At 61.9% G+C, this 54,996-nt stretch carries 61 protein-coding genes (1 of these 61 only partly in view); 30 read left to right on the top strand and 31 right to left on the bottom strand.

Annotated features, from left to right (window positions below):
- Positions 1-16: 16 nt before the first annotated feature.
- Positions 17-754 carry a hypothetical protein gene (locus HNR59_RS09690; protein ID WP_183829206.1) on the top strand — a complete coding sequence of 246 codons (738 nt, stop codon included), beginning with the start codon at positions 17-19 and terminating at the stop codon, positions 752-754.
- Positions 755-784: 30 nt separating this feature from the next.
- Here HNR59_RS09690 and HNR59_RS09685 read toward each other — a convergent pair whose 3' ends face one another.
- Positions 785-988 carry a DUF3126 family protein gene (locus tag HNR59_RS09685; RefSeq protein WP_183829203.1) on the bottom strand — a complete coding sequence of 68 codons (204 nt, stop codon included), beginning with the start codon at positions 986-988 and terminating at the stop codon, positions 785-787.
- 108 nt (positions 989-1,096) lie between these two features.
- Positions 1,097-1,942: a serine O-acetyltransferase gene (gene cysE / locus HNR59_RS09680; protein WP_183829201.1), complete on the bottom strand. Its 846-nt coding sequence runs from the start codon at positions 1,940-1,942 to the stop codon at positions 1,097-1,099.
- Between the two features lie 105 nt (positions 1,943-2,047).
- Between cysE and HNR59_RS09675 the strand changes: the two genes are divergently transcribed.
- From HNR59_RS09675 to HNR59_RS09660, 4 genes are all read left to right on the top strand, one after another.
- The gene (locus tag HNR59_RS09675) at positions 2,048-2,365 is read left to right on the top strand and encodes a hypothetical protein (protein WP_183829198.1); all 318 of its coding nucleotides are present in this window, start codon (positions 2,048-2,050) and stop codon (positions 2,363-2,365) included.
- Between the two features lie 453 nt (positions 2,366-2,818).
- On the top strand, positions 2,819-6,583 hold the full coding sequence (locus HNR59_RS09670; protein WP_183829195.1) for a vitamin B12-dependent ribonucleotide reductase: 3,765 nt from the start codon (positions 2,819-2,821) through the stop codon (positions 6,581-6,583).
- A 215-nt stretch (positions 6,584-6,798) separates the two neighbouring features.
- Positions 6,799-7,359 carry a DJ-1/PfpI family protein gene (locus tag HNR59_RS09665; protein ID WP_183829192.1) on the top strand — a complete coding sequence of 187 codons (561 nt, stop codon included), beginning with the start codon at positions 6,799-6,801 and terminating at the stop codon, positions 7,357-7,359.
- 44 nt (positions 7,360-7,403) lie between these two features.
- Entirely contained in the window at positions 7,404-7,766 is a 363-nt protein-coding gene (locus HNR59_RS09660; protein ID WP_183829189.1) for a ribbon-helix-helix domain-containing protein, read from the top strand.
- Between the two features lie 20 nt (positions 7,767-7,786).
- On the opposite strand, the gene HNR59_RS09655 is transcribed toward HNR59_RS09660, so the two are convergent.
- The 4 genes from HNR59_RS09655 to HNR59_RS09640 form a co-directional block, all read right to left on the bottom strand.
- Positions 7,787-8,821, bottom strand: a complete 1,035-nt coding sequence (locus tag HNR59_RS09655) for a glycoside hydrolase family 25 protein (protein ID WP_183829186.1) — start codon at positions 8,819-8,821, stop codon at positions 7,787-7,789.
- Between the two features lie 205 nt (positions 8,822-9,026).
- Complete coding sequence (locus tag HNR59_RS09650; protein WP_183829183.1) at positions 9,027-9,221, bottom strand: hypothetical protein; 195 nt, start codon at positions 9,219-9,221, stop codon at positions 9,027-9,029.
- Positions 9,222-9,358: 137 nt separating this feature from the next.
- Positions 9,359-9,607 (bottom strand): ParB N-terminal domain-containing protein, encoded by a 249-nt coding sequence (locus HNR59_RS09645; protein ID WP_183829179.1) that lies wholly within the window; start codon positions 9,605-9,607, stop codon positions 9,359-9,361.
- A 91-nt stretch (positions 9,608-9,698) separates the two neighbouring features.
- Positions 9,699-10,157, bottom strand: coding sequence for a hypothetical protein (locus tag HNR59_RS09640; RefSeq protein WP_183829176.1), 459 nt, complete (start codon positions 10,155-10,157; stop codon positions 9,699-9,701).
- 202 nt (positions 10,158-10,359) lie between these two features.
- On the opposite strand from HNR59_RS09640, the gene HNR59_RS09635 reads away from it, so the two are divergent.
- Positions 10,360-10,524, top strand: a complete 165-nt coding sequence (locus HNR59_RS09635) for a hypothetical protein (protein WP_183829173.1) — start codon at positions 10,360-10,362, stop codon at positions 10,522-10,524.
- Between the two features lie 204 nt (positions 10,525-10,728).
- Positions 10,729-11,787, top strand: coding sequence for a DUF1176 domain-containing protein (locus HNR59_RS09630; protein ID WP_343060766.1), 1,059 nt, complete (start codon positions 10,729-10,731; stop codon positions 11,785-11,787).
- Positions 11,788-11,796: 9 nt separating this feature from the next.
- On the opposite strand, the gene HNR59_RS09625 is transcribed toward HNR59_RS09630, so the two are convergent.
- The 3 genes from HNR59_RS09625 to HNR59_RS09615 are packed head-to-tail and all read right to left on the bottom strand — an operon-like array spanning position 11,797 to position 14,276.
- Positions 11,797-12,678 carry an alpha/beta hydrolase family protein gene (locus HNR59_RS09625; RefSeq protein WP_246374550.1) on the bottom strand — a complete coding sequence of 294 codons (882 nt, stop codon included), beginning with the start codon at positions 12,676-12,678 and terminating at the stop codon, positions 11,797-11,799.
- Positions 12,675-13,721: an XdhC family protein gene (locus HNR59_RS09620; RefSeq protein WP_343060765.1), complete on the bottom strand. Its 1,047-nt coding sequence runs from the start codon at positions 13,719-13,721 to the stop codon at positions 12,675-12,677. The genes HNR59_RS09625 and HNR59_RS09620 overlap by 4 nt, the downstream gene beginning before the upstream one ends.
- A gap of 57 nt (positions 13,722-13,778) precedes the next feature.
- Positions 13,779-14,276, bottom strand: coding sequence for a flavin reductase (locus HNR59_RS09615; protein WP_183829171.1), 498 nt, complete (start codon positions 14,274-14,276; stop codon positions 13,779-13,781).
- A 181-nt stretch (positions 14,277-14,457) separates the two neighbouring features.
- On the opposite strand from HNR59_RS09615, the gene HNR59_RS09610 reads away from it, so the two are divergent.
- The 5 genes from HNR59_RS09610 to purB all read left to right on the top strand — a co-directional run bounded on the left by HNR59_RS09610 (position 14,458) and on the right by purB (position 19,060).
- Positions 14,458-15,516 carry a branched-chain amino acid ABC transporter substrate-binding protein gene (locus tag HNR59_RS09610; RefSeq protein WP_183829168.1) on the top strand — a complete coding sequence of 353 codons (1,059 nt, stop codon included), beginning with the start codon at positions 14,458-14,460 and terminating at the stop codon, positions 15,514-15,516.
- A complete protein-coding gene (locus tag HNR59_RS09605) occupies positions 15,516-16,517 on the top strand; it encodes a P1 family peptidase (protein WP_183829165.1) in 1,002 nt (333 codons plus the stop codon). The genes HNR59_RS09610 and HNR59_RS09605 overlap by 1 nt, the downstream gene beginning before the upstream one ends.
- 76 nt (positions 16,518-16,593) lie before the next feature.
- On the top strand, positions 16,594-16,782 hold the full coding sequence (locus HNR59_RS09600; RefSeq protein ID WP_183829162.1) for a hypothetical protein: 189 nt from the start codon (positions 16,594-16,596) through the stop codon (positions 16,780-16,782).
- A 175-nt stretch (positions 16,783-16,957) separates the two neighbouring features.
- Positions 16,958-17,611: a DUF2259 domain-containing protein gene (locus HNR59_RS09595; RefSeq protein WP_183831490.1), complete on the top strand. Its 654-nt coding sequence runs from the start codon at positions 16,958-16,960 to the stop codon at positions 17,609-17,611.
- A gap of 141 nt (positions 17,612-17,752) precedes the next feature.
- The gene (purB, locus tag HNR59_RS09590) at positions 17,753-19,060 is read left to right on the top strand and encodes an adenylosuccinate lyase (protein ID WP_183829161.1); all 1,308 of its coding nucleotides are present in this window, start codon (positions 17,753-17,755) and stop codon (positions 19,058-19,060) included.
- 54 nt (positions 19,061-19,114) lie between these two features.
- Here purB and HNR59_RS09585 read toward each other — a convergent pair whose 3' ends face one another.
- Positions 19,115-19,405, bottom strand: coding sequence for a putative quinol monooxygenase (locus HNR59_RS09585; protein WP_183829158.1), 291 nt, complete (start codon positions 19,403-19,405; stop codon positions 19,115-19,117).
- A 180-nt stretch (positions 19,406-19,585) separates the two neighbouring features.
- Between HNR59_RS09585 and HNR59_RS09580 the strand changes: the two genes are divergently transcribed.
- On the top strand, positions 19,586-20,218 hold the full coding sequence (locus tag HNR59_RS09580; RefSeq protein ID WP_183829155.1) for a LysE family translocator: 633 nt from the start codon (positions 19,586-19,588) through the stop codon (positions 20,216-20,218).
- A gap of 51 nt (positions 20,219-20,269) precedes the next feature.
- Here the strand turns inward: HNR59_RS09580 and HNR59_RS09575 are convergent, their stop codons facing one another.
- Entirely contained in the window at positions 20,270-21,085 is an 816-nt protein-coding gene (locus tag HNR59_RS09575) for a VOC family protein (RefSeq protein ID WP_183829152.1), read from the bottom strand.
- Positions 21,086-21,386: 301 nt separating this feature from the next.
- Here HNR59_RS09575 and HNR59_RS09570 point away from each other — a divergent pair, with 301 nt between their 5' ends.
- Both HNR59_RS09570 and HNR59_RS09565 read left to right on the top strand, forming a co-directional pair.
- Positions 21,387-21,860, top strand: coding sequence for a GNAT family N-acetyltransferase (locus tag HNR59_RS09570; protein WP_183829149.1), 474 nt, complete (start codon positions 21,387-21,389; stop codon positions 21,858-21,860).
- A gap of 84 nt (positions 21,861-21,944) precedes the next feature.
- Positions 21,945-22,493 (top strand): RBBP9/YdeN family alpha/beta hydrolase, encoded by a 549-nt coding sequence (locus HNR59_RS09565; RefSeq protein WP_183829146.1) that lies wholly within the window; start codon positions 21,945-21,947, stop codon positions 22,491-22,493.
- A gap of 6 nt (positions 22,494-22,499) precedes the next feature.
- On the opposite strand, the gene HNR59_RS09560 is transcribed toward HNR59_RS09565, so the two are convergent.
- Positions 22,500-23,276, bottom strand: a complete 777-nt coding sequence (locus HNR59_RS09560; RefSeq protein ID WP_183829143.1) for an HpcH/HpaI aldolase family protein — start codon at positions 23,274-23,276, stop codon at positions 22,500-22,502.
- A gap of 144 nt (positions 23,277-23,420) precedes the next feature.
- Positions 23,421-23,741 carry a DUF1476 domain-containing protein gene (locus tag HNR59_RS09555; protein ID WP_183829140.1) on the bottom strand — a complete coding sequence of 107 codons (321 nt, stop codon included), beginning with the start codon at positions 23,739-23,741 and terminating at the stop codon, positions 23,421-23,423.
- Positions 23,742-24,021: 280 nt separating this feature from the next.
- Here HNR59_RS09555 and purC point away from each other — a divergent pair, with 280 nt between their 5' ends.
- The 7 genes from purC to HNR59_RS09520 all read left to right on the top strand — a co-directional run bounded on the left by purC (position 24,022) and on the right by HNR59_RS09520 (position 29,437).
- Positions 24,022-24,816 carry a phosphoribosylaminoimidazolesuccinocarboxamide synthase gene (gene purC / locus HNR59_RS09550; protein WP_183829137.1) on the top strand — a complete coding sequence of 265 codons (795 nt, stop codon included), beginning with the start codon at positions 24,022-24,024 and terminating at the stop codon, positions 24,814-24,816.
- Between the two features lie 25 nt (positions 24,817-24,841).
- Positions 24,842-25,084, top strand: coding sequence for a phosphoribosylformylglycinamidine synthase subunit PurS (purS, locus tag HNR59_RS09545; RefSeq protein ID WP_183829134.1), 243 nt, complete (start codon positions 24,842-24,844; stop codon positions 25,082-25,084).
- Between the two features lies 1 nt (position 25,085).
- Positions 25,086-25,754: a phosphoribosylformylglycinamidine synthase subunit PurQ gene (gene purQ, locus HNR59_RS09540; RefSeq protein ID WP_183829132.1), complete on the top strand. Its 669-nt coding sequence runs from the start codon at positions 25,086-25,088 to the stop codon at positions 25,752-25,754.
- A gap of 61 nt (positions 25,755-25,815) precedes the next feature.
- Complete coding sequence (locus HNR59_RS09535) at positions 25,816-26,244, top strand: hypothetical protein (RefSeq protein WP_246374549.1); 429 nt, start codon at positions 25,816-25,818, stop codon at positions 26,242-26,244.
- A 59-nt stretch (positions 26,245-26,303) separates the two neighbouring features.
- Positions 26,304-26,885, top strand: coding sequence for a hypothetical protein (locus HNR59_RS09530; RefSeq protein ID WP_183829129.1), 582 nt, complete (start codon positions 26,304-26,306; stop codon positions 26,883-26,885).
- A gap of 82 nt (positions 26,886-26,967) precedes the next feature.
- On the top strand, positions 26,968-29,190 hold the full coding sequence (gene purL, locus HNR59_RS09525) for a phosphoribosylformylglycinamidine synthase subunit PurL (protein WP_183829126.1): 2,223 nt from the start codon (positions 26,968-26,970) through the stop codon (positions 29,188-29,190).
- 13 nt (positions 29,191-29,203) lie between these two features.
- On the top strand, positions 29,204-29,437 hold the full coding sequence (locus HNR59_RS09520) for a BolA family protein (protein ID WP_183829123.1): 234 nt from the start codon (positions 29,204-29,206) through the stop codon (positions 29,435-29,437).
- A gap of 38 nt (positions 29,438-29,475) precedes the next feature.
- On the opposite strand, the gene HNR59_RS09515 is transcribed toward HNR59_RS09520, so the two are convergent.
- Positions 29,476-30,282 (bottom strand): phosphodiester glycosidase family protein, encoded by an 807-nt coding sequence (locus tag HNR59_RS09515; protein ID WP_183829120.1) that lies wholly within the window; start codon positions 30,280-30,282, stop codon positions 29,476-29,478.
- Positions 30,283-30,421: 139 nt separating this feature from the next.
- Here HNR59_RS09515 and grxD point away from each other — a divergent pair, with 139 nt between their 5' ends.
- Entirely contained in the window at positions 30,422-30,757 is a 336-nt protein-coding gene (gene grxD, locus HNR59_RS09510; protein ID WP_183829117.1) for a Grx4 family monothiol glutaredoxin, read from the top strand.
- A 196-nt stretch (positions 30,758-30,953) separates the two neighbouring features.
- Positions 30,954-32,153, top strand: coding sequence for a multidrug effflux MFS transporter (locus HNR59_RS09505; protein ID WP_183831486.1), 1,200 nt, complete (start codon positions 30,954-30,956; stop codon positions 32,151-32,153).
- A 6-nt stretch (positions 32,154-32,159) separates the two neighbouring features.
- On the opposite strand, the gene ttcA is transcribed toward HNR59_RS09505, so the two are convergent.
- The 3 genes from ttcA to HNR59_RS09490 all read right to left on the bottom strand — a co-directional run bounded on the left by ttcA (position 32,160) and on the right by HNR59_RS09490 (position 34,449).
- Positions 32,160-33,026, bottom strand: a complete 867-nt coding sequence (gene ttcA, locus HNR59_RS09500) for a tRNA 2-thiocytidine(32) synthetase TtcA (protein WP_183831484.1) — start codon at positions 33,024-33,026, stop codon at positions 32,160-32,162.
- A 158-nt stretch (positions 33,027-33,184) separates the two neighbouring features.
- Positions 33,185-33,802, bottom strand: a complete 618-nt coding sequence (rpsD, locus tag HNR59_RS09495) for a 30S ribosomal protein S4 (RefSeq protein ID WP_183829114.1) — start codon at positions 33,800-33,802, stop codon at positions 33,185-33,187.
- A 197-nt stretch (positions 33,803-33,999) separates the two neighbouring features.
- Positions 34,000-34,449, bottom strand: coding sequence for a winged helix-turn-helix transcriptional regulator (locus HNR59_RS09490; RefSeq protein ID WP_183829111.1), 450 nt, complete (start codon positions 34,447-34,449; stop codon positions 34,000-34,002).
- Positions 34,450-34,581: 132 nt separating this feature from the next.
- On the opposite strand from HNR59_RS09490, the gene HNR59_RS09485 reads away from it, so the two are divergent.
- Complete coding sequence (locus tag HNR59_RS09485; RefSeq protein ID WP_183829108.1) at positions 34,582-35,487, top strand: SDR family oxidoreductase; 906 nt, start codon at positions 34,582-34,584, stop codon at positions 35,485-35,487.
- A 27-nt stretch (positions 35,488-35,514) separates the two neighbouring features.
- Here the strand turns inward: HNR59_RS09485 and HNR59_RS09480 are convergent, their stop codons facing one another.
- The 3 genes from HNR59_RS09480 to HNR59_RS09470 are packed head-to-tail and all read right to left on the bottom strand — an operon-like array spanning position 35,515 to position 37,408.
- Entirely contained in the window at positions 35,515-35,703 is a 189-nt protein-coding gene (locus tag HNR59_RS09480) for a DUF3008 family protein (RefSeq protein WP_183829105.1), read from the bottom strand.
- Between the two features lie 51 nt (positions 35,704-35,754).
- Entirely contained in the window at positions 35,755-36,555 is an 801-nt protein-coding gene (murI, locus tag HNR59_RS09475; protein WP_183829102.1) for a glutamate racemase, read from the bottom strand.
- Complete coding sequence (locus tag HNR59_RS09470) at positions 36,548-37,408, bottom strand: RNA methyltransferase (RefSeq protein WP_183829099.1); 861 nt, start codon at positions 37,406-37,408, stop codon at positions 36,548-36,550. The genes murI and HNR59_RS09470 overlap by 8 nt, the downstream gene beginning before the upstream one ends.
- 151 nt (positions 37,409-37,559) lie before the next feature.
- Here HNR59_RS09470 and HNR59_RS09465 point away from each other — a divergent pair, with 151 nt between their 5' ends.
- From HNR59_RS09465 to aqpZ, 3 genes are all read left to right on the top strand, one after another.
- Positions 37,560-38,096 carry an AAA family ATPase gene (locus tag HNR59_RS09465; RefSeq protein WP_183831482.1) on the top strand — a complete coding sequence of 179 codons (537 nt, stop codon included), beginning with the start codon at positions 37,560-37,562 and terminating at the stop codon, positions 38,094-38,096.
- 140 nt (positions 38,097-38,236) lie between these two features.
- Positions 38,237-39,448: an NADP-dependent isocitrate dehydrogenase gene (locus HNR59_RS09460; protein ID WP_183829096.1), complete on the top strand. Its 1,212-nt coding sequence runs from the start codon at positions 38,237-38,239 to the stop codon at positions 39,446-39,448.
- A 340-nt stretch (positions 39,449-39,788) separates the two neighbouring features.
- Positions 39,789-40,475 (top strand): aquaporin Z, encoded by a 687-nt coding sequence (gene aqpZ / locus HNR59_RS09455; protein ID WP_183829095.1) that lies wholly within the window; start codon positions 39,789-39,791, stop codon positions 40,473-40,475.
- Positions 40,476-40,683: 208 nt separating this feature from the next.
- On the opposite strand, the gene alaS is transcribed toward aqpZ, so the two are convergent.
- The 10 genes from alaS to HNR59_RS09405 all read right to left on the bottom strand — a co-directional run bounded on the left by alaS (position 40,684) and on the right by HNR59_RS09405 (position 52,395).
- On the bottom strand, positions 40,684-43,344 hold the full coding sequence (gene alaS / locus HNR59_RS09450) for an alanine--tRNA ligase (protein ID WP_183829092.1): 2,661 nt from the start codon (positions 43,342-43,344) through the stop codon (positions 40,684-40,686).
- A 261-nt stretch (positions 43,345-43,605) separates the two neighbouring features.
- Positions 43,606-44,682: a recombinase RecA gene (gene recA / locus HNR59_RS09445; protein ID WP_183829090.1), complete on the bottom strand. Its 1,077-nt coding sequence runs from the start codon at positions 44,680-44,682 to the stop codon at positions 43,606-43,608.
- Between the two features lie 218 nt (positions 44,683-44,900).
- A complete protein-coding gene (locus HNR59_RS09440; RefSeq protein WP_183829087.1) occupies positions 44,901-45,239 on the bottom strand; it encodes a TfoX/Sxy family protein in 339 nt (112 codons plus the stop codon).
- Between the two features lie 10 nt (positions 45,240-45,249).
- The gene (sufA, locus tag HNR59_RS09435; RefSeq protein WP_183829084.1) at positions 45,250-45,636 is read right to left on the bottom strand and encodes a Fe-S cluster assembly scaffold SufA; all 387 of its coding nucleotides are present in this window, start codon (positions 45,634-45,636) and stop codon (positions 45,250-45,252) included.
- 136 nt (positions 45,637-45,772) lie between these two features.
- Positions 45,773-46,180, bottom strand: coding sequence for an SUF system Fe-S cluster assembly protein (locus HNR59_RS09430; RefSeq protein WP_425488635.1), 408 nt, complete (start codon positions 46,178-46,180; stop codon positions 45,773-45,775).
- The gene (locus HNR59_RS09425) at positions 46,177-47,418 is read right to left on the bottom strand and encodes a cysteine desulfurase (RefSeq protein ID WP_183829081.1); all 1,242 of its coding nucleotides are present in this window, start codon (positions 47,416-47,418) and stop codon (positions 46,177-46,179) included. The genes HNR59_RS09430 and HNR59_RS09425 overlap by 4 nt, the downstream gene beginning before the upstream one ends.
- Before the next feature lie 67 nt (positions 47,419-47,485).
- The gene (gene sufD / locus HNR59_RS09420) at positions 47,486-48,754 is read right to left on the bottom strand and encodes a Fe-S cluster assembly protein SufD (protein ID WP_183829079.1); all 1,269 of its coding nucleotides are present in this window, start codon (positions 48,752-48,754) and stop codon (positions 47,486-47,488) included.
- Between the two features lie 26 nt (positions 48,755-48,780).
- Positions 48,781-49,536, bottom strand: coding sequence for a Fe-S cluster assembly ATPase SufC (sufC, locus tag HNR59_RS09415; RefSeq protein ID WP_183829076.1), 756 nt, complete (start codon positions 49,534-49,536; stop codon positions 48,781-48,783).
- A gap of 27 nt (positions 49,537-49,563) precedes the next feature.
- On the bottom strand, positions 49,564-51,078 hold the full coding sequence (gene sufB, locus HNR59_RS09410; protein ID WP_183829073.1) for a Fe-S cluster assembly protein SufB: 1,515 nt from the start codon (positions 51,076-51,078) through the stop codon (positions 49,564-49,566).
- Between the two features lie 153 nt (positions 51,079-51,231).
- On the bottom strand, positions 51,232-52,395 hold the full coding sequence (locus HNR59_RS09405; RefSeq protein WP_183829070.1) for a cysteine desulfurase family protein: 1,164 nt from the start codon (positions 52,393-52,395) through the stop codon (positions 51,232-51,234).
- A 239-nt stretch (positions 52,396-52,634) separates the two neighbouring features.
- Here HNR59_RS09405 and HNR59_RS09400 point away from each other — a divergent pair, with 239 nt between their 5' ends.
- Positions 52,635-53,309, top strand: coding sequence for an alpha/beta hydrolase (locus HNR59_RS09400; RefSeq protein WP_183829067.1), 675 nt, complete (start codon positions 52,635-52,637; stop codon positions 53,307-53,309).
- On the opposite strand, the gene HNR59_RS09395 is transcribed toward HNR59_RS09400, so the two are convergent.
- Positions 53,301-54,428 (bottom strand): anhydro-N-acetylmuramic acid kinase, encoded by a 1,128-nt coding sequence (locus tag HNR59_RS09395; RefSeq protein WP_183829062.1) that lies wholly within the window; start codon positions 54,426-54,428, stop codon positions 53,301-53,303. The genes HNR59_RS09400 and HNR59_RS09395 overlap by 9 nt on opposite strands.
- Positions 54,429-54,530: 102 nt before the next feature.
- Between HNR59_RS09395 and tyrS the strand changes: the two genes are divergently transcribed.
- Positions 54,531-54,996, top strand: the 5' portion of a protein-coding gene (gene tyrS / locus HNR59_RS09390) for a tyrosine--tRNA ligase (RefSeq protein WP_183829059.1). 788 nt of this gene lie beyond the right edge of the window; the window shows 466 of its 1,254 coding nt (coding positions 1-466); its start codon is at positions 54,531-54,533; the stop codon falls past the right edge of the window.

Here is a 54,996-nt window from a genome sequence, read left to right as displayed (position 1 = left end):
AATTTCACGGAGCAAGATGAAAGACGCCGTCGCCCCGAACGAATTCAAGGTCGTCGGTTCCTCGCTGACGTCGCGGCTGTTTTACGGCCTCGTCGCTGTGGCGATTTTGTCGGTGGCGATCACGTTCGCCGGAAAATGGTTCGGCGAACGGATGGCGATGGGCGGCCATACCGACGACACAACGATCCACGCCGTGGTCATCGGGAACAATCTTCTGGCTGTGCCGGCCAACATGATCCGCTTCGAGCAGGCAAGGCGCAGCGGCAATGCGGAACGGCTCGACCTTTATGTGCATTATCCTTCGATGGCAGGATATACGCAGGCGTCGCACGACGAATTCAATCACGCGACCGCGGCCGATTCGATCATCTTTCTCGGTTTTTCGGAGCAGATGATGTCCCGCGACATGAGCGGCCGCTTTGCGCCGATCTACAGCGCGCTGATTGCCAGACCAGGCCGCAACGGTCCCGCGGGCATCACCTTCTACGAGTTTTCCGAAAACTCAGGATATATGGGAGAAAAGCTCGCCGTGGCGGACAGGCAGGGGCGGGAGCCATTCGTGGCGCGCTGCCTGACCGGTGAAGCGGCAGAAAAGTCGCTCGCCCCGTGTGAGCGCGACATTCTGGTCGGCGAGCGTCTCACGCTCACCTACCGCTTTCCGAAACGATTTCTGGAAGAGTGGCAGGCACTGGACACGGCGGTTGAAAACCTCGCCGCATCCATGCTTGGTGCCCCGGCTTCACCGCAACAATGAAGGTGAAGCGAACACGAAGGGCTGAAAAAATCAGCCCAGATCGATGTCGAGAATGGCCATCGAGAAATTGTAGTCGCCGTCATCCTCGTCCTTGAACACGATGCCGAGGAATTCGTCGCCGACATAAACTTCGGCTGAATCGTCCTTGCGCGGACGAGCCTTCACTTCAAGGCGCGGATTCTGGAAGACGCGCTTGAAATAGGCGTCGAGCTTTCGGATTTCGTCGGGTTTCAAAAAAATTCTCCGCTAAGGGACTGGATGTGAGAGGCGCTTCTTGCACGCGGTCAGGGCGCTGTAAAGACGAGGCGGTGACGACACAACCCCGTCATGTTCAGTTCATTCTCAGATGTCGAAACTGACGACATGATCCATCGCCTGTGAAGGCAGGAGCTGATCCATCTCGCGGGAAGGCTGATCGTCGCAGCTCGTTTCGCCGACAATGCGCGCCGGCACGCCGGCAACCGTTCTGTTGTGGGGAACGGTAGCCAGCACGACCGAGCCGGCAGCCACCTTGGAGCAATGTCCGATCTCGATATTACCGAGGATCTTGGCCCCTGCCCCGATCAGAACACCGCGCCGGATCTTCGGATGCCGGTCGCCGCTCGCCTTGCCGGTGCCGCCCAAAGTCACATTGTGCAGGATCGAGACATCGTCCTCGATGACGGCGGTCTGGCCGACCACGAGGCCGGTCGCGTGATCGAGGAAGACGCCCTTGCCGATGCGGGCGGCCGGATTGATATCGGTCTGGAATACCGACGACGAACGGCTCTGCAGATAGAGCGCAAAATCCTTGCGGCCCTGCTTCCACAGCCAATGCGCCAGGCGGTGCGTCTGGATCGCATGAAAGCCCTTGAAGTAGAGCACAGGCTCCAGAAAGCGCTCGCAGGCCGGATCACGATCGAAATAGGCCTGAATGTCGACCCGCACCACCGTCGACCATTCCCGGTCGTCTTCGCGCATGGCATCGAAGGTCTGGCGGATCAGGTCCGCCCCGATATCCTGATGCGCGAGCCGCTCGGCCAGCCTGTGGATGACGGCATCCTCAAGGCTCTCCTGATTGAGGATGGTGGAATAGAGAAACGCCGCCAGAAGCGGATCGCGGTTGACCGCCGCCATCGCCTCATCGCGGATGGAGCGCCAGATGGGATCGACCGGTTGCAGCGCGTTGTGACGCAACAGACTGTTCATGACATTAACTCCCCGCCTTCGGGTATCGGCGCCGGCGCATGAATACCGGTGCTCGAATGAAGCAAACCGGCGCGCGCCTCGCGGCACGACATAAAGGGTCAGGACATGGCCCCAACCAACTCCACGACAGATATAGAGCAGATCGGGCAGGTGGTGAACCCAATTTTCCTTAATCTGCCTTCAGCGCAGGAATTCCGCATGCGAACCGCGCCGTCATCCGGCCTTGCCCTGCCTTCATCATATCATTACCCGCACCATGGAACCGGGTCGCGCCAGCGGATGAAAAGCCGCGCTCAGGCCGAAACGAGGTTCGCCACGATCGCCATTGCAACAGGCAACAGCCTTGCGCGCTTCTCCCCGATATCCACACCCTTCACATACAAGATGTTGGGGGTCATAAAAGTTGGACGAACGAGCGCTTGACGCTCCCCCGCGAGTCGCCTTTTATTGGCCATGCGTTCGATGTTGCGGACGCGGCCGGAAAGTTTCGAGCCCGGTCTTTTTCCCGTTCAATCGCGTTTCAGTCGCACTCCGCCTTCTGAAGAGGCCGTTTGCGGAGCGTTTTTCCATGCGTGGAGAGAAGCGGAATAGCTGGTAAAATTAATCGTTTAATACTATATTTAGTGTTTGCGATCAGTATTCCAGCTAGATAATGTAAACCTTCCCTTGTGAGGGAATTGCAGCGTTTTTGTGGGTACGGCATGCGGACGGCTTCGACTGTCCCGGAATTGCTGGTGCATCCGGTTTCAAATCGCGTCAGGGAAAGCGGAGCAGATCCGCGACGGCGCAGTCTGTCCGGATCAGCGCCAGTCCCGCGGAAAACCGGTTGGGCGGCCGCCCTGAAACGCGCTATATATAGATGAAGGAAGAAACCAGATGCGCATCGAACGGCACTTCACAAAAGCGGGTCAGTCTCCCTATGCGGAGATCGAGTTCCGCAAGGCCTTGTCGGAGATCAAGAACCCCGACGGCTCGGTTGTGTTCAGGCTCGACAACATCGATGTGCCGGCGCAGTTCAGTCAGGTTGCCGCCGACATCCTCGCCCAGAAATATTTCCGCAAGGCCGGCGTTCCCGCGCGCCTGAAGAAAGTCGAGGAGAACGACGTTCCTTCCTTCCTGTGGCGTTCGGTGGCCGACGAGGCCGCCCTCGCCGAACTGCCCGAAGGCGAGCGCTATGGCTCCGAGACCGACGCGCGTCAGGTCTTCGACCGTCTGGCCGGCACCTGGACGTACTGGGGCTGGAAGGGCAAATATTTCGACAGCGAGGAAGATGCGCAGGCGTTCAAAGACGAGCTGTCCTACATGCTGGCGACGCAGCGCGTGGCGCCGAACTCTCCGCAGTGGTTCAACACCGGCCTGCACTGGGCCTACGGCATCGACGGTCCCGGTCAGGGCCACTTCTATGTCGACCCCTTCACGGGCAAGCTGACCCGCTCGAAATCTGCCTATGAGCATCCGCAGCCGCACGCCTGCTTCATTCAGTCCGTGGGCGACGACCTCGTCAACGAAGGCGGCATCATGGATCTGTGGGTGCGCGAGGCGCGCCTGTTCAAATACGGTTCCGGCACCGGCTCCAACTTCTCGCATCTGCGCGGCGAAGGCGAAAAGCTTTCCGGCGGCGGCAAGTCGTCGGGCCTGATGAGCTTCCTCAAGATCGGCGACCGCGCCGCCGGCGCCATCAAGTCCGGCGGCACCACGCGCCGCGCGGCCAAGATGGTCATCGTCGATGCCGACCATCCCGACATCGAGGCCTTCATCGACTGGAAGGTGAAGGAGGAGCAGAAGGTTGCCGCCCTCGTCACCGGCTCCAAGATCGTGCGCAAGCATCTCGACGCGATCATGAAGGCCTGCGTGAACTGCGAAGGTCAGGACGACGACTGCTTCGACCCCTCGATCAACACGGCGCTGAAGCGCGAGATCAAGGCTGCGAAGAAGAACGCCGTGCCGGAAAACTATGTCCAGCGCGTCATCCAGTTCGCACGGCAGGGCTACACGGCAATCGAGTTCAGCACCTACGACACCGACTGGGATTCGGAAGCCTACCTGACCGTTTCGGGCCAGAACTCGAACAATTCCGTCTCGCTCAAGGACGATTTCCTGCGTGCGGTCGAGAACGACAGCGACTGGCACCTGACCGCCCGCAAGGACGGCAAGGTGACGAAGACCCTCAAGGCCCGCGACCTTTGGGAGAAGATCGGCTACGCGGCATGGGCCTCGGCCGACCCCGGCCTGCACTTCAATACCACCATGAACGACTGGCACACCTGCCCGGCCGCCGGCCCGATCCGCGCCTCCAACCCGTGCTCGGAATACATGTTCCTCGACGACACGGCGTGCAACCTGGCCTCGGTCAACCTGCTGCCCTACCGCAACCAGGATGGCACCTTCGACATCGCCGCCTACGAGCACACCGTGCGGCTATGGACCATCGTGCTCGAAGTCTCGGTCATGATGGCGCAGTTCCCGTCGCGCGAAATCGCTGAACTGTCCTACAAGTACCGCACGCTCGGCCTCGGCTACGCCAATATCGGCGGCCTGCTGATGACCTCCGGCATTCCTTACGACTCCGATGAAGGCCGCGGCATCTGCGGTGCGCTGACCGCACTGATGACCGGCGTTTCCTACGCCACCTCCGCCGAGATGGCAGGCGAACTGGGCGCTTTCCCGGATTACCAGCGCAACGCCGAAAACATGCTGCGCGTCATGCGCAATCATCGCCGCGCCGCCTATGGCGAGAGCAATGGCTATGAGAAGCTGGCTGTCGACCCGGTGCCGCTCAATGCCGAACATGTCAGCCAGAAGGAACTGGTCGAACATGCCCGCGCCGCATGGGACCGAGCCATCGAACTTGGCGAGAAGCACGGCTATCGCAACGCGCAGGCAACGGTGATCGCGCCGACCGGCACCATCGGCCTCGTCATGGACTGCGACACCACCGGCATCGAGCCGGACTTCGCTCTGGTGAAATTCAAGAAGCTGGCCGGCGGCGGCTACTTCAAGATCATCAACCGGGCCGTGCCGGAAGCCCTGCGCACGCTGGGTTACTCCGAGAGCCAGATCGCCGAGATCGAGGCGTACGCCGTTGGTCATGGCAATCTGAATCAGGCTCCGGGCGTAAATCCTTCAACGCTCAGGGCAAAAGGCTTCACGGACGAGAAGATCGAGGCGCTGAACGGTGCGCTGAAATCGGCCTTCGACATCAAGTTCGTGTTCAACCAGTGGACGCTGGGCGCTGACTGGCTGAAGGAGACTTTCGGCTTCACCGACGAGCAGCTCAACGACTTCTCCTTCGAGGTCCTGCCGGCGCTTGGCTTCTCCAGGAAGGAGATCGAGGCCGCCAACATCCATGTCTGCGGTGCGATGACGCTGGAAGGCGCGCCCTTCCTGAAGGATGAGCATCTGGCCGTGTTCGACTGCGCCAATCCGTGCGGCAAGATCGGCAAGCGCTACCTGTCGGTCGAGAGCCACATCCGCATGATGGCCGCGGCGCAGCCCTTCATTTCGGGCGCCATTTCCAAGACCATCAACATGCCCAACGAGGCGACGGTCGAGGATGCCAAGAACGCCTACATGCTGTCGTGGAAACTGGCGCTGAAGGCCAACGCGCTCTACCGCGACGGCTCCAAGCTCTCGCAGCCGCTCAACGCTTCGCTGATCTCCGACGAGGAGGAAGAGGACGATGCGGTCGAGGCTCTGGTTGCCGCTCCGGCGGCTGCCCGCGCCGTGGAAGTGACGGAAAAGATCATCGAGCGCGTGGTCGAAAAGGTGGTGCGCGACCGAGAGAAGCTGCCGAACCGCCGCAAGGGCTACACCCAGAAGGCAGTCGTCGGCGGCCACAAGGTCTACCTGCGCACCGGCGAGTTCGACGATGGCCGCCTCGGCGAGATCTTCATCGACATGCACAAGGAAGGCGCGGCCTTCCGCGCCATGATGAACAACTTCGCCATCGCCATTTCGCTCGGCCTGCAATATGGCGTGCCGCTGGAGGAATATGTCGAGGCCTTCACCTTCGTGAAGTTCGAACCGGCCGGCATGGTGCAGGGCAACGACGCCATCAAGAGCGCCACCTCGATCATCGACTATGTGTTCCGCGAGCTGGCGGTCTCCTATCTGGCGCGCAACGATCTTGCCCATGTCGATACCGACTTCTCCAACACGTCGCTCGGCAAGGGCATCACCGAAGGCAAGGCCCTGCCCTTCTCCAAGGGTCTGGTGCGCGGCGCCTCGACCGTGAAGCTGGTCAGCAGCGAGCCGAAGGGCATGGGCGGCGGCTCGGGCGACAAGGCCCAGCGCACCGCGCCGACCGCATTCGCCTCCAACGTCCATCCGATCTCGTCGGGTGCGACTGCCCTGAAGAGCGAACTGGCCACAGACGGCGCCGTCGCCTTCAAGCGCGACTTTGAGGAGCAGGCGAAGGAAGCGACCGAAGATGCTCCGGAGGCCACGGCCGAAGTCCTGTTCACCGATGCTGCCGCCCGGGAAGCAGCCGATGCCAAGAAGCTCGCCGCCGCCCGCCGCCAGCAGTCGCTGATGCAGGGCTATACGGGCAACGAATGCTCCGAGTGCCACAACTTCACCATGGTGCGGAACGGCACCTGCGAGAAGTGCGACACCTGCGGCGCAACCAGCGGCTGCAGCTAAGGCCCGCGCGGCAATCGACTAAAGTGATGGAAACGGCCCGTCTTTCAGGCGGGCCGTTTTGTCATTGGAGATGAAAAAAGCGCAGCACCTGCACCCGGACGTCAGGTTCGATCCGCCGAACGGGCCCGGCGACGGCCACCGGCGTAGTATGCGGGTAATACCCGCTTCCGCAGTATCGCGCCTATCCTGCCTGCTCCATCGGCAGAGGAGGATAGATGATGGCCAGAATTCTGATGATTACCGGCGATTTCACCGAGGATTATGAAACCATGGTCCCGTTCCAGACCTTGCTGGCGACGGGACATCAGGTGGATGCCGTGTGTCCCGGCAAGAAGGCAGGCGATACGGTCAAAACGGCGATCCATGATTTCGAGGGCGACCAGACCTATTCGGAAAAACCCGGTCATAATTTCGCACTCAACGCCACTTTCAGCGAGACCGACGCCACCGTGTATGACGCGCTGGTCGTTCCCGGAGGTCGCGCGCCTGAATATCTGCGGATGAACAACGAGGTGCTCGACATGGTCCGGCACTTCTTCGATGCCGGCAAGCCGGTGGCCGCGATCTGTCACGGCGCGCAGCTTCTGGCCGCGGCAGGCGTGCTCAGGGGCCGCACCTGCTCGGCCTATCCGGCCTGCGCCTATGAGGTCACCGCCTCGGGCGGCACCTTCGCCGATATTGCGGTGACAGAAGCGGTAACCGATGGCAATCTGGTGACCGCACCGGCATGGCCGGCACATCCGGCATGGCTGAAGCAGTTTCTCGCCATTCTGTAGCCAGTGCGCGCCTGTCTTTGCGGCTCTTGAGGAGGTGGTCCGCGATGTGTGAGCTTTTCATCAAGGCTGATGCCAGCCAGTGGCAAAGCCGTACCCATAGCCTGCGCATCGATGGAGTGGCCACCTCAATCCGCATCGAGAACCATTTCTGGGACACGCTGACCGAGATCGGGCTGCGCGACGGCATGAGCGTCGCGCAGCTCATCACCCGCCTGTGGCACGAAGCCATGGACGCCGATCACGACCTTGGCAATTTCACGTCATTCCTGCGCGTCTGCTGTGCGCGTTATCACGCGCTGATCGCCGCCGGCGACGTATCTGCGGACATCGGCGTGCCGATTGCCAGCCATCCGGCGGCCGATATTCTCTCGCGGGAGAACATGCGCCGCAGCCGCATCGTCAACTGACCGGCGCCGCCCGTAATGGTTCAGTTCGCGTCCGCCACAAGCTGCCGCCCGCTCACCCAGTTGCGCCATTGCGCCTCGGTGCCGTTGAACACGTTGAGGTCGATGTTGCCCTTGACCCCGTGCGACAGGCCGGACCCCGAATACTGCCAGAACACCCATTTGCGGCCGGGATAGACCTTGGAGGGGTGCTGGGCGACGGCGCGCAGCCAGAATGGATAGTCCCGGAACGCGTCCTTCAGGTTGTCGGCGTAGAAGTCGGGGGCGGTATAAATGATCGGGCGCTGGCCATAGTGGCGCTCCAGCCGGTCCATGAAGACCTGCATCTTCTCGCGCACCTGTGCCGGAGACGGGCGCTTGCGGCAGCGCGATTCACCGTTCCATTCCACGTCGATAACCGGCGGCAGCGCGCCTGCAACCTTCGGCACGTTGCGGATGAACCAGTCCGCCTGCTGGCTGGCCGGGCGGCACCAGTAGAAGAAGTGATAGGCACCGCGCCGGATGCCGGCCGCAGCCGCGCCGTTCCAGTTCTTCATGAACATCGGATCGAGATGATCGCCGCCGTCGGTGGCCTTGATGAAGGCGAAATTGGCGCCCTGGCTGCGCAGCTTGGGCCAGTTGATCTCGCCCTGCCAGCGCGAGACATCGACGCCGTGCACTGCATAATGGCGCGGGGCGACCTTGCCGAAATTGATCGGCTTGGCATCGCGGAACTGCTGGGGATGAATGACCGCATCGATGGCTTTTTGCGACTTTGTCGCCGGCCGGGGCGTCGGCACGAGCGCAGCCGTCTCAAGAGACGGCATGGCGAAGCCGGAATCCGATTGGCTCTCGCTTTCGACCAGCGCTGCCAGCGCATCGGAGTTGTTGTTTTGCGCAGACGTATCTGCAATCTGAGCAGCATTTCCAACCCTGGCCGAGGGTGTCAGCGGCCGCGCTATCGAACTGGTGGTCTCCTGCGACGGACGCGGAACAATGTCCTCTATGCCGACGCTCGATGAGCAGCCGGAGACACCAAGACCGAGAACGAGAAGAGCAAGGTAAGCTGAAGAACGCATCCGGGACCTGTACGCAAAACACATCGGCCGGCCGGCAGACTGGAGCCACTCCGGAACTCGCAGACAATTATGAAGGATGAATTACCAACAAAGTTTGAATCAAATTTTTAACTTTTGCGGGCGAACGCGAAAAGACACCCGATTCTTTCCTGACTGACTGCCTCCCTCCACCCGGTGTATCGGCTGAAGGGAGGCGGGAAGGTTTTCAGCAACCGATGTTCTGCTCGCAGCATTCACGCGCCACCATATAGGCCGGCGGCAGCGAAGGATCTTCGATACGGGCACGGGCACGCTCCAGCATCCAGCGCAGGCCTTTCGGGCTTACCCGGTCGCGTTGCATGACAAGCTGGACCATTGGATCGTCCAGCAATTCATCAAGCCTGCTCTGTGTCGCGCTCATATCGTGCCTCTTTATTCGGCCCCCGCCGATGGGTCATAGATAGGAACCCAATCTTGACGCGCCAATGGCACCAAGGCGACTAAGCTATGGCAAATGCGTGAAATTTTGCAGTGCCGGGGAGCCGCTGCTTCGTCGGCTTAGTGCTTTCTGGCCTGCACAAGATAAGCGTCGATCGCAGGCTCGCCCAGCCATTTGGCGGCTTCCAGCCGGTGCAAGCCTTCCACCAGAATGTACCGCTTGCCATCATGGCGGACCTGAACAGGCGTTTTCATGCCGTTTTCGAGAATGTCTTCGGCCAGATGGCGAACTGTTTCAGGATGCAGCGTTTTGCGACGTGCAGCCGGGACGTAAATGTCGTCCACCGGCACTTTCTGGATTTTCATCATATCGGCCTGCCCTCTTCTCCGGGCAGCGAAAGGCCACCTTCGGCAGGAGCAATGTAAGTGGCCGATGCAATGACGGCAACGCGATACGGGCTCAGCGTATTTTCTTCTTCAGGCCCGCTTCATCGATCAGCATGTTGGCGATCTGCATGCGGATCATGGCGCGATGGCGCAGATGCGGCGGCATTCGATCCGGATGATTCGACAGAGCGAACCGGCGACGCACCTCGCGCAGGTTAACCGCGGGTTCGCCAAGGCCAAGCTCGGCCGCGATGCGATCCGGATCGATGGAGGGCAGTTCTTCGCGCTGGGATGGCGCTTCGCCAGCAAGTGCGGCCCGCGCCTGATCGAGAAGAGCGGAAAAATCAAGGCCGGTGTCGGCTTCGCTTTCCAGATACCGGGCAGCCAGAGCCTCATCCGAAACTTTGATTCGTCCCGAATGCAATTCTTCCACCACAGCCAGATAATCGAATGGTATGGACGGCAACGGCGCTGCCGGCTCCTCCTCGCGAGGGGGCGCAAAGAGATCGTCCAGCAAAGACGCAAAATCCATTTTGGTGCTGCTGGCTATGGCAGCCTCCCCCCGTTTCTCACGGATGCGGATTCTATTGCCCGCCGGTTAAAAATGGATGCCTTATGTGGGAAGAACTTTAATTTGTGCCCCTGCATATCTGCCATGCGAATGCTGCACCGCACAATTGTCACAAACAATGTATATTGAAAGCCAAGCGGGAGGACAATGCAGGAGCCCTGTCATGGGTTTTGTCACCGAACTTTTCGCGCGCCCCCGCCCTCAGGAAGAAGTGCGCTACCGCACGGCGCTCGCCCTGCTCAACGCAATGAGCAATGCCGACCGCGCCGATATAGGCATCAAACCGGCTGACTTCCCCCGAATCGCCCGCGAGATGTCGCTGCGCTGATCATGAGCCGCCGCGCCGCTGCATGGCGAATCGCTGACTCGTCGCATAAGCTTGTCCTGAGGCACCTCGCTTGTTTTTGCGGCAGCCGTTCCGGCGCTTCATGAGACGGTCAGTTGCCTTGTTTTCGCGAAATTCCGGACGGAAATTCGTGATTCGTCAGCACCGGAACCATTCCGGCGACCGGCTCGGGCAGGAGAAAGCCTCATGAAAGAAATGTTGGCGCGGACCTTCGTGGCGCTTCTCGGCGGTTGCGTGATGATACCGGCCGTTTCATCACAAGCCGCAGCGCAGACGGATGCCCCCTATATCGATGATCGTTCCGATCCCGCGGCGTTGATCCGTTCGCTCTACAGCGCCATCAATCGCCACGAATATGCGCGCGCCTGGGACTATTTCGGCGAAACCAAGCCCGCGGCCGACTTTGAGAGCTTTGCCGGAGGCTATGAAGGCACGGTTTCGGTCGATGTCGAAACCGGCGGTGTTCTGGAGGAAGGTGCTGCCGGCAGCATTTATTACACCCTGCCTGTGGCGATCCGCGCCGAGCAGGAGGATGGCAGCCACAAGGTTTTCGCCGGCTGCTACACGCTGCGCCAGCTCAGCGCCCAGACGCAGGAACCGCCCTTCAGGCCGCTGCATATCGAAAAGGGAGCGCTGGAGCCCAGTACATCGGATTTCGACAAGGCGCTTCCTTCAAGCTGCGAGGATGGCCAGATGGTTCCCGAGCGCGACACGCTGCTTGAGAAGGCCAGGATCGTTTTCGCAGCGAACTATGGCGATCGTTGCGATGCCGCCCTCACCTCGGGCGATGAGGCGCAGGAGCCGTCCGCCTATACCATCCGCTACAGCACCAAAACCGACGATGCGGAAAGGCAAGCGCGGCTGTTCCGTTTCCTGTGCATGCGCGGCGCCTACAACGAGACATTCGCCTTCTTGATATCCGACGAGGACGGCGGCGTGCGCCAGCTTCAGTTCTCCGAGCCGGATCTCGACATTCACTACGCCAACAACGATCCCGAGGGCGAGCTCGAGGCGGTGAACGTCATCGGGTACAATGTCACGGATGAGCTGGTGAATGCCGACTATGACGAAGCCGGCCACACGATTATCTCGCATGCCAAATGGCGCGGTGTCGGCGACGCTTCCTCGTCAGGGACGTGGCTGTTCAGGAACGGCAAATTTGTGCTCGTCCAGTACGATGTCGATGCGTCCTATGACGGCGAGATCAACCCGCAAAGCGTGCTCGACTACAATTCGGCACCTTGAGCCGCCGGCTTACCTGGTTTCGGAAAGCATCCAGTTGAGCGTTTCACGCCAGTCCGTCATGCGGATCGGGGTTCCGTGCGTGCCCGTCTCGAAACGCACGAAGCGCGCGGGGTAATTCTTCGACTTTGCCAGAATAGCGCGGAAGAAGGCTTCCTGTTTTTCCACCGGGAACACCGGGTCGCGGCTGCCCTGCCCGAAGAAAACCGGAACGCGCCGCTGAAAGGCGGGGCTGGACAGAAAGCTCTCATCCCACAGGGAGCCCAGCAGCAGCAGCCCGTCCACCGCAGCCCCCTCACCCTTGCCGGATGCCAGTTTCCAGCACAACGCACCTCCCATGGAGCCGCAGGCCACGAATATCTTCGCCCCCGGCGAGCGCGCCCGGTAGTGGCCGATCAGGGCCGCGATCTCGGCGGCGCCCTTGTCGCCGAAGTCGGAAAAATCAGGCGACAGGTAAAGTCCGCCATTTTGCGCCATCAGGTTCTTGATGCGATTGAAATTGCCTCCGAAGGTGAAATCGTCGATCCCCTGACGGCGGCTTCCGCCCTGCCCGTGCAGATAAAGCACGATGAGACTGGCATCATCGGTGCGCCCCACGGCGAAATGGCGGATGGTGCCAGCCTCCGTCTTCAGCGCCAGATCCTTCTGAACCTTGCGCACGCCGGTCGATACATAGGCGCCCTTCACCCTGCGCTCGGGTATCTGGTCGCGCCCGTTGATGTCGCGCATTTCCTGATAATCGACGACCAGATAGCGATCGCCGGGCTTACCCGACAAGAGGGCGGGATAGGCGAACAGGTCGTCCTTGTAGGGCTTCAGCGTTGCTGATCGGGCGCTGGCCGGAAAGGCGGCGAGCAGCAGCAGGGACAGCAGCGGAACGAAAACGCTCCTCATGCCGCATCGTCCCGCGCCTGGAAACCACGCAGGCGGAACGATTGGATGACTTCGGCCAGTATGGCGACCGCTATCTCGGCCGGATTGGCCGCCGCGATGTTCAGGCCGATCGGAGAGCTCACAAGTGCCACGCTTTCCGCGCTCAGACCCGCAGCCGCAAGTCGGGCGACTCGGGCGGCGTGCGTCTTGCGGCTGCCGAGCGCGCCAACGTAGAAGCAGCCGGCTTCCAGCGCGATGCGAACCGCAACATCATCGATCTTCGGATCATGCGTAACCGCGGCAAGGGCCGTGTAACTGTCCAGCGGGACGTCCGCCCGCAATACTTCCTGCGGCCAGCGCGCATGCAATGGCACGTTCGGAAAGCGCTCGGGCGTTGCGAACGCGCTTCGCGGGTCGACGATCTCGACCGGATAGCCGGCAAGACGCGCCATGGGCACCAGAGCCTGCGTGATATGCACGGCGCCGACGACAACCAGTCGCGGCTGCGGCACATAAGCATTGAGAAACAGGGTTTTGCCGCCAACTTCGACGCTGCGGGATATTCCGGTACGGTGCGCCTGTTCGACGGCGTCGTTCATCGCCGCGTCGACGGCATCGCCCTGCCGAAGCAGGCTGTTTGTCCCATCAGCCAGATCGGTCGCAACAAGCACCGCCCTGCGCGAGAGGCGGGCAGCGTTCAGCGTTTCCAGATTGCCTTGTTCCGGAGCTCCGATCTTTCGGACATGCACCCGGATGCGTCCACCACAGGACAGCCCGACCTGCCATGCCGTCTCATCGGTCACACCGAACTCAAGCAGCTTTGGGCTGCCAGCGGCAATCACGTCAAGCGCCTCGGAGACAACCGCCCCCTCGACGCAGCCTCCGGAAACGGAGCCCTGAAAATTGCCGTCTGCATCAACGACCAGATGGCTGCCGGGGGGACGCGGCGCCGAGCCCCATGTCTCGATGACAGTGGCAAGCGCCACTTGCCGCCCCTGCTTCAGCCATTCCTCCGCGACGCGAAGCGGATCGTTAATTTCCTCAATGTTTTCGGGCACTCCCACGCCTTGCTTCTCCCCTTGAATCAAGCCGTTACAGCGCGGGTCCGGATGTGACGCGCACTACAGAACGTCGTACCGGCGATCGTGATAGATCAACGGCCGCTGGGCCTCACCTATCCGCAAGCCAACCACACGCCCGAACAGGACACGATGTGTGGCGACATCCTTGGTGTCGATGAGTTCGCAGTCGAACACAGCCACGGCATCCTCAAGCGTCGGTGCTCCCGTTGCGATCCGGTCCCACTTCCCTGCCCTGAAACGCTCGGCCATATCGGCGATGCCGGTCTGGCCGGAGATGGAGGCGGCAAGCGCACGGTGCTGCTCGCCCAGAGTATTGAGCGCGAAGTTGCCGTTGGCCAGATAGATTTCGTTCTTGGGATTTTCCCGGTTCAGGCACACCAGAACGATCGGCGGCGTGTCGGATACCGAACAGGTCGCAGTTACCGTGGCACCTCGGAGCCCGGCCGGACCATCGGTGGTAACGATATGGACGTGTCCGGCAAATTGGGCCATCGCATCGCGATAAGCCTGTGGTCCGATATCGTTCTTCTTCAGCACCAGCGGAAATCCAGTTTGCGACAGTCGGTTATATAAGGCGGTCGCTCACAGGCCACAAGCAAGGCCGGCGGGCGAGACGGGCTGTTTCGTCCCTTACCCTGTGCCATGTTGCTTAAGAAGTCTGCAACCTCTACAGCAAAGCGGACACGCACGGACCCTTCAGGGATATATTTCGGCACCAATGCGCATTGCACAGGCCTTTGCAGCAGCCTTGACCGGCCTCATGCTCACCGGCAGCGCCCATGCGGAGCAGCCTGCAGCAGGGATTGTCGCGCCGCTTTCCGGTCCTTCGGAACTGCTTGGAAAGCAGATATTGACCGGCGCCACGCTTGCCGCCGGCAAACAGGCCAGCCTCACCATCGCCGACGACGCCTGCACGGCCGAGGGCGGTGCAAACGCCGCCAGAACGCTGGTGCAGGCCGGGGTGAAGGTGGCCATCGGGTTTCTGTGCATCGAATCCATCGAGGCGGCAGCGCCAATCCTGAAGGAAGCAGGCATTCCCATCATCGCCATCGGCGTGCGCGCCGACAGCCTGACCGACCAGCGCGCCCGCAGCGGCTGGCCGGTCTTCCGGCTCGGACCTCGCGGCGACGGCGAGCGCAACGCGGTCGCCTCGATCCTGACCAGGCTGTGGAAGGATCAGCATTTCGCTATTGTCGACGACGGCACGATCTACGGCCGTGAACTGGCGGAGACGTTGCGCGCGCAGGCCGAACAGGCCGCCCTCAAGCCGGTTTTCACGGACACGTTCCGGCCCGGCCTCGACAACCAGATCGCCATTGTCGGTCGGTTGCGCCGCGCCGGCGCCACGCATGTGTTCGTCGGCGGCGAAGCTGAGGACGTCGCGATCATGGCGCGCGATGCCGCCGGGCTGGATGCCGGCATCACTTTCGCCGGAGGCGAGGCGCTGCGCGCCGCCGTCGCAGACGTTCCGCTCGCGGCCGGGACGCTGATGATCGGCCTGCCGGAATGGTCGGAAGTGGCCGACCCGCATGTGATTGAAGCATTCAATGCCGCCGGCGTGCTTGCCGAGGGCTATGCCCTGCCGGCCTATGCGGCGGTGCAGATTGCCGAACAGGCAGCCGAAATCGACAAACCGCTGGCGGACGCTCTGTCGCAACAGGCGTTTTCGACAGCCATCGGCCAGATCCGTTTCGATGAAAAGGGCGACCTGACCCAAAGCCCCTATCGCCTGTTCCGTTTCGACGGGCGGCGTTTTGTTGAACAGGAGGTTCCGTGATGTTCCGCACGGGTGCGCGCAACCTCATCACCGATGTTGCCGGGCTTCGCGTCGGCAATGCCGCTGACCTGCGCATCAGGTCCGGCGTCACCGCCGTGCTGTGCGACGAACCGGCCGTGGCCGCTGTGCAGGTTCTGGGTGGCGCACCCGGCACCCGCGAAACCGATCTGCTTGAGCCGCACAACACGGTCGAGGCCGTCAATGCCGTGGTGCTGGCTGGTGGTTCCGCCTTCGGGCTCGATGCCGCCTCCGGAACGCAGGCCTTTCTGCGCGAACAGGGTGTCGGCTTTACCGTGCAGGATCAGGTCGTGCCGATCGTCCCGGCCGCCATCCTGTTCGACCTCACCAATGGCGGCGACAAGGACTGGGGTCGCTATCCGCCCTATCGCGAACTCGGATATGAAGCGGCCCGCCTCGCCGCCGCGGATTTCGCCATCGGCACGCAGGGTGCGGGCACCGGCGCGATGACCGCAGGCCTGATGGGCGGGCTGGGCTCGGCCTCGACGGTTCTCGACAACGGCATCACCGTCGGCGCGCTGGTGGCGGTCAACCCGCTGGGATCGGTGACGGTGGGGCGCAGCCGCCACTTCTGGGCCGCGCCCTTTGAAATCGGCGAGGAGTTCGGTGGGCTCGGCATGCCTTCGCCGATGCCGGAGGATGCCCGCGAAATCCGCCTGAAATTCAGCGAAAAACCGCAGGGCGCAGCGACCACGATCGCCATCATCGCCACGGATGCGGTCCTCACCAAAGCCGCCGCGAAGCGGCTGGCCATCGCCGCCCATGACGGTTTCACCCGTGCGATCTGGCCAAGCCACACCCCCTTCGACGGCGATCTGGTCTTCGCGCTGGCGACGGGGCGCAGCGGCACCACGGTTTCGCCAGAACAGGCCATCGAGCTCGGCGCCGTGGCCGGCGCCACCATGGCGCGGGCGATCGCGCGTGGGGTCCATGCGGCCACGGCCGCGGAAGGCGATCCGTTTCCGGTGTGGTCGGCCAGCTGAGCGTCCCATGCCCATGATGGCTGGACGCACGGAGGCCGCGTCTCTATCCTGATCCTCGCATTATCGGGAGAGCCGCATGTCTGCCCTCTACTTCCATCAGCTTGAGCGGCAAAAGACCGCGAGAGGCGAGAAACTTCTCTCCGACACCAATCTGGACAGCCACAAGCCTACAGTCATCAGCGCGCCACCCATGCCCGACAACGGGAAAATCCGCATCGAACTCAACGAAAACGGGGCCACGAAAATCATCGTTTCCGATCGCTGAAAAATTATCCTGCCACGTCCGCAGCCCCCTTCCCTTTATAAAGCCTGATTTTCCGGCGAAAGCACGGGCTGATGATCCTGCTTTCATTCCACAGGAGCCTGCCTTGCGATTCGCCACATTTTCGTCCTCCTTGATCCTTGCCGGCGCCCTTGCCACCGCAGCCCATGCCGGTGATATGGCAGAGCTGAATATTCTCGGCTTCAGCCAGAATGGAGGCATCTTCGCCTTCGAGGAATATGGGGTGCAGGACGGCTCCGGCTTTCCTTATGCCAACCGCTATTACATCGACACGGCAACCGACAGCTATGTGAAGGGTTCGCCCGTGCGCGTACGCATCGACGACGAGAGCGCGACACTTCAGGCGGCACGCGACAAGGCGCGCGACGAGGGCGAAGCCATCGTCAAACAGGCCGAGCTTGCGGCCAATCGCGGCTACACGGCCGGCCAGAACGCCGTCACCGAGCTTTCGGCCGATCCGTCGCGCATGGCGGTCAATCCGCGTCCCGTCTTCCCGGCCATCGACAAGCCGCTGGAATTTCGTCTGGAGGCCATACCCTTCGGCGAGCTGGAACAGTGCCACGGCATGGGTGAGGCACAGGGCTTCCGCCTCATGCGCATCGACGCCACCGATGGCGGCAGGAACCAGCTTGTGCATGACGACGAGTCGATACCGCAAAGCCGTGGCTGCCCGACAGGCTACTCGATCGGCGCAATCCAGACCTTCGCCAGCGAGGGCAGCGTCAGCCACTATGCCGTGCTGATTGCCGTTCAGAAGATCGGCTTCGAGGGCCCCGACCATCGCTGGATGGCAGTTACCGGGAAGTACTGAGGATCCTGCAGATCGATTTTTACGGGAAGGCCGGGCATCTGTCCGGCCTTTTCGTCGGCGGCATGGGTCATCCCGCGTTGAGCATCGGCGCTCACTCTGTTAGGAGGCGGGCACACTCACATTTAAAGTTAGGTGGTTGAGATGATCCCCCGTTATTCCCGGCCGGAAATGGTCGCCATCTGGTCGCCTGAGACCCGCTTCCGCATCTGGTTCGAGATCGAGGCCCATGCCTGCGACGCGCTGGCCGAGCTTGGCGTGATTCCGAAGGAAGCCGCGAAGACGATCTGGGAAAAGGGCGGCAGCGCCACCTTCGATGTCGAGCGCATCGACGAGATCGAGCGTGTCACCAAGCACGACGTCATCGCCTTCCTCACTCATCTGGCCGAGTTCGTCGGTCCGGATTCGCGCTTCATCCACCAGGGCATGACCTCTTCGGACGTTCTCGACACCTGCCTCGCCGTGCAGCTCACCCGCGCCTCCGACCTGCTGCTGGCCGACATCGACGCGCTGCTGGAAGCTCTCAAGCGCCGCGCCTTCGAGCACAAGGACACCGTCACTATCGGCCGCAGCCATGGCATCCATGCAGAGCCCACCACCTTCGGCGTCAAGCTGGCCGAGGCCTATGCCGAGTTCAGCCGCTGCCGCGAGCGGCTGGTGCACGCGCGCGAGGACATTGCCACCTGCGCCATTTCAGGCGCCGTCGGCACCTTCGCCAACATCGATCCCTATGTGGAAGAGCACGTGGCGAAGAAGCTCGGCCTTAAGCCGGAGCCCGTGTCCACGCAGGTCATCCCGCGCGACCGCCACGCCATGTTCTTTGCTACGCTGGGTGTCATTGCCTCGTCCATCGAGCGCGTCGCCATCGAAATCCGCCACCTCCAGCGCACCGAGGTTCTGGAAGCGGAGGAATATTTCTCGCCGGGCCAGAAGGGCTCGTCGGCCATGCCGCACAAGCGCAATCCGGTTCTGACCGAGAACCTCACCGGCCTTGCCCGCATGGTGCGCTCCTACGCCTTCCCTGCCATGGAGAACGTGGCGCTCTGGCACGAGCGCGACATCTCGCACTCCTCGGTGGAGCGCATGATCGGTCCTGATGCGACCGTGACGCTCGACTTCGCGCTGGCGCGCCTCACCAACGTGATCGACAAGCTGCTGGTCTATCCCGAAAACATGGAGCGCAACCTCAACCGCTTCCGCGGGCTGGTGCATTCGCAGCGCGTGCTGCTGGCGCTGACACAGGCTGGGGTGTCGCGCGAGGATTCCTACCGCCTCGTGCAGCGCAACGCCATGAAGGTGTGGGAGCAGGGCAAGGATTTCCTTGAGGAACTGCTGGCCGACGCGGAAGTCACAGCCGCCCTTTCCGAAGCCGAAATCCGCGAGAAGTTCGACCTCGGCTATCACACCAAGCATGTCGACACGATCTTCAGGCGGGTGTTCGGCAAAAGCTGAAAGTCCCTCGATTAACCACCTGCCGATCTCCCGAGGGGCAGGTGGACAAGAGTTTCAGGACGCGAACGCATCCATCAGAATGAACGTCCCTTCCCTGCGCTGGTGCCGATTGATGAGCGGCACCAGCCTCCTGAAGTGTTCGCTGCGGCAATGAGCATCGAGCGCCGCCCGATCCGGCCACTCTTCGATAAAGACGAAATGCCCGGCATCCTTCTGGTCCACAAACAGATCGTAAGCGATGCAGAGCGGTTCCTGCCGCGTCTTTTCCACCAGCTCTGCATAAAGCGGTGTGACGATGCCGATTCGATCCGGCTTGATGAAGTCTTCGGCGATAACCTTGAGCATGGCGCAACTCCTTGCCCGGAAATGGAATCGTACCCGGGCTTACGCTTCATCTGACACATAGCGCGATCAGAACATGTCAGGAGTGTTGGCATCCGGGCGCAGAATGTGACGTGACCTGTTCGACTGCGGAAATATGCTGTAAGCCTGACGGCAGGCACTCTCCCACGCCGGAGTATCCCGATGCCCGATCCGAACAATCTTCTGGCCTTCGCCCTGATCGCGCTTGGCATGGTTCTCACGCCGGGGCCGAACATGGTCTATCTGGTGTCGCGCTCAATCTCTCAGGGGCGTACGGCCGGGCTCATATCGCTCGGCGGCGTTGCACTCGGCTTCGTGTTCTACATGCTGTGCGCGGCCTTCGGCATCACGGCGCTGCTGATGGCCGTGCCTTACGCTTATGATGCGATCCGGTTCGCCGGAGCCGCCTATCTTCTGTGGCTTGCCTGGCAAGCTTTCCGCCCAGGCGGACGCTCTCCATTTCAGGTGCGGGACCTGCCGAAAGACAGTCCCCGAAAGCTTTTCCTCATGGGATTCCTGACCAACCTGCTCAATCCCAAGATCGCGGTCATGTATCTGTCCTTGCTGCCGCAGTTCATCGATCCGTCAAACGGAAACCTGCTTGCGCAGGCTCTCGTCCTTGGCACGACACAGATTGCCATCAGCGTCATCGTCAATGCGATGATTGCCATATCGGCCGGCACGATCGCGCTCTTTCTCGTGCGGCGCCCGTCCTTCGCCGTTCTCCAGCGCTGGGTTATGGGCACCGTTCTGGCTGCGCTGGCGGTGAGGATGGCCACCGAAGCACGGCGGTAACTTTATCTGCCGCCGCGCGGGTAAGAACTTCGCGACGGCAGGTTATGGTATTTACGCCGCCTTGCCGGGAACGGTGCGGATCAGAGTGCCCCAAGGATCCTCGCGGCTGGTCTCGGCGGAGGCTTGCGACGACCGCATCTCCACCCATGACAGGCCGCTGCGGCCGGGGTCGCGCCGCCCTGCGCCGGGGCTCTGCCAGATGTTGCCGGCGATGTGGTGATGATAGCCGCCGGACGACATGAAGACGGCCTTGTCGCCATAGTGCGCCACGGTGTCGAACCCGAACTCCTTCTGCCACCAGTTCTCCGCCTGCGACGGATCGCCGACGCGCAGATGGACATGGCCGACAACCGTATTTTCAGGCGCGCCGTGCCAGCCGGCATCGCCGGCGGGGACGGAACCGATGACGCCCTCGACATCCATGCGCGCGGTGGCCATCTCCACCTGCCCGTTCTGCCATTTCCAGCCCTCATGCGGGCGGTCGGCGTAGATTTCAATGCCATTGCCTTCCGGATCGGTCAGGTAGAGGGCCTCGGACACGATGTGGTCGGAGGCGCCGTCGATCCTGATCTTGTCGCCTATGGCATGGTTGATCCAGCGCCCGAGATCGGCGCGTGAAGGCAACAGAAAGGCCGTGTGGAACAGGCCCGCCGAACGCGGATCGTCGGGTTTTGCTGACTTGTCAGATTCGATCACCAGCAAAGGCCGGCCAGCGGCACCGAGCGTGATCGTCTCTCCGTCCCGCGACAGTTCCTGCAGGCCGACGATCGTGCGGTAATAGGCGGCCAGCGCTTCGGCATCGCGAGCGCGCAGGCCGACGCGGGAAACGCTTACCGGTGTCGTGGCGGCAAAGGGAAGTCCACTCATTGTTGTCTCCATTCGGGGCGCCTGCGCTCCGCCCGCTCCAGCCATGAAGGGCAGGACGGCGGCCGCACCGGCAAAGCTGCGTCGTGTCAGTTTCAAGGGAACCTCCGGCACGATTTTTCAGCCTCAATATCGTTCAACGATGTTGTTCATACAATAATGCAGATATCGAACATTTCGTTCACTTTTCCGATAACAATTATTGCTGATCGACCGGCTGCTTGTGCCAGAAGCCAGTATGCCTGACCCCGGGGTCTTCCTCATGTTAAGATGAATTTCTTCCTTCCAGATGAGACCATTCCCCATGAGTGCAAATCCCTCTCCCCATCTGCGTCCCGCCCGTACAGGCGACGGCGCTGCCGTCTTCGAGGTCACCCGGCTTTCCGTACGCGCTCTGGCAAGGGACCACTACTCAGCGGAGCAGATCGAGGGGTGGATGGGCGCACGCACGCCGCACTATTATGAACAGCTCATCGCTCAGGGACGCATGGTCGTTGCCGAACTCGAGGGTGAGATCGTGGGCTTCGTCGATGCCGAACCCGGCGAGGTGACACGCCTGTTCATTCTGGAACGGGTGGCCGGTTACGGGCTCGGCAAGCGTCTTCTGGAGATCGGAGTGGAAAATGCGCGGCGCGACCATGAAGGCCCCATCCGCATTGAATCCACGATCAATGCAGAGGGTTTCTATAGGAGCCAAGGGTTTCGCCCCGTGGGACGAGGGTTTTTCTCACATGGGCTCGGCGGCGATCCGATCGAGATCGTGCATATGGAGCTTTGAGCCACGGCAACCGCTTTGCGCCGTGGGCTGTACCGGGGCTGTACCGGGCTTGCACCGGCAAAACAGCATCGCTACATGCGGCCCATGAAAGTCAAAGACGCAGAACTCCTCATCGTTCCCGGCTACACCAATTCCGGCCCCGATCACTGGCAATCCCGTTGGGAAGCCAGGCTGTCGAGCGCGCGCCGCGTGGAGCAGGCGGAATGGTCGAAACCCGTGCGCGAGGACTGGACGGCGACGCTCGCCAACGCGGTCAACGCGGCTGAAAAGCCGGTCGTGCTTGTCGCCCATTCGCTCGGCGTGCCCACGGTCATGCATGCGCTGCCGCTTTTCAATAAGCCGGTGGCAGGCGCGTTTCTGGTCGCGCCGCCGGATGTCGCCAATCCCGCAATCAGGCCCAGGCATCTGATGACCTTCGGCCCGTATCCCCGCGATCCGCTGCCCTTCCCCTCGATCACGATAGCCAGCCGCAATGATCCTTACTGCGCTTTCGAGGTGGCGGAAGACATCGCCTCGGCCTGGGGCTCGCTGTTCATCGATGCAGGGGAATCCGGCCACATCAATGCCGATTCCGGTCATGGTCCATGGCCGGAAGGATCAATGACCTTTGCCCACTTCATGAGCCGCCTTTAAGGCGCCCTATCTGGAACCGACGGACTGCTTCAGGCTCGACAGCAAGCCGGCGGCTCCCTGCGCAATGAGCTGGTGCTCCGATCCCGTGGCCAGCAGGCGGTAGCCCATATCCACGAAACGGCCGGCAATTGCCGGATCGGTGACATAGATGCCTGCGTGCTTGCCGGCCGCCCTCGCCCGCTTCGCCACCGAAGCCACGGTTTCCATGATCGCCTCAAGCGTCGAGTCGACCTGACGGCCTTCGGTCCACGCGATCGAGAAATCGCCGGGCCCGAGAAATATGGCGTCGATACCCGGCGTGGCCAGAATGCCATCCAGAGCATCCAGCGCCTCGCGCGTCTCGATCATGGCGAAGGACAGCGTGCGTTCGTTGCTCGTCCGCAGCCATTGCTGATGATCGCCCTGCCCGTGGCGCGGAAAGGCATAGGTCGGGCCCCATGAGCGCCCGCCCAGCGGTGGGTACTTCATGGCGGCGGCGAATGCCCGCGCATCCCCCACCGAGTTGATCATCGGCGCGATGACCGCTTCGGCTCCAAAATCGAGCGCACGGCTGGCCATGTCGAAGCGGCCCACCGGCACGCGCACGATTGCAGCCTTTCCCGCGGAGAGAACCGGAACGAGGCAGCGCAGAACGCTGTCTTCATTATGGCCGCCATGCTGCATGTCGAGCGTGACGGCATCGAACCCCTGCGCCGCCATGATCTCGACGGTCAGAGCATCAGGCACGCCGGACCAGCTTGTGAACACCACCGCATCGGATTCAAGGCGTTGTTTGAGCGACATGTTTTTCTCGCAATCTGATTCCGGAAAAGACGGGAACCTTCTGTCTTTTAAACGAAAAACCGCCCGGACTAACCGGGCGGCTCCATTTTTCAGCCTTGATCAGGCGTGCAGCGAAGCTGAAAAACCTCGCGCAACACCGCTGCCTCAGCCGTTCTTGACCTGCTCGGCGGCAGTCGCCAGCAATTCTTCCATGGTACGGCGGATCTGGTGGTCGGACTGTGCGACACCGGCGGCGTCGAAATCCTTGCGCACCTTGCGGAATACGTCCTCGTCGCCTGCTTCCTCGAAATCGGCCTGCACCACTTCCGTGGCGTAGGCTTCCGCATCGGCGCCGCTCTTGCCGAGCTTTTCGGCGGCCCAGAGGCCCAGAAGCTTGTTGCGGCGGGCGATTGCCCGGAATTTCTGCTCTTCGTCCAGCGCGAACTTGCGCTCGAAGCCCTCCTGACGGTCCTTCATATTGGTCATGGCCTTAATCTCCGGCTGCAAGCGATTCGAATTGCCCATGCAATATGGGCTCACAACCCACAAACCAAAAGGCTGCCGGGCGGTCAATATGCGATCTTGCATGGCGCGATCCGGCCGCATGTGCCTCAACAGCTGTCGAAAGCGGTGCATGTCCGCGATTCCAATTGAGCAAACGGTTCGTTTGCGCTAGAGACCCGGCTGAGCCCCATGGTTGCCGCAACAGCGGCCTGTAAAGGGATGGTCGCCGTGGCCCTCCCTTCGAACCAGAGAAAACACCGCGATGAAGTCACGCCGCCGCATCTATGAAGGCAAGGCCAAGATTCTCTATGAAGGACCTGAGCCTGGCACCCTGATCCAGTTCTTCAAGGACGACGCCACCGCCTTCAACGCCAAGAAGCACGAAGTTGTGGATGGCAAGGGTGTGCTCAACAACCGCATTTCCGAGCACATCTTCACCCATCTGAACCGCATGGGCATCCCGACCCATTTTATCCGCCGGCTGAACATGCGTGAACAGCTCATCAAGGAAGTGGAGATCATCCCCCTTGAAGTGGTGGTGCGCAACGTTGCCGCCGGCTCGCTGGCCAAGCGCCTCGGCATCGATGAAGGCACTGTGCTGCCGCGCTCGATCATCGAGTTCTACTACAAGGCCGATGCGCTGGACGACCCGATGGTCTCGGAAGAGCACATCACCGCTTTCGGGTGGGCAAGCCCGCAGGAAATCGACGACATCATGGCGCTCGCCATCCGCGTCAACGACTTCCTCTCCGGCCTGTTCCTCGGCGTCGGCATCCAGCTCGTCGACTTCAAGATGGAATGCGGACGTCTGTTCGAGGGCGACATGATGCGTATCGTCGTCGCTGACGAGATTTCGCCGGACTCCTGCCGACTGTGGGATGTCGCCACTCAGGACAAGCTCGACAAGGACCGTTTCCGCCGCGACATGGGCGGCCTCGTCGAAGCCTATCAGGAAGTGGCCCGCCGCCTCGGCATCATGAACGAGAACGAACCGCCGCGCCCCGCCGGCCCGGTGCTTGTTTCATCCGGTTTGCCCAAGGGCACAAAACCGCATTGACCTTTTCCGAGAGGAGCATCTGAGCGTGATCAAGGCCCGCGTTATCGTAACTCTCAAGAACGGCGTGCTCGACCCGCAGGGCAAGGCCATCGAGCATGCGCTCGGCGGACTGGGCTTCGACAGCGTTGGTCCCGTGCGTCAGGGCAAGGTGTTCGATGTCGAGCTTACCCATGGCGACAAGGCAAAAGCCGAAGCCGACCTCAAGGCCATGTGCGAGAAGCTTCTGGCCAATACCGTGATCGAAAACTACGCGGTGGAGATCGCCTGAAGTGAAGTCAGCCGTCGTCCTCCTCCCCGGCCTCAACCGCGACCGCGACATGATCGCGGCGCTGACGAAGATTTCCGGCAAGCCGCCGGTGACCGTCTGGGAAACCGACACGACCATTCCCGATGTCGATCTCATCGTCATTCCCGGCGGTTTTTCCTATGGCGACTATCTGCGCTGCGGTGCGATCGCCGCGCGCATGCCGGCCCTTCGCGCCGTGGCGGAAGCCGCTGCCCGGGGCGTGATGGTTATCGGCGTCTGCAACGGTTTCCAGATTCTCGTGGAAGCCGGCCTGCTGCCCGGCGCGCTGATGCGCAACACCTCGCTGAAGTTCGTCTGCCGTGAAGTGAAGCTTCAGGTGGCCAACGCCAACACCTCTTTCACGCGCAACTATCAGGCCGGCCAGATCATCCGCTGCCCTGTCGCGCACCACGACGGCAACTTTTTCGCCGACGCAGAGACGCTGGCCAGACTGGAAGGTCAAGGGCAAGTCGTGTTCCGCTATGCGGAGGGCACCAATCCCAATGGTTCCGTCAACGACATAGCGGGCATCGTCAGCGACAAGGGCAACGTGCTTGGCATGATGCCGCATCCGGAAAATCTGATTGAAGCAGCGCATGGCGGGACCGATGGCCGTGGCTTGTTTGAAAGTGCGCTGGGCATAGCGGCCTGACGCAATGCGGCAGCCCCGTCCCGGTGCGGCGTGGCTTCTGCTGAAAGAGTTGCGGTTCGATATGGGCGGGCAGATGACGGCTACCTCGATGACATTCAGGTTTGCGGTGCTGGTCGCGGCGACATTTGCACTCGCCTCCTGTCAGTCAGGCTCAAAAGCGCCTTCGCAACCCACGGGAAAGAGCGCGGCCCTGAGATCTATGGAACAGGTGGCGACGGCAGCCCACAAATGCTGGTTTGCCAGCAAGGATCCCGCTTTCCGTTCCTACCAGATGGCCAATGAGCTCAATAATTTCGGAGGCACGCCGCGCTTCCTTCTGGTTCCTGCACGAAACTACGGCGCCAAGCCGCTTCTGGTGGTGCAGGCGACCGGCAACTCAAGTCGCGTCGATGTTTTCGGACCGCTGATGGGCGATGCCCTCGGCTCCCGCATCAGTTCTGATATCGCCCGCTGGCAAAGTGGCAATCCGGCCTGCTCTGCCTCAGCATAGGCACAGACATTTTAAAAGCAGCCGGTTTTTCCCGGCAATGACCACCGACAGGAACGCCAGTGCAGAAGACCATTATATATCCCCGGCCCGCGACGTGGATCGGCTGGGGCCTTGTCCTGTTGCTGGGCGGGGCGCTGGCCGGTTATCTGGCGGAGGTCTACACCGATCTCGATTATTATCTGTTTGCCGAAAACGGTCCTGTGGAAGGCTCGCAAACCATTGTTCTGGGCGTTGCTGCCGCCATTTTCGCCGCGCGCGGCTGGCGCAGCAAAGGCCCTGTGGCATTCCTGTGCATCGCCGTCGTCTACGTGCTCCTGCATGCCATGGTCCGGGAGACGCCGCGTTGCGACAGTCCTTTCTATCCGGGCGGCATCTGTCTGACGAGAACAGCGAAAGAAGCACTGTGGGTCATATTCACCGTTGGTCTTGCCGCCCTTCTGTTCCTCAGGCGCGCAGACTTTCTGGACGCCCTGAAGCCGCGCTGGAGCTTTGTGTTCTGGCCGCTGGGCGTTGCGTTCATCATGCTGCTGGCTGGAGAACTGGCCGAGCACTACAATCAGGAAGGCATCGAGGAAACGCTGGAAATGCTCGCCTATTGCTACACGCTGGCCTGTTCGATCTGGATTTACCGCCACACCTGACTTATCCGATGCCAAAGCCTAAATCCTTCCCTGATCCCTGCCGCGCAGGCGATCGCAGCCCATGCAGTCGAGACAGGAACAGATGACCATTCCGAACACCGTGCAGATTACCCCCGAGCTCATCGCGGCCCATGGGCTGAAGCCGGATGAATATCAGCGCATTCTGGACCTCATCGGTCGCGAGCCGAGCTTTACGGAACTCGGCATCTTCTCGGCCATGTGGAACGAGCATTGCTCGTACAAATCGTCCAAGAAGTGGCTGCGTACGCTGCCGACCACGGGCGAGGTCGTCATTCAGGGTCCGGGCGAGAACGCCGGCGTGGTGGATATCGGCGACGGCGACTGCGTGGTCTTCAAGATGGAGAGCCACAACCACCCCTCCTACATCGAGCCCTATCAGGGCGCGGCGACGGGCGTGGGCGGCATTCTGCGCGACGTCTTCACCATGGGCGCGCGCCCCATCGCGGCTATGAACGCGCTGCGCTTCGGCGAGCCCGATCATCCGAAGACGCGGCATCTGGTGGCCGGAGTGGTCTCCGGCGTCGGCGGCTACGGCAATTCCTTCGGTGTGCCTACGGTCGGCGGCGAAGTGAATTTCGACGCCCGCTACAACGGCAATATCCTCGTCAACGCCTTCGCGGCCGGCCTTGCGAAGACCGACGGCATCTTCCTGTCGCAGGCCAAGGGCGTCGGCCTGCCGGTCGTCTATCTCGGCGCCAAGACCGGCCGCGACGGCGTCGGCGGCGCGACCATGGCCTCGGCCGAATTCGACGATTCCATTGAGGAAAAGCGTCCCACCGTGCAGGTGGGCGACCCCTTCACCGAAAAGTGCCTGCTGGAGGCCTGTCTGGAGCTCATGGCGTCCGGCGCGGTCATCGCCATTCAGGACATGGGCGCTGCCGGCCTCACCTGCTCGGCCGTCGAGATGGGCGCCAAGGGCGACCTCGGCATCGAGCTCGACCTCGACAAGGTGCCGGTGCGCGAAGAGCGCATGTCGGCCTACGAGATGATGCTGTCGGAGAGCCAGGAGCGCATGCTCATGGTGCTGCGTCCCGAAAAGGAGAAGGAAGCCGAGGCGATCTTCACCAAATGGGGCCTCGACTTCGCCATCGTGGGCAAGACGACCGACGATCTGCGCTTCCGCGTGCTTCATCAGCGCCAGGAAGTCGCCAACCTTCCGATCAAGGAACTGGGCGACGAGGCTCCCGAATATGATCGCCCGTGGGTGGAGCCTGCAAAGCCGGCGGCGCTTGCCTCGACCGATGTGCCGCAGGCCGACATCGCCGATGCACTCCTGAAGATGCTCGGCGGGCCGGACCTGTCCTCGCGGCGCTGGGTGTGGGAGCAGTACGACACCATGATCCAGGGCAACTCCCTGCAACGGCCGGGCGGCGATGCCGGGGTGGTGCGCGTGGAAGGCCACGTGAGCAAGGCGCTCGCCTTCTCCTCGGACGTGACGCCGCGCTATTGCGAGGCCGATCCTTACGAGGGCGGCAAGCAGGCGGTTGCCGAATGCTGGCGCAACCTGACGGCCACCGGGGCGCTGCCGCTTGCCGCCACCGACAACCTCAATTTCGGCAACCCCGAGCGGCCGGAAATCATGGGTCAGCTCGTCCACGCCATCAAGGGCATCGGCGAGGCCTGCCGTGCGCTCGACTTCCCGATCGTTTCCGGCAACGTCTCGCTCTACAACGAGACCAACGGACAAGGCATCCTGCCGACCCCCACCATCGGCGGCGTCGGCCTGCTGGGCGACTGGCAGAAGATGGCCCGCATCGGCTTCGCGGCGGAAGGCCAGCCGGTCCTGCTCGTCGGTGCGCCGGAAGGCTGGGGCACGCATCTGGGACAGTCGATCTATCTGCGTGACGTGCATGGCCGCACGGATGGGCCGCCGCCGGCGGTCGATCTCGCCCATGAAAAGCGCTTGGGCGACGCTGTGCGCGGCCTGATCGCCTCCGGCATAGTCACCGCCTGCCACGACCTTTCCGATGGCGGCCTTGCCGTCGGGCTCGCGGAAATGGCGATGGCGTCGGGCATCGGGGCAGAGGTGGATGCGCCGCCGGCCGAGCCGGTTGCCGCCTTCTTCGGCGAGGATCAGGGTCGCTACCTGCTGACGCTTTCGGTCCTGCCGGGCACCGCCGAATGGGCCGCTCTGCTCGCCGATCTTGAGAAGAGCGGCGTGGTTGTCCACCACATCGGCACCACCGGGGGCGCCGAATTGAAACTTGGGCAGGCGCGTGGCATACCGGTCAGTGAACTGGTGACCACGCACGAATCGTGGTTCCCGGGCTTCATGGGTACCTGACAGGGAAAACGACATGGCAATGGACGCGCACGAGATCGAGAGGCTGATCAAGGAAGGCATTCCTGACGCCCAGGTCACGATCCGCGATCTTGCCGGCGACGGCGACCACTACGCCGCAGAAGTGGTTGCCGAGAGCTTCCGGGGCAAGAGCCGCGTTCAGCAGCACCAGATGGTCTACGATGCCCTGAAAGGCAATATGGGCGGCGTTCTGCACGCGCTCGCTCTCCAGACCAGCGCGCCGGATTGACGTGATATTGCCCTTCTCCCCTTTCCGGCGGAGAAGGGCTATTTCCTTGCGAAGACCGACAGGACCGGCCCGGCCGGGTGCCTGCCGCCGATGACGATCTTTCCGTTCGCGGTCAGGGTCGATATCGCGCCATCGAGAAAAAGCGCATTGCGGCAATCCAGCTCATCGCGAAAGAGTCTGGCGAAACTGCCGAGGCTGACGGGCTTGCGCGAAATGGCCAGCACGACGCGGTTCTGGCCATCGACGCCGACGCCGTTGCGGATGTAGCGCGAAGCTCCGTCGGGCTCGAATCGTGGATGGATGTTGCCATCGATCACCAGCATAGGGCCGGATTGCGTGGCATAGAGCGCGTCGGGCTTTTCTCGCTGATAGGCCCGCGATTCGATCACCGCGCCCTGCCCGCTGCGGTCGATCATGAAAACCCCATTCGGCTTCATGAAGAAATTGCCTTCGGCATCGTCGAGGTTGAGGGCCGCCTTCTCCTGCCCCTCCTCCACCAGCAGCCCGACCGGCGAAAGATCCTTGTGGTACATGCCCGCATTCATGGAAAGCACCGGCGGCCTGCCTTGCGCCGTCATGCTCTGGTCAGCGGCGGCAACCGTCCCGAAGGGCTTGCCGTTCCGGTCTTCATGCAGGATGCGGACATCATAGCGGTCCGCAGACAGCACGCAGACGATATGGGGCGTACCTTCAAACGTCACATCGCGGCACGGTTCCGGCAGGGTAACGGCCGCTTCAGGTCTGGCGGGCGGCGGGGAACTTTTTCGGGAGCGCAGCTGCCAGACCACCGCGCAGGCGATGACAAGCAGCAGCGCCGCACAGAGAAACAGCACCAGTTTTTTCATGCTTCAATCCGGATGTTGGCAGTGGTCAGGCACCCGCCGGGGCGAAGCCTGACGCAGCGGTCTTGTGTCTGCGCGCGCTCGGGGCTATTTGAATAGCAGGTTTGCGGCCTGATTTCCTACAGGCCTGAAAGGATTGGCCATGAGCGGAATCAGCGATTACATCGATAGCGAAGTCAAGAACAACGACGTCGTGCTGTTCATGAAGGGCACGCCGGGCTTCCCGCAGTGCGGCTTCTCCGGGCAGGTGGTACAGATTCTCGACTATGTCGGGGTCGACTACAAGGGCATCAACGTGCTCGATTCCAGCGAGTTGCGACAGGGTATCAAGGATTACTCCAACTGGCCCACCATCCCCCAGCTTTATGTGAAGGGTGAGTTTGTCGGCGGCTGCGACATCGTGCGCGAAATGTTCCAGGCCGGGGAATTGCAGTCGTTCCTCGACGAGAAAGGCATAAAGGTCAAAGGCGCCGCCTGACCTGACTTTTGCGCTGCTGCGGCAGCGCCACATATTCCGGACAAAGGCGCTGGCACCCACCAGCGCCTTTGCTGCTCTTTGGAAACTGCGTTTCCGGGTGCGTTTTCACGCGCTCACAAGCCCGTAAACGTCGGAAAGATTTGAAGGTTATTTCATGGACGTATCCGCACAAACCGCACCGCCGCGGCTTGCCGGAATGGGCAAGATGGAATTCATCGCGCTGATGGCGATGCTCATGGCCCTGAACGCGCTGGCCATCGACATCATGCTTCCCGGTCTGCAGGAAATCGGCTCCACTCTCGGAGTCGAGAACGAGAACCACCGGCAGTATGTGATTTCGGCCTATCTGCTCGGCTTCGCCTTCGCACAGCTGGCCTATGGTCCGCTCGCCGACCGGTTCGGACGACGCACCCCGATGCTGATCGGCCTCGGCATCTACATCGTGGCCGCATTCGCGGGCGCGATAGCACCTACCTTTGCAAGCCTGCTTCTGCTGCGCTTCGTGCATGGTATCGGTTCCGCCGCCACGCGCGTCATCACCGTCTCCATCATCCGCGACGTGTTCGGCGGGCGGCAGATGGCGGAGGCCATGTCTCTGGTCATGATGGTGTTCATGATCGTGCCGGTCATCGCGCCGGGCACCGGACAGGTGATCATGCTGTTTGCCGAATGGCACATGATCTTCGTGTTCATGGGGCTGGCGGGCATTGTCGTCACCCTCTGGATGGCGCTCAGGTTGCCCGAAACGCTAGATCCGGCCGACAAACGGCCCTTCAACCCGCGCGCGATCGCGCAGGCGTTCGGCATCGTGCTCAGCAACCGGCTGGCGCTCTGCTACACGCTGGCCAGCACCTTCATCTTCGGCTCGCTGTTCGGCTTCATCAATTCGGCCCAGCAGGTCTATGTCGGCATCTACGATCTGGGAACGATGTTCCCTGTGGCTTTCGCCGCCGTGGCTGCATTCATGGCCCTGTCGTCCTATCTGAACTCGCGGCTGGTCGGCCGGTTCGGAATGCGCAAGATTTCACATGGCGCGCTGATCGGCTTCCTGATCGTCAGCGCCATCTGGTTCGTGCTTTCGCTTTTCGGAACGGTGCCCTTTCCGCTGTTCATCACGCTGTTCGCCCTGGCCATGTTCCAGTTCGGCCTGATCGGCTCGAACTTCAACTCTCTGGCCATGGAACCGCTCGGCCATGTCGCCGGCACGGCCTCCTCGGTCCTGGGTTTCATGGGAACGGCCGGTGGCGGCCTGATCGGCGCGCTGATCGGTCAGGCTTTCGATGGCACCACGACGCCGCTGGCGTTCGGTTTCGTCAGCGTCGCGGTGATCGGCCTTGTATTTGTTCTGATCGCCGAGCGTGGAAAGCTGTTCCACGCGCACCACAAGCCGATCTGACAGCCGTCAATGCGGGGCTGTACCCCCAAGGTTCAGCCCCGCGAAATCGAACAGGTTGCGGTCAAGCAGATGCGAAGGCCGCACATTCGCCAGGGCCCGAATCATGGTGTCCTTGCGGCCGGGCATCTTCTTTTCGATGTCGTCCAGCATCGCCTTCATCAGGTTGCGCTGAAGCCCGTCCTGGCTGCCGCACAGATTGCAGGGGATGATCGGAAAGCGCATGGCGGTGGCGAACTTCGCCAGATCCGCCTCGGCACAAAGGCTCAGCGGCCGCAGCACCATCACATCCCCTTCGTCATTGACGAGCTTGGGCGGCATGGCGGCAAGGCGCCCGCCGTGGAAGAGGTTCATGAAAAAGGTTTCGAGAATGTCCTCACGGTGATGGCCGAGCACCAGCGCCGAGCAGCCCTCTTCACGCGCGATGCGATAAAGATGGCCGCGCCGCAGCCGTGAGCACAGCGAGCAATAGGTGCTCGATTCCGGCAGCTTGTCGGTCACGATAGAATATGTGTCCTGATATTCGATGCGATGCACGATGCCGTTGGCATCGAGATAATCGGGCAATATGTGCTTCGGGAAATCCGGCTGGCCCTGATCGAGATTGCAGGCGAGAAGATCGACGGGCAACAGGCCACGCCATTTCAGGTCGAGCAGCAGCGCCAGAAGCCCGTAAGAATCCTTGCCGCCGGAAAGCGCCACCAGCCAGCGCTCTCCCGGCCTGACCATGGCATAATCCTCGATGGCCTGCCGCGTCAGTCGCAGAAGACGCTTGCGCAGCTTGTTGAACTCAACTCCGCCGGGAGCGGCTCTGAACATCTGGTGGCAACCATCGGCGTTCGCTTCCGGTGCAGCATCCTCGGTAAGCATCGGCATATCCATGACGAGCGTGCCTTCAATCTTTCCTGTAAACGCCCGCAATAGAGCATCGGAGCGAATAGTGAAATCAGGTTTTCCGTTTCGCTGCCGCGATTTCCCGGAAAAGAAAAGGCCGCCCCGAAGGCGGCCTTTCCAGTGCAAAAAATGCAGTATGATCAGCGCGAATAGAATTCGATGACCAGGTTCGGTTCCATCTGGACGGCGAAAGGCACATCAGACAGGCCCGGAACGCGGGCATAGGTGGCGACCATCTTGTTGTGGTCGACTTCGATGTAGTCCGGCACGTCGCGCTCGGCGAGCGACACGGCTTCCAGAACGATGGTGAGCTGCTTCGACTTCTCACGCACCTCGATGACGTCGCCCGGCTTGCAGCGGTAGGAACCGATGTTCACGCGCTGGCCGTTGACGTTGACGTGGCCGTGGTTGACGAACTGACGGGCAGCGAAGATCGTCGGAACGAACTTGGCGCGGTAGACGATGGCGTCGAGGCGCGATTCGAGCAGGCCGATCAGGTTCTCCGGAGTGTCGCCACGGCGACGGGCAGCTTCCTCATAAGTCTTGCGGAACTGCTTCTCGGAGATGTCACCATAGTGACCCTTCAGCTTCTGCTTGGCGCGCAGCTGCAGACCAAAGTCCGACAGCTTGCCCTTGCGCCGCTGGCCATGCTGGCCGGGGCCGTATTCACGCTTGTTGACCGGAGACTTCGGACGACCCCAGATGTTTTCGCCAAGACGGCGGTCAATTTTGTATTTCGCGGATTCGCGCTTGCTCATCGCATTCCCTTTCAAAAAATCACCCACGGCCCCATGGCTGCGGGTAAGGAAACGCGCCCTCCTCTGGCCTCCGTTTTCGAGACCTGACAGGATCGGCCGCGCAAAGCGACGGACGATCCACGGGACACGTCAAATGAAACAACCGGGCTTGCGGCCCGGTGCTTCGCGGTTTCCACTAGAGGGATCGGCCCCCGGTGTCAAGCGCCGGCGCCGTCTGCGGCTGCATCGAAGGCCGCGCGGGCAGCCGCCAGTTGCCCCCTGTTCTGCGCCGCCCAGTCCCCCAGCGCACCAATGGGCACGGCGATGGAACGGCCGAGCGCCGTCAAGGCATATTCGACTTCGGGCGGCGTGGTCGGCCGCACGGTGCGGCTGACCAGCCCGTCGCGCTCCAGCGAACGCAACGTCACGGTCAGCATGCGTTGCGATATGCCTTCGATCGACCGCCGCAACGCATTGAACCGCATCGGCGCCGGCTGAAGGCTGATGATGACGAGCAGGCTCCATGTGTCGCCCACCCGGTCGAGAACGTCACGAATGGGGCAACCGCCCTTGCCGTCTTCGGCAAAGCCCGGCGAAGCTTGCAGCAAGGGGACGGGTGCCTCATTTTCGGGTCTGCCCGCAACAGCCGTTCCAAGGATAGCATTCATGGCGGTTCCCTTCATGTAACCTGAGCACGAAATCATGCGTTCTTACAAACGTCATCGCACCCGGCTATATAGTTACTGTCAGTAACCTGATTATGCAACGTGCCCTTGTATGGCAAAACGCAGGAGACCATCATGACACAGACCGCAGACCTTCTCGTCACCGGCGCTTCCGGCCATCTGGGCCGTGCAGTGCTCAATCATCTCATCGGCACGCTGGGTGTTCCGGCAGCGCGGATCATCGCAACCAGCCGCAAGCCCGAAGACCTCGGCGAATGGGCCTCTCGCGGCGTCACCGTCCGCAAGGCCGACTACGACGATCCGGCCACGCTCTCTGCCGCCTTTTCCGGCGTGAAGCGGCTGGTTCTCATCAGCACCGACGCCCTTGACGAGCCGGGCAAGCGCCTGCGCCAGCACAAGGCCGCCATCGAGGCCGCCGACAAGGCGGGCGTTCAGCACATCGTCTATACATCCCTGCCGGATGCAGAAACCTCGGCGGTTTCCTTCGCCCCCGACCACGCCGGCACCGAAGCGGCAATCAAGGCAAGCGCGATTGCCGGCCACACGCTGCTGCGCAACAGCTGGTACTCGGAAAACGTTCTGCATGCCCTTCCCCATGCTCTGGAGACCGGCAAGTGGTTCACCGCAGCCGGCAAGGGCGGCACGTCCTACATTGCGCGCGACGATCTCGCGCTGGCAGCCGCCACCGCCCTCGCCGCCGACTTTTCCGGCAAACGCACGCTCAGCCTTTATGGCGCGAAGCCGTGGACTGTTGATGAGGTTGCAGAACTCGCCCGCAAGGCGACAGGCAAGCCCCTCGAAGTCGTGCAGGTTTCGGTCGATGATCTGGTCAGGGGCATGACCGGTGCCGGGCTGCCCGAACCGGTGGCGCGCGTGTTCGCCTCGTTCGATGCGGCGGCTGCTGCCGGAAACCTCGCCGGCTCCGACACGGAGTTCAGGGCGCTGACCGGACGCGAACCTCAGTCCTTCGAGGAATGGTTCACCAGGAACGCAGTCCCGGTGCTGACGCAGGCCGGCTGACGCCTCCGGGTGGGGGCCATAGAGCCCTCACCCGCTCTTTTTGTGCTCCGGCAAGCCCTTGTGCTTTGTTTCGGCGAATTCCTCGAGCTCTTTTTCGCTCATCGATTCGTACATTTCCTTTGAAGCGCCGATGAGCTTGCTCTTCGGAGTTTCACCGCGCTTGGCAGACAGGGCAGCGCCGGCTGCCTTCTGCTGGGCTTTCGATTTTGCAGGCATGATGGCGTTCTCCTTATCAGGAGAAAACGACCGTCCGTGGCGCATGTTCCATCAAACCGGAACGGTGAGGCCAAAACCCTGCATCAGCCGCCGCGTGGCGAAATCCGGCCTGCCAGACGTGAACACGGCGATATCAGGTTCCGCGACAGCCGCATCCTGCTGCGAACGCCCGTCGCTCTCCAGCAGGGAAAGCGCACGTCTTGCGATCGCTTCCGCCGGGTCGAGCCAGTCCACCGGCCAGGGTGCCGTCTTGCGCATACGGTTCACCAGAAACGGATAGTGCGTGCAGGCTAGAACGACGATGTCGGTGCGCTTTCCGTCCTGCTCCACGAAACAGGGGAAAATCTCCGCCCTCACCTGCTCCTCATCCACGAAGCCATCGCGCATGTAGATTTCGGAGAGTGAGGCCAGCCGCTCCGACCCGACCAGCCGCACATGGCATTTCGTGGCCCAATGATGGATGAGGTCGCGCGTATATTGCCGCTTCACCGTTCCGGGCGTCGCCAGCACCGAAACCAGCCCGGAACGGGTGCGTTCGGCGGCAGGCTTGATTGCCGGAACCGTGCCGACGAAAGGATGCCCCGGAAAGCGCCGGCGCAGATCGTCGATCACCAGCGTCGAGGCGGTATTGCAGGCGATGACCGAGATTTCGGGCTGGTAGCGATCGAGGAGTGAAGCGAACAGGTCCAGAATATGCGCCCGCAGCGCCGGCTCCTCCCACGCCCCGTAGGGAAAGCCCGCATCGTCGGCCACGTAGATGAAGCGGCGATCCGGCATCAGCACCCGCGCCTCGCGCAGCACGGTGAGGCCGCCAACGCCGGAATCGAACATCAGGATCGGCTGCTCAGTCACGGCCTGTCTCCTCTTCTTCGCCTGGCCGGTTTTGGCCGGGCGACGCAGCAAGGCCGGATGATGGGCGGGTGTAGGCGGCCCCGCGCGGTGAGTTGCGGGTAAAGCGATCCAGCGAGGTGATGACGCCGCGCAGCACGCGCAGTTCCGCACCCGCAAAGCCGGCCCGCGTTAGGACGGAGCGCAGATTGTCCACCATCTTCGCCTTTTTCTCCGGCGGCCGGAAATAACCGCGCGCCTCCAGCGCCTCTTCCAGATGGCCGAACAGCCCCAGAAGCTCATCCTTGGTGGCCGGCTCCATATCCGGCCCACGGAAATTGGTGCGGGTTTCGTCCTCGAAGCCGGACTTCATCCATTCATAGGACATCAGCAGCACCGCCTGCGCGATGTTGAGCGAGGCAAAGCCCGGATCGACCGGAAAGGTCACGATCTCGTCGGCAAGGCCTACCTCGTCGTTGTTGAGACCGAAGCGCTCGCGCCCGAAGAAAATACCTGTGCGCTGGCCAGCCTCACACCGCGTCCGCAGCGCCCTGCCCGCCTCAACCGGGCCGCGCACCGGCTTGAAACCGTCGCGCTCGCGGGCGGTGGTGGCGAATATGAAATTCAGGTCCGCGATCGCGGACGGCAGATCGTCGAACACGCGCACCGCATCGATGACGTGGTCGGCCTTGCTTGCCGCCGCACGCGCCTTATCGCTCGGCCAGCCGTCGCGCGGATTGACCAGCCGCAATTCGCTCAGCCCGAAATTGGCCATAGCGCGCGCCACCATGCCGATATTCTCGCCGAGCTGCGGCTCGACAAGGATGATGACCGGACCGGCGACGGGGGAATTTGAAGGTTGTTCTTGAGATGGCATGGGCTTCAATGCATTTCGCTTTGCGGCTTTTTGCTGTCCCTGACACATCCGGGTGCGAAATTGAAGCTCCCACATGGCCCGTCAGGAGAGGACAGGCCACTTCCCCGGAGCGCTTGACCTCTTGCCGATACAGGTCGATCATCACCCCATGATCGACCTTTCCGGACAGATCCTCATCGTCACCGGCACGCCCGGCGCGGGAAAGACGACGACAGCGCGCAGCCTCGTCGAAAGCTGCGGCCAGCCGGCGGTGCATATCCATGCCGACGATTTCTGGCACTTCATCCGAAACGGAGCCATCCCGCCATACCTGCCGGAATCACGCCGGCAGAACGAAGTCGTGATGGGCGCTCTTTGCGCGGCAGCCCAACGCTATGCGGATGGCGGCTATTTCGTGGTGATCGACGGCATCATAGGCCCATGGTTCCTGCCGGCGTTCAGCGCCGTCAGCCATCCTCTCCACTACATCGTGCTGCGCCCCGACCTCGACGAGGCGATAAGGCGCTGTCAGTTGCGCGGCGGCGAAACGCTGGCAGACCCGATCCCGATCAGCGACCTGCACAGCCAGTTCTCGCAACTGGACAGGCTGGACAACCACCGGATTGATACGGCCGGGCTCAGCAGGCAGGAAATTCTGGAAGCCGTGGTCCGGGCACTCACCGGCGGCAGGTTTCTTCTCAACTCTTAAAACGCGGATAGCGTGCCCTCATCAGAAGGCCTGTTTGGAACGCCGTGTCCGTTTGCGCACCTTCGCTTGCTTTGGTATAGGGGCGCATCCCAAACGGCCTACCCTTCCGGCAAGGCCCTTTCCAAGACGAGGCAGTTTTCATGGCGAAGATCAAGGTGGCGAACCCGGTCGTCGAACTCGACGGCGACGAGATGACCCGCATCATCTGGCAGTTCATCAAAGACAAGCTGATTCACCCCTATCTCGACCTCGATCTCGAATATTATGACCTCGGCATCGAGCATCGCGACGCCACCGACGATCAGGTGACCATCGACGCCGCCAACGCGATCAAGAAGCACGGCGTCGGCGTCAAATGCGCCACCATCACGCCTGACGAAGCCCGCGTCGAGGAATTCCATCTCAAGAAGATGTGGAAGTCGCCCAACGGCACCATCCGCAACATCCTCGGCGGTACCATTTTCCGCGAGCCGATCATCATGAAGAACGTGCCGCGCCTGGTGCCCGGCTGGACGCAGCCGATCGTCGTCGGCCGCCATGCCTTCGGCGACCAGTACCGCGCCACCGATTTCCGCTTCCCCGGCAAGGGCAAGCTGACCATCAAGTTCGTGGGCGAAGACGGCCAGACCATCGAGCACGAAGTGTTCGACGCGCCCGGCTCCGGCGTTGCCATGGCCATGTACAACCTCGACGAATCGATCCGCGAATTCGCGCGCGCCTCGCTGAACTACGGCCTGCTGCGCAACTATCCGGTCTACCTGTCGACCAAGAACACCATTCTCAAGGCCTATGACGGCCGCTTCAAGGACATCTTCCAGGAAGTGTACGAGAAGGAATTCGAGGCGCAGTTCAAGGAGCGCAAGATCTGGTACGAACACCGCCTGATCGACGACATGGTCGCTTCCTCGCTGAAGTGGTCCGGCGGCTATGTGTGGGCGTGCAAGAACTATGACGGCGACGTGCAGTCCGATACGGTTGCGCAGGGCTTCGGCTCGCTCGGCCTGATGACCTCGGTTCTGATGACGCCGGACGGCAAGACGGTGGAAGCCGAAGCCGCCCACGGCACCGTGACCCGCCACTATCGCCAGCACCAGAAGGGCGAGCAGACCTCGACCAACTCGATCGCCTCCATCTTCGCCTGGACGCGTGGCCTCGCTCACCGCGCCAAGCTGGACGACAACGCCGAGCTGAAGCGCTTCGCCGAGACGCTGGAGCGCGTGTGCATCCAGACCGTCGAGAGCGGCTTCATGACCAAGGACCTGTCGCTGCTCATCGGTCCCGATCAGCCCTGGCTGTCGACCACCGGCTTCCTAGACAAGGTGGACGAGAACCTGCAGAAGGCCATGGCCTGATCCCCACGACACTGACGACTGCCCGGTTCGCCCGGCGGGCTGACAAATGACAAAAGAGCGGTTTTCGGAAACGGAAGCCGCTCTTTTTCTTTGGCGCCTGATAACGCTTGATTACCGGGAAACCCCGCCCGCACATGCTTGCGGCAGAGGCGGGCCCTGTGCTGCCCCACCGCCTGCAACGACCGGCCTTTCTCCCTGTCACGACTCAAGGTAGTTTATTGCCCGGTCGGGTTGTGATGTGGGGGACGACGCACTCAGCTTTACCTTGTCAGTGCCCATTGAAGTTCCGGATTTTGGAAATGTTCCGTTCTGCGCTTCAAAACTCCCAAGGAGAGAGAAAATGCCTCAGAAACTCGCAGCCGAATTCTTCGGCACATTCTGGCTGGTCTTTTGCGGATGCGGATCAGCTGTTCTTGCCGCCGCATTCCCCGACGTCGGCATCGGCCTGCTCGGCGTTTCGCTTGCATTCGGCCTGACGGTCGTCACCATGGCCTATGCCGTGGGGCGCTTTTCCGGCGGTCACTTCAATCCGGCCGTCTCCGTCGGCATGGTCGTCGGCGGCCGCATGCCTGCCGGTGATCTGGTCGGCTACATCATCGCGCAGGTGGTCGGCGGCGTCGTCGCTGGCGCTGTGCTCTATGTCATCGCCTCCGGCCAGCCCGGCTTCTCCGCCGGTGGCTTTGCTTCCAACGGCTATGGCGAGCTGTCGCCCGGAAAATATTCGCTTCTGGCCGGCCTGACGATCGAAGTGGTGCTGACCGCCTTCTTCATCTTCATCATTCTGGCAACGACGACCGCAAAAGCTGCGGCAGGCTTCGCGCCGCTGGCCATCGGCCTGACGCTGACGCTGATCCATCTGGTATCGATCCCCGTGACCAACACCTCGGTCAACCCTGCCCGCTCGACGGGCGTCGCCCTGTTTGCCGAGACCGGCGCGATCGGACAGCTGTGGCTGTTCTGGCTTGCCCCGATCGTGGGCGCGGCCATTGGCGCAGCCATCTGGAAGGCGATCTTCGCAGACGAATAAAAACGTCTTCAGAAACGGAAAAGGCGGCCATAGGCCGCCTTTTTTGTATCGGGACTGAAAAGCTCGCAGCGGATCTGAAACGCAATCTGCCCCGAGTTTCGTCGCTGGAGCTGCGGGCGTTCTGACGAGCACAGCTCCGCCGCTCCGGCTTGTTTTCCCATGGCTGCATTCATGCGACGTCAGACGACTCCGTCTGACTGCAAATGCTCTATTCCAGGGCCTGCGAAACTGCCTGCAGGGCTGCTTCCGCCTTCGCTCCATCCGGTCCGCCGGCCTGCGCCATGTCCGGCCGGCCGCCGCCGCCCTGCCCGCCCAGCGCTGCGGATGCGGCGCGCACCAGATCGACGGCCGAGAAGCGCGATGTCAGATCGTCGGTCACCGCAACCACGACGCTGGCCTTGCCATCCTCGGCTACGCCGACGAAGACGACGACGCCCGAGCCGACCGACTTCTTGCCTTCGTCCGCGAGCGATTTCAGATCGCGTGGCGAAACGCCCTCGACCACCTTGCCGAGGAACTTCGTGCCGGCGACATCCTTCACGTCGGACGCCGCGCCACTGCCGGAACCGCCGCCGAGCGCCAGCTTGCGACGGGCCTCGGTCAGCTCACGCTCCAGCTTGCGGCGCTCTTCCACCAGAGCCTCGATGCGCGCGGGAACCTCGGAAGGCGAGACTTTCAGCAGCGCGGCCGCAGACTTCAGCCGGCGCTCCTGCTCATCCAGATATTGACGTGCGGCATCGCCGGTCAGAGCCTCGATGCGGCGCACGCCGGCCGCAACCGGGCTGTCGGAAACGATGCGCACCAGCCCGATGTCGCCGGTGGCCTTCACATGTGTGCCGCCGCACAGTTCGATCGAATAGGGCCTGTTGGCTTTCTCTCCATGCAAAGCCGTACCCATCGAGACGACGCGCACCTCGTCGCCATATTTCTCGCCGAACAGCGCCATGGCGCCTTCGGCGCGGGCGTCGTCCACCGACATCAGCCGTGTCGTGACCGGGCCATTCTGAACCACGATCTCATTGGCCATGCGCTCGACCTCTTCAAGCTCCTCCGGAGAAATCGCCTTGTTGTGGGAAATGTCGAAGCGCAGGCGCTCCGGCGCAACCAGAGAACCCTTCTGGGCCACATGCGTACCCAGCACCTCGCGCAACGCCTCGTGGATGAGGTGCGTGGCCGAGTGGTTGGAGCGCAGGCGGTTGCGGCGGGCATGATCGACTTTCAGCTCCGCGGCCGCGCCAAGCCTGACCGCGCCCTTCACCACCTTGCCGAGATGGACGAAAACGCCGTCACCCTTCTTCTGCGTATCTTCCACCTCGATGGAGAAGCCTTCGCCCGAAATAATTCCGGTGTCGCCCATCTGACCGCCGGATTCGCCATAAAACGGCGTCTGGTTGACGACGACGGCGACGCTCTCGCCAGCGGAAGCGCTCTCGACTTCCTTACCATCCTGCACAAGCGCCTGAACGATGCCTTCAGCCTGCTCGGTGTCATAGCCAAGAAATTCGGTCGCACCGGACTTTTCACGCACGCCGAACCAGACGGTCTCGGTCGCCGCTTCGCCGGAACCGGCCCAGTTGGCGCGGGCTTCGGCCTTCTGACGCTCCATCGCCGCGTTGAAGCCTTCCAGATCAACGGCGATGTTGCGCTGGCGCAAGGCATCCTGTGTCAGGTCGAGCGGGAAACCATAGGTGTCATAGAGCTTGAAGGCGGTCTCACCGTCCAGCCGGCCTCCGCTGTCCAGCCCTTCGGTCGCTTCGTTGAGCAGGGTGATGCCGCGCGCCAGCGTCTTGCGGAAGCGGGTTTCCTCCAGCTTGAGCGTTTCGGAAATCAGGCTCTCGCCGCGCACCAGCTCGGGATAGGCCTGCCCCATTTCACGCACCAGCGCGGGAACCAGCCGCCACATCAGCGGATCGCGCGCGCCCAGAAGCTGCGCATGGCGCATGGCGCGGCGCATGATGCGGCGCAGCACATAGCCGCGACCCTCGTTGGAGGGAAGAACGCCGTCGGCAATGAGGAACGAGGACGCGCGCAGGTGATCGGCGATGACGCGATGGCTCGCCCGGTTCGCCCCGGTTGCCGGCACGCCGGTGGCTTCCTCGGAGGCGCGGATCAGCGCCTTGAACAGGTCGATGTCGTAATTGTCATGCACACCCTGCAGCACGGCAGCGATACGCTCAAGCCCCATGCCGGTGTCGATCGACGGACGCGGCAGCTCGATGCGCTCTTCCTTCGTCAACTGCTCATACTGCATGAAGACGAGGTTCCAGATCTCGATGAAGCGGTCGCCGTCCTCATCCGGACTGCCGGGAGGTCCGCCCGCGATATGGTCGCCATGGTCGTAGAAGATTTCCGAGCAGGGGCCGCAGGGGCCGGTATCGCCCATCGCCCAGAAATTGTCGCTGGTCGGGATGCGGATGATCTTCTCGTCGGAAAGACCTGCGATCTTCTTCCAGAATTCGGCCGCCGCATCATCTGTGTGATAGACCGTGACCAGCAGCCTGTCCTTCGACAGCCCGAACTCGCGGATGATCAGGTTCCAGGCAAGCTCGATGGCGCGTTCCTTGAAATAGTCGCCAAAGGAAAAATTGCCGAGCATCTCAAAGAAGGTGTGATGGCGCGCGGTGTAGCCGACATTGTCGAGGTCATTGTGCTTGCCGCCGGCACGAACGCACTTCTGCGAGGTGGTCGCGCGGTTGTAGGGGCGTGTTTCCAGACCGGTGAACACGTTCTTGAACTGAACCATGCCGGCATTGGTGAACATCAGCGTCGGATCGTTGCGCGGTACCAGAGGGCTGGAGGCAACGACCTCGTGACCTTCCTTGCGGAAGTAGTCGAGGAAAGCCGACCGGATCTCGTTAACACCACTCATGAAAGATGCCTTTGTTCAGGAAAACGCCTGCGGCGCCAGTGCGGAAAACACAGCCTTTTAGCGGTCGGCCAGCACCCTGTCCAGAATGAGGAAAGATCGCCGGCGAAACCTCAGATGCCTCACCGCTGAGGCCTTGCTCAACCCTGATGCACTCTTTCAAAAAATGCTGCCCGCAACGAAAACCGCCAGCCTCCCCGAGACCGGCGTTTTTCACTTTAAGTTCATTCGGCCGAGGCCGGACAATCCGTGCCGATCAGCGCATCAGCCCTCGCCGGCCTCAGCCTCGAAGCCGCCGTCTTCCAGGAACTTCTCGGCAATCAGCCCGGCATTCTGGCGCAGCGCCAGTTCAATCTCCCGCGCCGTATCCGGATTGTCTCGCAGGAACTGCTTGGCGTTCTCACGCCCCTGCCCGAGACGCTGTGAATTATAGGAGAACCAAGCACCCGACTTTTCAACCACGCCGGCCTTGACACCGAGATCGATGAGCTCGCCGGTCTTGGACACACCCTCGCCATACATGATGTCGAACTCGATCACCTTGAAGGGCGGAGCCAGCTTGTTCTTGACCACCTTGACGCGGGTCTGGTTGCCGACCACCTCGTCGCGATCCTTGACCGAGCCGATACGGCGGATATCGAGACGTACCGACGCATAGAACTTGAGCGCATTGCCGCCCGTGGTCGTCTCAGGCGAACCGAACATGACGCCGATCTTCATGCGGATCTGGTTGATGAAGATGACCATGGTGTTGGAGCGCGAGATCGAAGCCGTCAGCTTGCGCAGCGCCTGGCTCATCAGGCGAGCCTGAAGACCAGGCAGCGAGTCGCCCATCTCGCCTTCGATTTCGGCGCGCGGCGTCAGGGCCGCCACCGAGTCCACCACCAGAACGTCGATCGCACCGGAGCGCACCAGCGTGTCGCAGATTTCCAGCGCCTGCTCGCCGGTGTCCGGCTGCGAGATCAGGAGGTTTTCAAGATCGACACCCAGCTTGCGGGCATAGACCGGGTCCAGCGCGTGCTCGGCATCGACAAAGGCGCAGATGCCGCCCTTCTTCTGTGCTTCCGCAACCGTATGGAGAGCCAGCGTCGTCTTGCCCGAGCTTTCAGGGCCATAGACCTCGATGATGCGCCCGCGCGGCAGACCGCCAACACCCAGCGCAATATCGAGACCGAGAGAACCGGTCGAAACCGTTTCTATCTCGACCACCTGCTCGTTTGCGCCAAGGCGCATGATCGAGCCCTTGCCGAAAGCCCGCTCGATCTGCGACAGCGCAGCGTCCAGAGCCTTTGATTTGTCCACCGAATTGTCCTCTACAAGCCGCAATGAATTCTGAGCCATGATACAGTACCTTTTGGTCGTCAATGACAGACGGACAATTCGCTGACCGCTCAGATTTTTGTACCCTCTTTGTTCCATTTTTGCAAGAGGGATTAACCAATTGTTTTATTTTGGAATTCTACAAAAGTTCCCATTTTGTCCATGATACCGGATCGGTTTAACGGGAATACGAACACCTGAAGAAAATTTCCGGCCGCCCGAATCGCCTCCGGTTCGTTTCAGCCTTCCCGCCGGGCTTCCTGAGCTGTCGCCCGTAAACCCGCATCATACGCCTTGCGCGCCCACGCCGCCATTTCTTCCGGATCGTCGAACGCGACATCGGGAGTGGTCCAGTAGGGCATGGCCACCTCCCTCCCCTTTCCGGCATAGGTCCATTGGCGCGCGCCCGCAGAAACAAAATCGGGAGCGCTTATCGCATCCGCCTTGAGCATCAGTTCGCCTTGCAGGACGATGGCGATGATGACGCCGCGATGGTAGATGCCCTTGCCGCCGAACAGGCGGCGGATGGTGACGGGACCAAGCCCTTCGAAAAGCTCTTCGATGCGCCCGTTGTCCATGGAGGGAAAATCAGGCCTCGGCTGTCGCCCGGGCCTCGGCCAGCGCCTTCAGGTCGGCTGGTTTCAGTTCCACCGATTCGCCGCAGCCGCAGGCGGAAGACTGATTGGGATTGCGGAACACGAAGCCCGTGCGCAGCGTGGTGACCTCGAAATCCATCTCGGTACCGAGCAGAAACAGTGCCGCTTCCGGCGCGACATACACATGTGCGCCCTGATGCTCGACGTGGTCGTCCTTCGGGTCAGGTTCAGTGACCAGATCGATGGTGTACTCCATGCCGGCGCAACCGCCCTTCTTCACGCCGAGCCGGATGCCGTGCGCACCATCACGCGCACCGATGATTTCGCGCACCCGTTCCGCCGCCTTGTCGGTCAGCTTCATGATGGAAAAACGTGCCATCTCAGTCTTCTCCATGCCATGCAGGTTAAAGGCCTGCCGGAATGATTTCATATCTCCCCCTGAAGATGGGGGAATTTGGAAGGCTCTGCAAGAGCGGCTCCTGCCAAGCAGTTGCGAGCAAGTGCGGCGTCGGTCCTCAGTACCAGCCGACGGCGATCTGGGCTTCCTCCGACATGCGGTCGGGCGTCCATGGCGGATCGAAGGTCATGTTGACCTCGACGCCGGAAACGCCTTCCACCGCACCCACAGCATTCTGCACCCAGCCCGGCATCTCGCCGGCCACCGGACAGCCCGGGGCGGTCAGCGTCATGTCGATCTTAACGGTGCGGTCGTCCTCGATGTCGATGCGGTAGACGAGGCCCAGCTCATAAATATCCGCCGGAATTTCCGGATCATAGACGGTCTTCAGCGCTGAAATGATGTCGTCGGTCAGGCGCGCCAGTTCTTCCTCGGGAATGGTCGAAACCGGCCCGGTTCCGACGGCTTCCTGCTCAGGCTGCCCTTCGGCTTCAACACGTGTGGTGGTGTCGTCCATATCCGTCATCCGAAAAATTTCCGCGCCTTTTCCAGCGCTTCGGCCAAAACGTCGATCTCGGCTCTGGTGTTGTACATGCCGAACGATGCCCTGCATGTGGAGGTGACGCCGAAGCGTTTCAACAGCGGCTGGGCGCAATGGGTGCCGGCCCGCACGGCAACGCCCTGACGGTCTATGACCATCGACACGTCATGCGCATGGATGCCCTGCAGCTCGAAGGACACGATGGCGCCCTTGCCCGGCGCATTGCCGAAAATGTGCAGCGAGTTGATGGCGCCAAGCCGCTCATGCGCATAGGCGGTCAGATCCGCTTCATGGGCGGCAATGCGCTCGCGGCCGATGCTGTCCATGTAATCCAGCGCGGCCCCCAGCCCGATCGCCTGCACGATGGGAGGCGTACCGGCTTCGAAGCGGTGCGGCGGGGCGTTGTAGGTGACCCTGTCCTCGGTCACCTCCTCGATCATCTCGCCACCGCCCATGAAGGGGCGCATTGCCTCCAGCCGCTCTTTCTTGCCGTAAAGAACGCCGATTCCAGAAGGTCCGTAGACCTTGTGGCCGGTGAAAACAAAGAAATCACAATCGAGATCCTGCACATCGACCGGCATGTGAACGGCGCTCTGGCTGCCATCGACCAGCACGGGAATGCCGCGCGCATGGGCGATGCGGCAAATCTCGCGGATCGGCGTCACCGTGCCCATCGCATTCGACATGTGGGTGATGGCAACGAGCTTGGTACGATCGGTCAGGCTTTTCTCGAAATCCTCCAGATGCAGCGCACCCAGATCATCCACGGGCACCCATACCAGCTTCGCACCCTGCCGCTCGCGGATGAAATGCCATGGCACGATGTTGGAATGGTGTTCGAGGATCGACAGGACGATCTCGTCGCCTTCGCCGATGTTCGGCATGCCGAAACCGTAGGCCACCGTGTTGATGGCAGCCGTGGAGTTCGAGGTGAAGACGATATTGTCCGTCGAGGGCGCGTTCAGGAAGCGGCGCACGCTCTCGCGCGCCTTTTCATAGGCATCCGTAGAGGCATTGGAGAGGAAATGCAGGCCGCGATGAACATTCGCGTAGTCCTGCTCATAAGCGTGGCGGATGGTGTCCAGCACGGCACGCGGCTTCTGCGCCGAGGCGCCGTTGTCGAGATAGACCAGCGGCTTGCCATGCACCTGTCGGGCAAGAATGGGGAAATCGCGGCGGATAGCCTCGACATCATAGGGTGCGGTTTCGATCTTCTGGTCCATATCTCTTCTCTGCACCGCAGTTGCGACGCCCCGGCAAAAGGCCGGGACATCGAATCGCAAACGGCACTCAGCCGTGCGTGGCGAACCAGTCATCGAGGCGGGCTTCAAGGGCCTCGACGATCTGCTCGTCTTCCAGCTCCTCGATCACCTCGGCAACGAATGCCTTGACCAGCAGCCCACGGGCGGACTTTTCGGTAATGCCGCGAGACATCAGGTAAAACAGATGATCGCCGTGGATTTCGGTCACCGTAGCGCCGTGGCCGCAAGCCACGTCATCGGCGAAGATTTCCAGCTCCGGCTTGGCCGAGAACTCGCCATCGTCGGACAAAAGAAGCGTGTTGCAGGCCATGCGCGCATCGGTCTTCTGCGCGACCTGATGCACGTTGATGCGGCCCTGAAACACGCCATGCGCCTTGCCCGTCACCACATTTCGCACCACCTCGACCGAGCCGGTGTGCGGAACGGCATGGTCCAGCACCATGGTCACGTCGGTGTGGCTGTCACCCGAAAGCAGGTTGACGCCGCGCAGCTGGAAGTCCGAGCCTTCGCCCGACACCTTCACATGCACTTCCTGACGCACCAGCTTGCCGCCCGCATTCATGATGAACAGGGTGAGCTTGGCGTCGGCGCCGATCTCGGCCTTGAACTGGGCCAGATGCTGGGCGGTTTCCGGCTGCTCCTGGATAATCAGCCATGTGACCTCGGCGCCATCGCCAACGGTGAGCTGGCTGACGGAGCTGACAAGACCGGCACCCTCGCCCGACTGACGCTCCACGATCACGGCGCGCGAGCCTGCCCCTGCATTGACCACCATGCGAACATGGGTCTGGCCCCCGGCCTGCAGGTTCTGCAGCTCAACCGGCTTTTCCAGTTCCGTTCCGGCAGCGATATCGAGCGCAACACCGTCTGCGACAAAAGCCGCATTGATGGCTCCGATCGTGTCATCCGAGCCATAGGTCTTCAGCTCAGCAGCGGCGGAGCCATCAGTCAGCTTCTCGGCCAGCGACGCAAAGGAAACGCCTTCGGCCACCGACGGCTTGCCCGAAATCGCTCCATTGATAAGCGTAACCAGTCCGGAGCCTTCCAGAATGGGATCCGGCGCCCTGACCGATGCCGTGGCATCGAATTCCGGCACCTTGCCAAGCAGACGACGCAGATCCGTGTAGTGCCAGCTCTCGATGCGGCGGGTGGGAAAGCCCGCCTTGATCATCTCAATGGCGCCATCGCGCTGGACCATCACCTCGCTGTCGCCCGGCAGAAGACCGAGCCGCTCGCCGAAAGCCTCGATCAGGGCCGTCTCTGCTGGCGTGCGCTGGGGGGTTGCATGTACATTCATTGCATTCACCTCACCTTGGCGCCGCCTCAGGCGGCTTCGCCGATTATGCCGGCATAACCATTGGCTTCCAGTTCCAGAGCCAGCGACTTGTCGCCCGACTTGATCACCTGTCCCTTGTACAGAACGTGGACCGTATCCGGGACGATGTGCTCCAGCAGTCGCTGATAGTGCGTAATGACGAGGAAGGCACGGTCGGGCGAACGCAGCGAGTTCACGCCGTCGGCCACGATCTTCAGCGCATCGATATCGAGGCCGGAATCGGTCTCGTCGAGCACGCACAGCTTTGGCTGCAAAAGTTTCATCTGAAGGATTTCTGCGCGCTTCTTCTCGCCGCCGGAGAAGCCGACGTTGAGCGGGCGCTTCAGCATATCCATGTTCATGTTGAGGGAGCCGGCAGCTTCCTTCACACGGGCGATGAACTCGGAAATCTTCAGCGGCTCCTCGCCGCGCGCCTTGCGCTGCTCGTTCATCGCCACCTTGAGGAACTCCATGGTGGCAACACCCGGTATCTCCATCGGATACTGGAAAGCGAGGAAAATGCCGGAAGCGGCGCGCTCGGCCGGATCCATCTCAAGGATGGATTCGCCATTGTAAATGATTTCGCCTTCCGTCACCTCATAGTCCTCGCGTCCGGCGAGGATGTAGGAAAGCGTCGACTTGCCGGAGCCGTTCGGTCCCATGATGGCGGCGACTTCGCCGGCCTCGACGGTCAGGTTCAGCCCGCGGATGATTTCCGTGCCGTCCTCGGCGATGCGGGCGTGCAGATTCTTGATCTCAAGCATGTGTTCTTCCTGAATATCTGTATGCGGTCAGCCGACCGAACCTTCGAGCGAGATGCCGATGAGCTTCTGCGCCTCGACGGCGAATTCCATCGGCAGTTCCTGAATGACATCCTTGACGAAGCCGTTGACGATGAGCGCGATGGCCTCCTCTTCGGGAATGCCGCGCTGCATGACGTAGAACTTCTGGTCCTCGGAGATCTTCGACGTCGTTGCCTCGTGCTCGAACTGGGCGGTCGCGTTCTTGGCTTCCATGTAGGGCACGGTATGCGCGCCGCACTGGTCGCCGATCAGCAGCGAGTCGCAATTGGTGAAATTGCGGGCGTTGGTCGCCTTGCGGTGAGCCGAAACCTGTCCGCGATAGGTGTTCTGCGAGAAGCCGGCGGCGATACCCTTGGAGATGATGCGGCTGCGGGTGTTCTTGCCCAGATGGATCATCTTGGTGCCGCTGTCGATCTGCTGATAGCCGTTGGAAACGGCGATCGAGTAGAACTCGCCCTGGCTGTCGTCGCCGCGCAGAATGCAGCTCGGATATTTCCAGGTGATGGCGGAACCCGTCTCGACCTGCGTCCACGAGATCTTGGAGCGGTCGCCACGGCAATCGCCACGCTTGGTGACGAAGTTGTAGATGCCGCCCTTGCCCTCGACGTCGCCCGGATACCAGTTCTGGACGGTCGAGTACTTGATCTCGGCATCATCGAGCGCGATCAGCTCGACCACGGCGGCGTGAAGCTGGTTCTCGTCGCGCTGGGGAGCGGTGCAGCCTTCCAGATAGGAGACGTAGGCACCTTCCTCGGCGATGATCAGCGTGCGCTCGAACTGGCCGGTGTTCTTCTCGTTGATGCGGAAGTAGGTCGACAGTTCCATCGGGCAGCGCACGCCCTTGGGCACGTAGACGAACGAACCGTCGGTGAACACCGCGCTGTTGAGCGTCGCATAATAATTGTCCGACACAGGCACCACGGAAGCCAGATATTTCCGGACCAGTTCGGGATGCTCGCGGATCGCTTCCGAGATCGAACAGAAGATGACGCCGGCCTTGGCCAGCTCTTCCTTGAAGGTGGTGACGACCGAAACGGAATCGAACACCGCGTCCACGGCGACGCGGCCGGAAGCGTAAACATTGTCGCTCGCTTCACCGTTTTCCGCAGCAGGCTTCTGCACGCCGGCCAGAATTTCCTGCTCGCGCAGTGGGATACCCAGCTTTTCATAGGTGCGCAGCAGTTCCGGATCGACCTCGTCGAGGGACCTCGGGCCGGACTGGTTCTTCGGCGCGGCGTAGTAGTAGATATCCTGAAAATCGATCTTCGGATACGAAACGCGCGCCCAGTTCGGCTCGTCCATGGTCAGCCAGCGGCGAAAAGCCTCAAGCCGCCATTCGAGCATCCATTCCGGCTCATCTTTCTTGGCAGAAATGAAGCGGATGATGTCTTCGTTCAGGCCCTTGGGGGCCTTGTCGGTCTCGATTTCGGTTTCAAAACCATATTTATACTGATCGACGTCGATCTCACGAACGGCATCGATCGTTTCCTGCACTGCAGCCACAGGCGTTCTCCATCCTTATCGGGGGCAAGGCCCGACAGTTTTCAAACTATGGCATCGCCGGGGGGCGACGTAAGTTTCATATAGTGCGGAGCGCCCGGATTTACACCCGCACATCCCGCACCGTTTCACCGGGCCGAAGGCCCGCGGCCACCCTCAGGCAGCCCTGCTTCCTCCGGCCCGGCGGGCTGCAATGCCCTCCAGAGCCGACCGGAACAGTTCAAGGTCCTGCGCGCTCGTCTCCTGCCCGATCGACACGCGCAGCGCACCCTGTATTTCATCGACTCCCATCGCTGCCAGAACATGGCTGGGACCGACCTTGCCCGACGAACAGGCGGAACCGGCCGACAGAGCCACACCGGCAAGGTCGAAAGCGATCTGTGCCGTCTCGGCCTTCAGGCCGGGAATGGCGAAGAAACTCGTATTGGCCAGACGAGGCGCAGCACGGCCGAAGAAGACCGCATCTGGCACCAGTTCAAGGATGGCGGCCTCGAAGCCGTCGCGCAGGCTTGCGATCCGGCTTATGGACGGCAAGGCTTCCAGCGCGCTGGCGGCAGCAGCGCCAAATCCGGCGATGCCGGCAAGATTCTCGGTGCCGCCGCGATGTCCCTTCTCCTGCCCGCCACCGCTCACCAGCGGCTTCGGCATCATCAGATCGGCGGCGGCAACGATCGCGCCGACCCCCTTGGGACCACCGATCTTGTGCGCGGAAAGAATCAGATAATCCGCGCAAGGCTTTGACATATCGAGCGAAACGCGCCCTGCTGCCTGCACGGCATCCAGCACCAGCACACCGCCGGCGGCTCTCACGACAGCGGCGATTTTCTCAATCGGCTGGATCACGCCGGTCTCATTGTTGGCCGCGTGAACCGCAACCAGCGCCAGGCCGGTTTCCTTGTCGTGAGCCGCAAGAGCGGAAGCGAGTTCGTCCAGCTTCAGCACGCCGTCGCCATCGACACCGATGCGCTCGACCTGCTCCGCCGGGAACCGCCCCCCGCTCAGCAGGCAGGGATGGTCGGCCGCGCACACATAAAGCCGCCCCATGCGCAGATCGGCCTTGCCCATGCGCCATTCGGGCGTCAGCAGCGTGGCGGCAGCCTCGGTGGCGCCGGATGTGAAGACGACATGCTGCTTCCCGGCATTGACCAGCGCCGCCACCTGACGGCGGGCCTCCTCAATCAGGCGGCGGGCATTGCGACCCTCCTGATGGACCGACGAAGGATTGGCGGCAACGTCCAGCGCTGCGACCACGGCCTCGCGCGCGCGGCCAAGCAGCGGCGCGCTGGCGTTGTAGTCGAGATAGGCGCGAACAGCAGCCATTTCCCTGCCCAATTCTCCCTGCATGAAGGCTCACGCCAGGCTCTGGCGTTATTTCCTTGAAATCATGAGGCCAGCCGTCCTATCTACGCATTCGCGGCGTGGGTGGGCTGACCACTCAGTTTTGAACAATTCTAATCTAGCTTCTAAGAAGGTCATCGCCCTACGTCAAGGTCGAATCTTGTGGGAAGCGTTCAAGAAATGTTCTGGCACCGCCGGTTGGTTTTCAGTCGGAGTTCTTAATGCCTGAGGTCATATTTACGGGTCCCGCCGGTCGGCTGGAAGGTCGCTATCAGCCATCGAAGGAAAAGAGCGCGCCCATCGCGATCATCCTTCACCCGCACCCGCAGTTCGGCGGGACGATGAACAACAAGATCGTCTACGACCTCTTCTACATGTTCCAGAAGCGCGGCTTCACCACGCTGCGGTTCAACTTCCGCGGCATCGGCCGCAGCCAGGGCGAATTCGACCATGGCGTGGGCGAACTGTCGGATGCGGCTGCCGCGCTCGACTGGGTGCAGTCCCTGCATCCCGATTCCAAGAGCTGCTGGGTTGCGGGCTATTCGTTCGGTGCGTGGATCGGCATGCAGTTGCTGATGAGGCGTCCGGAGATCGAGGGCTTCATGTCCATCGCGCCGCAGCCTAACACCTACGATTTCTCGTTCCTCGCGCCCTGCCCGTCGTCGGGTCTCATCATCCATGGCGACGCCGACAAGGTTGCACCGCCGAAGGACGTTCAGGGACTGGTCGACAAGCTCCACACGCAAAAGGGCATCACCATCACGCAGAAGACCCTGCCCGGCGCCAATCATTTCTTCTCCAATGACGCCGAGCTGCTTCTCGAAGAGTGCGCCGACTATCTCGACCGCCGTCTCGCAGGCGAGCTGTCCGATCCGCGCCCCAAGCGCCTAAGGTAACGGCTTTACCACAACACCGCCGCTCACCGGCTTTTCGCATCCCGTCGTGTTCGGAAAGGTGAGCGGCAGCCCGTTGAGAGACCGCACGGCCAGATAGGCCCATGCTTCCGCCTCGGTCGCATCGCCATCGAAACCGGCCTGTTCGGCGGAAATAACGTCGGCTCCCTCGGCCTTTGCGCCCGCCTTGAGATCGCTCATAATGTGCGGGTTCTTGCGGCCGCCGCCGCAGATGATCCACAGCTTCGGCTTTTCCGGCAGATACTCCGCCGATTTCAGGATCGCCGCCGCCGACACCGCCGCCAGCGTGCGCGCGCCATCCGTCACATTCAGCCCCTCGGCTTCAGCGAGCGTGAAATCGCTGCGGTCGAGCGACTTCGGCCCGCCCTGCGCAAAGAACGGTTTTGCCAGATAGCGGGAGACAACTTCCCGGACCGTCGTGCCCTTGCCGGCGATCGCGCCATCGGCATCGAAGGACACGCCCGCCTCGCGCGCCACCCACTGGTCGATCAGCCCGTTGCCCGGCCCCGTGTCGAATGCAATCGGGTCGCCATGTTCCGGCACAAAGCTGATGTTGGATATGCCACCGATATTGACCAGCACCACCGGAAACCGCGCAAGCCCGGGCGGCAGCGAACGTGCCAGCGCGGCATGATAGGCCGGCACCAGCGGCGCGCCCTGCCCGCCATGGCGCATGTCTTCTGCACGCATGTCGAACACCACAGGCAGACCGGTCAGGTCGGCCAGCATCTGCCCGTCGCCGAGCTGAACGGTGAGCGCCTGCTGCGGCCGGTGCAGCACCGTCTGCCCGTGGAAGCCGATGAGTTCGGGCTTTCCCCATGAGCCTGCCGCACCGGCGAGAAATGCAGCCACCGCATCGGCATGGCGGCGGGTAATGTCCTCTTCCAGCACCGCAAGGCTGCCCGGCCGCTCCAACCGCTGCCCGATCTGCTTTGCCTCTTCCAGCCCCGCCACGATGCGCGCGCGGAATGCGGCCTCATAAGGCACGAAAGAACCGGGTCCCTGTTCGACGATATCGACACCATCTGTCCGCAGCAGAGCGAGATCGATACCGTCCATCGAGGTGCCGCTCATCAGGCCCAGTGCGCAGATTGTCGCCATTTGGCTCGCCGTCCTTGTGATTCCATGTCAACGGATGCTAAACGCGCGCGGTCACACTTGCCACGCCGGTGCCTGTTTGCCGGTGCTTTCGGGAAAAGAAAAATGACCGCCTTCAAATCCGACTTCCTGCGCATCATGAGCGAGCGCGGCTTCATCCACCAGATTTCGGATGAAACCGGTCTGGACGAGCTGTTCGCGAAGGAGACGGTGTCGGCTTATATCGGCTTCGATCCGACGGCGCCGAGCCTTCATGCGGGCGGTCTGATCCAGATCATGATGCTGCACTGGATGCAAAAAACCGGCCATCGCCCGGTAGCCCTGATGGGTGGCGGCACCGGCATGGTCGGCGATCCCTCGTTCAAGGACGAGGCGCGCAAGCTGATGACGCCGCAGACCATTCAGGACAACATGGATGGCATCAAGAAGGTGTTTTCCAACTACCTGACCTTTGGCGATGGCCCGCACGATGCGCTCATGGTCAACAATGCCGACTGGCTGCTGCCGCTGAACTATCTGGAATTCCTGCGCGATGTGGGGCGGCATTTTTCGGTCAACCGCATGCTGTCCT

Source organism: Aquamicrobium lusatiense, assembly GCF_014201615.1.
Taxonomy (GTDB): domain Bacteria; phylum Pseudomonadota; class Alphaproteobacteria; order Rhizobiales; family Rhizobiaceae; genus Mesorhizobium; species Mesorhizobium lusatiense.
Note: the sequence above shows the minus strand (reverse complement) of the source record. Positions and strands in the feature narration are given on the sequence as shown.

Coding starts and splice junctions, on each gene's coding strand:
- purC (WP_183829137.1), top strand. CDS start 24,022: ATGAAGTCACGCCGCCGCATCTATGAAGGCAAGGCCAAGATTCTCTAT.
- HNR59_RS09460 (WP_183829096.1), top strand. CDS start 38,237: ATGGCGAAGATCAAGGTGGCGAACCCGGTCGTCGAACTCGACGGCGAC.
- cysE (WP_183829201.1), bottom strand. CDS start 1,942: ATGAACAGTCTGTTGCGTCACAACGCGCTGCAACCGGTCGATCCCATC.
- HNR59_RS09570 (WP_183829149.1), top strand. CDS start 21,387: ATGAGTGCAAATCCCTCTCCCCATCTGCGTCCCGCCCGTACAGGCGAC.
- purB (WP_183829161.1), top strand. CDS start 17,753: ATGATCCCCCGTTATTCCCGGCCGGAAATGGTCGCCATCTGGTCGCCT.
- HNR59_RS09690 (WP_183829206.1), top strand. CDS start 17: ATGAAAGACGCCGTCGCCCCGAACGAATTCAAGGTCGTCGGTTCCTCG.
- rpsD (WP_183829114.1), bottom strand. CDS start 33,802: ATGAGCAAGCGCGAATCCGCGAAATACAAAATTGACCGCCGTCTTGGC.
- HNR59_RS09610 (WP_183829168.1), top strand. CDS start 14,458: ATGCGCATTGCACAGGCCTTTGCAGCAGCCTTGACCGGCCTCATGCTC.
- sufD (WP_183829079.1), bottom strand. CDS start 48,754: ATGAATGTACATGCAACCCCCCAGCGCACGCCAGCAGAGACGGCCCTG.
- HNR59_RS09555 (WP_183829140.1), bottom strand. CDS start 23,741: ATGACCAATATGAAGGACCGTCAGGAGGGCTTCGAGCGCAAGTTCGCG.
- recA (WP_183829090.1), bottom strand. CDS start 44,682: ATGGCTCAGAATTCATTGCGGCTTGTAGAGGACAATTCGGTGGACAAA.
- HNR59_RS09600 (WP_183829162.1), top strand. CDS start 16,594: ATGTCTGCCCTCTACTTCCATCAGCTTGAGCGGCAAAAGACCGCGAGA.
- HNR59_RS09660 (WP_183829189.1), top strand. CDS start 7,404: ATGTGTGAGCTTTTCATCAAGGCTGATGCCAGCCAGTGGCAAAGCCGT.
- grxD (WP_183829117.1), top strand. CDS start 30,422: ATGAGCGGAATCAGCGATTACATCGATAGCGAAGTCAAGAACAACGAC.
- HNR59_RS09665 (WP_183829192.1), top strand. CDS start 6,799: ATGATGGCCAGAATTCTGATGATTACCGGCGATTTCACCGAGGATTAT.
- HNR59_RS09625 (WP_246374550.1), bottom strand. CDS start 12,678: ATGAGGAGCGTTTTCGTTCCGCTGCTGTCCCTGCTGCTGCTCGCCGCC.
- HNR59_RS09425 (WP_183829081.1), bottom strand. CDS start 47,418: ATGGACCAGAAGATCGAAACCGCACCCTATGATGTCGAGGCTATCCGC.
- HNR59_RS09655 (WP_183829186.1), bottom strand. CDS start 8,821: ATGCGTTCTTCAGCTTACCTTGCTCTTCTCGTTCTCGGTCTTGGTGTC.
- HNR59_RS09635 (WP_183829173.1), top strand. CDS start 10,360: ATGGGTTTTGTCACCGAACTTTTCGCGCGCCCCCGCCCTCAGGAAGAA.
- HNR59_RS09650 (WP_183829183.1), bottom strand. CDS start 9,221: ATGAGCGCGACACAGAGCAGGCTTGATGAATTGCTGGACGATCCAATG.
- HNR59_RS09675 (WP_183829198.1), top strand. CDS start 2,048: ATGGCCCCAACCAACTCCACGACAGATATAGAGCAGATCGGGCAGGTG.
- purL (WP_183829126.1), top strand. CDS start 26,968: ATGACCATTCCGAACACCGTGCAGATTACCCCCGAGCTCATCGCGGCC.
- HNR59_RS09515 (WP_183829120.1), bottom strand. CDS start 30,282: ATGAAAAAACTGGTGCTGTTTCTCTGTGCGGCGCTGCTGCTTGTCATC.
- HNR59_RS09505 (WP_183831486.1), top strand. CDS start 30,954: ATGGGCAAGATGGAATTCATCGCGCTGATGGCGATGCTCATGGCCCTG.
- HNR59_RS09520 (WP_183829123.1), top strand. CDS start 29,204: ATGGCAATGGACGCGCACGAGATCGAGAGGCTGATCAAGGAAGGCATT.
- HNR59_RS09405 (WP_183829070.1), bottom strand. CDS start 52,395: ATGGCTGCTGTTCGCGCCTATCTCGACTACAACGCCAGCGCGCCGCTG.
- HNR59_RS09400 (WP_183829067.1), top strand. CDS start 52,635: ATGCCTGAGGTCATATTTACGGGTCCCGCCGGTCGGCTGGAAGGTCGC.
- HNR59_RS09395 (WP_183829062.1), bottom strand. CDS start 54,428: ATGGCGACAATCTGCGCACTGGGCCTGATGAGCGGCACCTCGATGGAC.
- HNR59_RS09670 (WP_183829195.1), top strand. CDS start 2,819: ATGCGCATCGAACGGCACTTCACAAAAGCGGGTCAGTCTCCCTATGCG.
- HNR59_RS09470 (WP_183829099.1), bottom strand. CDS start 37,408: ATGCCATCTCAAGAACAACCTTCAAATTCCCCCGTCGCCGGTCCGGTC.
- sufC (WP_183829076.1), bottom strand. CDS start 49,536: ATGCTTGAGATCAAGAATCTGCACGCCCGCATCGCCGAGGACGGCACG.
- HNR59_RS09480 (WP_183829105.1), bottom strand. CDS start 35,703: ATGCCTGCAAAATCGAAAGCCCAGCAGAAGGCAGCCGGCGCTGCCCTG.
- HNR59_RS09575 (WP_183829152.1), bottom strand. CDS start 21,085: ATGAGTGGACTTCCCTTTGCCGCCACGACACCGGTAAGCGTTTCCCGC.
- aqpZ (WP_183829095.1), top strand. CDS start 39,789: ATGCCTCAGAAACTCGCAGCCGAATTCTTCGGCACATTCTGGCTGGTC.
- HNR59_RS09585 (WP_183829158.1), bottom strand. CDS start 19,405: ATGCTCAAGGTTATCGCCGAAGACTTCATCAAGCCGGATCGAATCGGC.
- HNR59_RS09580 (WP_183829155.1), top strand. CDS start 19,586: ATGCCCGATCCGAACAATCTTCTGGCCTTCGCCCTGATCGCGCTTGGC.
- HNR59_RS09605 (WP_183829165.1), top strand. CDS start 15,516: ATGTTCCGCACGGGTGCGCGCAACCTCATCACCGATGTTGCCGGGCTT.
- alaS (WP_183829092.1), bottom strand. CDS start 43,344: ATGAGTGGTGTTAACGAGATCCGGTCGGCTTTCCTCGACTACTTCCGC.
- sufA (WP_183829084.1), bottom strand. CDS start 45,636: ATGGCACGTTTTTCCATCATGAAGCTGACCGACAAGGCGGCGGAACGG.
- ttcA (WP_183831484.1), bottom strand. CDS start 33,026: ATGCCGATGCTTACCGAGGATGCTGCACCGGAAGCGAACGCCGATGGT.
- HNR59_RS09645 (WP_183829179.1), bottom strand. CDS start 9,607: ATGATGAAAATCCAGAAAGTGCCGGTGGACGACATTTACGTCCCGGCT.
- HNR59_RS09535 (WP_246374549.1), top strand. CDS start 25,816: ATGGGCGGGCAGATGACGGCTACCTCGATGACATTCAGGTTTGCGGTG.
- HNR59_RS09565 (WP_183829146.1), top strand. CDS start 21,945: ATGAAAGTCAAAGACGCAGAACTCCTCATCGTTCCCGGCTACACCAAT.
- HNR59_RS09560 (WP_183829143.1), bottom strand. CDS start 23,276: ATGTCGCTCAAACAACGCCTTGAATCCGATGCGGTGGTGTTCACAAGC.
- HNR59_RS09595 (WP_183831490.1), top strand. CDS start 16,958: ATGGCAGAGCTGAATATTCTCGGCTTCAGCCAGAATGGAGGCATCTTC.
- HNR59_RS09630 (WP_343060766.1), top strand. CDS start 10,729: ATGAAAGAAATGTTGGCGCGGACCTTCGTGGCGCTTCTCGGCGGTTGC.
- HNR59_RS09430 (WP_425488635.1), bottom strand. CDS start 46,180: ATGACGGATATGGACGACACCACCACACGTGTTGAAGCCGAAGGGCAG.
- HNR59_RS09440 (WP_183829087.1), bottom strand. CDS start 45,239: ATGGACAACGGGCGCATCGAAGAGCTTTTCGAAGGGCTTGGTCCCGTC.
- HNR59_RS09640 (WP_183829176.1), bottom strand. CDS start 10,157: ATGGATTTTGCGTCTTTGCTGGACGATCTCTTTGCGCCCCCTCGCGAG.
- HNR59_RS09490 (WP_183829111.1), bottom strand. CDS start 34,449: ATGAATGCTATCCTTGGAACGGCTGTTGCGGGCAGACCCGAAAATGAG.
- HNR59_RS09485 (WP_183829108.1), top strand. CDS start 34,582: ATGACACAGACCGCAGACCTTCTCGTCACCGGCGCTTCCGGCCATCTG.